Genomic DNA, 54,796 nt, shown 5'->3' with positions numbered 1-54,796 from the left:
CGGCCGCGACCGGATCGTGCGTCACCATCAGCACGGTCTGCCCCAGGTGGTCGACGATCTTCCTGAGCAGTGCCAGGACTTGGCGGCCGTTAAGGCTGTCCAGCGCGCCCGTCGGCTCGTCGGCGCACACCAGATCGGGCCGGCTGATGAGAGCTCTCGCGATCGCCACCCGCTGTTGCTGGCCGCCGGAGAGCTGACTCGGGCGCCGGTCGTGATGCTCGGCGAGCCCGACCGCAGCGAGGACGCTCGCCAGTTGCTCGGCATCGACCGGTTTCTCGGCCAACCGGAGGGGCAACGTGACATTGTCCGCCACGGTCAGCGCACCGAGCAGGTTGTACGCCTGAAAGACGAACCCGATCCGGTCGCGGCGTAGCTCGGTCAACTCGGTCTCCGACCGGCCGGACAGATCCGTGTCACCCAGCACGACCCGGCCCGATGTCGGACGGTCCAGACCGGCCGCGCAGTTCAGAAACGTGCTCTTGCCGGACCCGGACGGACCCATGACGGCGGTGAACGTACCTCGCGGGAATCCGGCTGTCACCCCGTCGAGAGCGCGTACCTCGTTCCTCCCCGACCCGTATAATTTTGACACCGAATCCAATTGCACCGCGCACGATGGTGTTCTGAATGTCGGCAGTGCACCCGGCCGTAGCGACTGGGCCGCGGTGGCCTCGACCAGCGCCCCGCGTCGTCTCGATGGGTTTCTGCTGTTGAACTTCATGCGTCCGACGCTAAATTCCGCGACCGTCGGATGCCGATACCCCGTACCACCGGATGTGAGGTACAGGTGGCTGTAGTGCCACGGGCGGCGGCCACCGGGCAAACTTGACGCGGTGTCGTGAACGCGGCCCCAAGGAGGGCACGCAGAAAGGGCATCCTGTGACGTCGGGTCGGCCGTGGGTGCAGGTGTGGCGTGGCGGAACCTACCTCCTGGGATCACTGGCCACCGGGATCGCCACGCTGCTCGCACTGCCGCTGCTATGCCATCCGAGGCTCGCCCGGCGATGGGCGAACTGGCACCGTGACCGCGCCGGCCGACTGCTCGAGACGCCGTTGGCACCGCGCCCTGTTCTGCACCTGACGGGGCGCCGAGCATGGGCCGATCCGGCAACGCCCCGCGACCTGCTCTGGCTGCCGGTGAACGCCATCACCGGAGTGGCGCTCGGCCTACTCACGCTGCTGTGCGTGGGTAACCTCCTGACCGCCGCACTCGCCACACCACTGTGGTGGGCGTTCGCGCCGGAGAATCGGCCACGGTTGTTCATCGATGTCCCGGTGACCAATTGGGCGACAGCCCTCACCCTCGGTGCACTGCAGATCCTCCTGCTCACCGCGCTGGCGTACCTGGCCTTCGCACCGATCGCTCGCGCACATGCCCGGATCTGCCTGGTAGTGCTGTCGCACTCGACGGCCGAACAGCTCGCCGACCGGGTCGCCGTGTTGACCCGCACCCGGGCAGACGTGCTCGACGCACACGGCGCAGAGCTACGCCGGATCGAGCGCGACCTGCACGACGGCACCCAGGCGCGGCTGGTGGCCATCGCGATGCGGCTGGCCGTGGCCCGGCGAGCACTGTCCGAAAACCCACGAAACGAGCAGTTCCTGGAAGAACTTCTTCGGGACGCACACGAAGGAACCGAGGAGGCGATGACCGAACTCCGCGACGTGATCCGGACCGTCTATCCGCCGATCCTCGCCGACCGCGGCCTCACCGGTGCACTGACCGCAGTGACGGCTCGCTGTGGCGTACCAACCCGGCTGGACATCGACAACCTCGACACAGTACCGGCTGCCGTGGAGGCCGTCGTCTACTTCGCCGTCGCCGAGGCACTCACCAACGTCGCCAAACACAGCCAAGCGACTACGGCCGGCGTACGGGTGAGCCGTCAGGCAGACCGACTATCGGTGGTGATCACCGACAACGGCGCTGGCGGCGCCGACGATCGGCTGGGCACCGGCCTGGCCGGGATCCGTCGCCGTGTGCTCGCGTTCGACGGCACCCTCGACGTCGATAGCCCGGCCGGCGGGCCTACAACGATCACCATGGAGCTGCCATGCGGGTCGTAATCGCCGAAGACAATGTGCTGCTGGCCACCGGACTGGAACTGCTACTCAACAGCGTGGGGTTCGACATCGCCGCCATCGCGGGCGACGCGGCGGGCTTCCTCGCCGCCGTGCGGGACCACCGGCCCGACGTCACCATCGTCGACGTCCGGCTACCGCCGTCATTTCGCGACGAGGGCATCCGAGCCGCCCTTCAGGCCCGCCGAGAGCACCCTGGCCTACCGGTCCTGGTGCTGTCGCAGTACGTCGAGCAGCAGTACGCCGCGGAACTACTCGCCACCACCGGCGGCGGCGTCGGCTACCTCCTCAAAGATCGCGTCAGCCGGGTGGACGAGTTCGTCGACGCGCTGCGCCGAGTGGCCGCCGGCGGCACCGCCATGGACACTGAAGTCATCGCCCAACTCCTCGCCAGCCGCAGCGACCCGATCGCCGTCCTCACTCCCCGCGAACGTGAGGTACTCGCACTGATGGCCCAGGGACACGACAACAACACCATCGCTGACCGGCTTGTCATCACCGACAACGCCGTGCACAAGCACATCGGCAACATCTTCAACAAGCTCGGGCTCGCCGTCACCGACAGCGGCCACCGCCGTGTCCTCGCCGTGCTCACCTACCTCAACGGCGCGGGCCAGATCGACGGCGACTGAGCAGGCCGGTGATTCGCCGCCCGCCAGACGCTCATCGTCAGAAGCCGACACCGCACCAGTGTCGCGGAGCGGCCGATAGCAACCCACCGTATTCAAGCCGAGGGCCGGCATAGCCAGGTTGACTGCGCGCGGCGACGTCTCGCCGCCCGAGCTGCGACACCACTCGGCTGTCACACCTGTACCTGTCCGCCGCCGCCGCCGAGTTCCCACTTCGGAGGCAGAAGCCATCAGCCGACGGTCAGAAGTAGTCGAGCAACTGCGCCGGCCCGCCAGCGCCCAGGAGGTCGAGCGCGGCCGGGTCGACACCGGTGCTGTGGTGCAGCAGCCCGGCCTGCGCGACCGCGCGGGCCCGCGCGGCGCCGGCGTAGAGCAGGGCGAAGCCGCGTACGTCCAACCGCAGGTCGGCCTCGCCGTCGACCCGGGTCAGCTCGGCCGCGCCGTCGGCGACGCTCAACCGCCAGGTGCCGGTGTTCCACTCGGCGAGGGTGTCGGTGAGGCCGAAATCGACGACGCCCCGGGCGTGGGCGGGCCACCCCCGCGCGCTCACCGCTCGGGCGACGTCGACGGGTCGGTGCATCCACAGGTCCCGCTCGTGGTCGCGGGCCGACTCCAACGGCAGGTGAGGGCTGACGGCGTCGCCGTCGAGCGGGCACAGCCGCAGCGTCGGCGCGACACTGGCCCAACTGCCGAGCACCCCGACGAGCTCCCGCGCGGCCTCGGCGGTGACGGCCAGAGCCTCGTCGACGGTGAGCACCGAGTCGGCGCCGTAGCCCGATCCCCGCTGCCAGGTGGCGTAGCCGACCAGGTCGCCGTCGCGCTCGACGAGGGTGAGACCGTCGCCGGGCAGCCCCCGGTCGGCGGCGAAGAAGTCGAACAGCTCGCCCCGGCGGGTCAGCATGCCGTTGCGGCACCGGGCGACCCGCTCGTACAGGTCGGCGACGGCGGGCAGGTCGGCCACCGCGCCGGCCCGCACGGTCAGGTCCGGGGAGGGCCGGTGCCGGGGCAGCGCGGCGGTGGCCAGATCGACGGTACGCAGCACACCGGCGGCCTCCCACCCACAGGCCCGGTAGGGGGCGGCGACGGTCGGGTAGAGCGCGCTGATCGCCGCCCCCCGCTCGTGGGCCCCGCGCAGCAGACCGGTGAGCATGGCGCGGCCCACGCCCCGCCCCCGGGCCTCGGGGGCGACCGCCACACCGGCGACGTCGGCGGCCGGCACCGCCCGGCCCGACCACCACTGGTCGTGGTGCAGGTCGACGGCCTTGCCGACGAGCCGACCGCTGTCGTCGAACGCGCCGTAGCGGCTCATGCCGGGCACCGCGACGGTGGTGCTGGCGGCTCGCTCCGAGGTGGCGCCGAACGCGATCCGTCCCAGCTCCCAGGCGGCGTCGAGGTCGTCGGTGGTGAGTTCACGAACGTGCACGGGGTCGGGCATCGGCACACCCTAGCGGGGGCGACTCCCGACGACCGCCGATTTTCCGCAGGGCGGCGTGCTCCCCCGGCCGCCGGTCAGTGCTGCGGGATGTTGGCCACACCGATGCGCTTGCGGAACACCCAGTAGGTCCAGCCCTGGTAGGCCAGCACGATCGGAGTGAAGATCACCGCCACCCAGGTCATGATCTTCAGGGTGTACGGGGTGGAGGCGGCGTTGGTGGCCGTCAGCGTGCCGGCCGCGTCCAGCGTGGACGGCAGCACGTTCGGGAACAACGCCGCGAACAGGGTCGCCACGGCCAGGCCGATCGCCACGGCGGTGCCGGCGAACGCCCAGCCCTCCCGGCGTACCCGGGCGGCGGCCAGACCACCGAGCAGGGCGAGGGCCGCGCCGACGGCGAGCACGACGGCCGCCGCGCTGGAGCGGATGCTCAGCGTCCAGGTCAGGAACCCGACGGCGAGCACGGCGGCGCCGACGCCCAGGCGCACCGCGAGCGCGCCCGCGCGCTCGCGGATGTCACCGGTGGTCTTCAGGGCCAGGAACACCGCGCCGTGGGTGAGGAACAACGCCAGGGTGGTCGCGCCACCGAGCAGGGCGTACGGGTTGAGCAGGTCCACCAGGCCACCGACGTACTCGTGGTCGGCGTCCAGCGGCACCCCGCGCAGGATGTTGGCGAAGGCGACGCCCCACAGGATCGCCGGCAGCAGCGAGCCGACCACGATCGCGGTGTCCCAGCGGCGCTTCCAGGACGCCTCCGGGCGCTTGTGCCGGTATTCGAAGGCGACCCCCCGGACGATCAGGGCCAGCAGGATCAGCAGCAGCGGCAGGTAGAAGCCGGAGAACAGGGTGGCGTACCACTCGGGGAACGCGGCGAACATGGCACCACCGGCGGTGATCAGCCACACCTCGTTGCCGTCCCAGACCGGGCCGATGGTGTTGATCAGGACGCGGCGCTCACGGTCGTCGCGGCCCAGGACGGGCAGCAGCATGCCGACGCCGAAGTCGAAGCCCTCCAGGATGAAGTACCCGGTGAACAGCACGGCGACGAGGAGAAACCAGATGGTGGTCAGTTCCACGATGGGCTCCGGGATCAGTAGGCGAAGGCGAGCGGGCGCTCGGCGTCGTCGTGGGTGTCGTCGATGGGGTGCTCTTCGCTGACGTCGGGCACGCCGGCCTTGGCGTAGCGCAGCAGCAGCTTCACCTCGATCACGGCGAGGGTGGCGTAGATGAGCGTGAAGGCGGTGAACGAGGTGAGCACCTCGGCCAACGAGACGCTGCGGGACACCCCGTTGCGGGTGAGCATCTCGCCGAACACGATCCACGGCTGGCGGCCCATCTCGGTGAAGATCCAGCCGAAGGAGTTGGCCAGCAACGGCAGTACCGGCATGGCCAGCCCGGCGCGCAGCAGCCACTTGCTGCTCGGGGTGCGGCCCTTGCGCTGGCTCCAGAGCACCAGCAGGGCGATGGCCCCGGCGGCCATCCCGAAGGCGATCATGAAGCGGAAGCTCCAGTAGGTGACCGGGATGATCGGGGTGTAGCTGCCCGCGCCGTACTGGGTGGCGTACTGGGCCTGCAGGTCGTTGATGCCCTGCACGGTGCCGTTCGGGTCGCCGGTGCCCAGGTACGACAGCAGGTACGGGATCTTGAGGGCGAACACCTCGCGGCTGCCGTCGAGGCTGCCGATGGTGAGTACGGAGAACGAGGCGGGGCTCTCGGTGGTGTAGAGGCCCTCGGCGGCGGCCATCTTCATCGGCTGCACGTCCGTCATGATCTTGCCCTGGATGTCGCCGGTGAACAGCACGGCCGCGGAGGCGACCAGGACCACCCAGGAGCCGAACTTCGTGGCGAAGCGGTAGGCGCCGGTGTCGGCGGAGTCGCGGTTGCGGATCACGTGCCAGAGGCCGACCGCGACGACCAGCGACCCGGCGACCAGGAACGAGCCGGCCAGGGTGTGCGGGAAGGTGATCAGGGCGACCTTGTTGGTCAGCACGGCCGGGAAGTCGGTCAGCTCGGCGCGCCCGCTGTCGGGGTTGATGCGGTAGCCGACCGGGTTCTGCATGAACGAGTTCGCCGCGAGGATGAAGTACGCGGACAGGTTGGTGCCGATCGCGGCGGCCCAGATGCTGGCCAGGTGCGCCCGCTTGGGCAGCCGGTCCCAGCCGAAGATCCACAGGCCGATGAAGGTGGATTCGAGGAAGAACGCGACCAGCGCCTCGATGGCCAGGGGTGCGCCGAAGATGTCGCCGACGAAGCGGGAGTAGTCGCTCCAGTTCATGCCGAACTGGAACTCCTGCACGATGCCGGTGACCACGCCCATCGCGAAGTTGATCAGGAACAGCTTGCCGTAGAACTTGGTGAGTTTCAGGTACCGCTCGTTGCCGGTGCGGTGCCACAACGTCTGCAGGATGGCCACCAGCACCGACAGACCGATGGTCAGTGGCACGAAGAGAAAGTGGTAGACGGTGGTGACACCGAATTGCCACCGGGCGACGTCCAACGCGTCCACCTGAAACCCCCAGCTGCTGTTCGTACTACGAGACGTAGTAAATACTACTGCTCGTCGTAGACGATTGGGCAGGGCCGGGCGGCCCGAACCGTCCCGGGACCAATGACCCTGATCACCCCGGACCACGGACCTGGGCAACCCGCCGACCCGCCCTCGCGACCACACCGCCGCGTGCGACGATGTCGCGCTGATGGACACCGCGCACTCCCCCTGGCAACCGCCGCTGATCTGGCGCGGCGCCCTCCTGCTGACCCGGGCCCTGGTCGGCCTGCTGGCCCGCCTTGAGGTCACCGGCGACGTCCCGGCGCACCTGCGTCGTGGCCCGCTGGTGCTGGCCGCCAACCACATCAGCCCGTTCGACCCGGTCGTGATGGCCGCCGCCTGCCACACCCGGGGCATCGCCCCCCGGATCATGGCGACCGCCGGCCTGTTCCGCGCCCCGGTGCTCGGCGCCGCCATGCGCCACGCCGGGCACATCCGCGTCGACCGGGGCACCAGCGCCGTGCACCGGGCCCTCGACGATGCCGCCACCGCCGTCGCGCGCGGGTCGGTGATCCTCATCTACCCCGAGGGGCGCATCGGCCTGGACCCCGGCATGTGGCCCGAAAGCGGCAAGACCGGCACGGCCCGACTCGCGCTGGCCTGCGGCGCCCCGGTCATACCGGTCGCCCAGTGGGGCGCCCACGAGGTGCTGCCCTACCGGGCGCCCCGGGGCATGCTGCGCGGCATCGCCCGCTCGCTGTGGCGCCGCCCGGTGATCCGGGTGCACTTCGGCGCGCCCGTCGACCTCGGCGAGTCGAGCGCCGCGAGCCCCGGGGCCGCCCGCCGGGCCACCGGTCGGATCATCGACGCGCTCACCGACACCCTCGCACCGCTGCGGCCCGACGAACCCGACCTGCCCCGGCACGTCGACCCCGGTCGGCCCAGCGACTCGAGTCGCGCCCACCGCCGCAACCAGGGATGATGTTGCTGGCCGCGCCCGCGGGCTGACAGATTAGATAATTTTTGCAAGATCATCTAATCTGTCTACCGTGAGCAACACTGAGATGGACGTCGAAGACCCGAAGCGCGCAACAGTCCTCGTGGCGGCGGTCGGGGTGTTCGGCCGCTACGGGTTCCAGAAGACGTCCATGGAGTCCGTAGCCAGGGCGGCCGGCATTTCCCGCCCTGGCCTTTACCTGATGTTCCCCAACAAGGAAGAGTTGTACCGCGCCACCATGCAGGGCGTCCTGGAGCGCGCCCAGCGGGCCATGGAAGTCAACCTCGCCGACCGCTCGCTGAGCTTCGACGCGGGCATCGTGGCCGCGCTCGACGCGCTGATGGGCCCCTACATCGACACCCCGCTGGCCCGCGACCTCAACGAACTGCTGGAGAACAGCGAACCCCGGTTGGGCTCGATGTTCCACGACTACCAGGAGCGGGCCCGGGCGACGCTGAGCGCCCACATCACCGCCCTCGCCCCACCCGGCCTGCTGCACGCCGACCTGACCGGACACGACGTGATGGATCTGCTCTTCTCCGCCGCCCTGACCTGGAAATCGACCGCGGCCACCAGGGGCGAGTTCCGCGACCGCATCCGGCGCAGCCTCCAGCTGATCCACCGACCCACCGGCTGAACCTCCGGGCGCCGACCGCATCGCCTCCCGCTGGTCAGCTCGGCGGGTCCGGACGGCGGCGCGAGCGGGCGACAGACGCCGGCCGGCCACCCACCGGCCACCCGCCGAGGGCATACTGCGTCGCGTGTTGACCCGACCCGGCTACCTCGACGCGCCCGCGCCGCTGGCGTTCGCCCACCGTGGCGGCGCCGCCGAGGGCGATGAGAACACCACCGAGGCGTTCGCCCGGGCCATCGGGCTCGGCTACCGGTACGTGGAAACCGACGTGCACGCCACCGCGGACGGCGTCGCGGTGATCTTCCACGACCCGACGCTGCGACGGGTCACCGGTGAGGCGGGGCGCATCGCCGAGATGAGCTGGGCCGACCTCGCCTCGGTACGCGTCGGCGGCGCTGCCGTCGTACCCCGGCTCGACGAGGTGCTCGGCGCCTGGCCGCAGGTCCGCTTCAACATCGACGTGAAGGCCGACAGCGGCGTCGCGCCGACGGTCGCCACCGTGACCCGGGCCGGCGCCGCCGACCGGGTGCTGCTGGCCTCGTTCAGCGACGCCCGCCTGACCCGGCTGCGCGCGCTCACCGAAGGGCGCGTCGCCACCAGCCTCGGCATGCGCGGGGTCGCCCGGCTGCGGCTCGCCTCCCTGCACGGACGCCCGCTGCGACTGCCCCCGTCGGTGGTCGCCGCGCAGGTGCCGCCGAGCTACGGGCGGGTGCCGGTGGTGGACCGCCGGTTCCTCGACTACTGCCACCGGATCGGCCTGCAGGTGCACGTCTGGACGATCGACGAACCAGCCCAGATGCACGACTTACTGGATCGTGGCGTGGATGGCATCATGACCGATCACGTCGGCGTGCTGCGCGACGTCTACCGCAGCCGCGGCCACTGGGCCGCCTGACCATCGAAGGACCCCCGATGGCCGAGACCGTGACCCCCACGGTGGACGACACCCCGCCTCCGGCGAGCACCCGCCGGGAACGCAGGGGCTGGTACATCTACGACTGGGCCAACTCCGCGTTCCAGACCACCGTGATCACCGTGTTCCTCGGCCCGTTCCTGACCACCGTCGCCGAGTTGGCGGCCGGCTGCGAACTCGGCGCGGACTCCTGCGACGGCTCCGTCTACCCACTGGGCATCAAGATCGCCGCCGGGTCCTACTACCCGTACCTGATCTCGCTGTCGGTGTTCCTCACCGTGTTCGTGCTGCCGGTCATCGGGGCGATCGCCGACCGCTCGGCGCACAAGAAGCGGCTGCTCGGCGGAGCCGCGTTCACCGGCGCCGGCGCCACCATCGCGATGGCCTTCGTCACCGGCGACCGCTACCTGCTCGGCGGGGCGCTCTTCCTGGTCGCCAACATCTCCTTCGGCGCCGCGATCGTGGTCTACAACTCGTTCCTGCCGCAGCTCGGCGGCCCCGACGAACGCGACGGCATCTCCAGTCGCGGCTGGGCGCTGGGCTACCTCGGCGGCGGCCTGCTGCTGGCCCTCAACCTCGTCGCGATCACCCTGCTCGACGAGGGCGACAACCCGCAACGCACCCTGGACCTGGCCCGCTGGTCGATCGTGTCCGCCGGCGTGTGGTGGGCGTTGTTCACCCTGGTGCCGCTGCGTTGGCTGCGCGAGCGCCCCAGCGTCGCGGCCCTGACCAGCGGCGGCAACGTGCTCACCGACGGGTTCCGGCAACTCGCCCGCACCATGCGCGAGGTCAAGGCATACCCGCTGACGCTGTACTTCCTGCTGGCGTTCCTGGTCTACAACGACGGCATCCAGACCGTCATCACCCTGGCCAGCCAGTACGGCACCGAAGAGCTGCGCCTGGAGCAGAGCACCCTGATCATCACGATCCTGCTGGTGCAGTTCCTCGCCTTCGGCGGCGCGTTGAGCCTGGGCGCGCTGGCCAAGCGCATCGGCGCCTGGAAGACAGTGCTGCTCAGCCTGGTGCTCTGGACCGGTGTGATCATCGCCGCGTTCCGGCTCCCCGCCGAGGCGCCGCTGCCGTTCATGGTCCTCGGCGCGGCCATCGGCCTGGTCCTCGGCGGCAGCCAGGCGCTGAGCCGGTCGCTGTTCAGCCAGCTCATCCCGGCCGGCAAGGAAGGCGAGTACTACGGCTTCTACGAGATCAGCGACAAGGGCACCAGCTGGCTCGGGCCGCTCGCCTTCGGCCTGGTGTTCCAGCTCACCTCCTCCTACCGGGTGGGCCTGGTCTCATTGCTGATCTTCTTCGTGGTCGGTTTCCTGCTCCTCGCGGCCGTGCCGATCCGCCGGGCCATCGTCGCCGCGGGCAACACGCCACCCCGGGTGCTCTGAGCACGCGTCCCGCACCCGACACATCAGAGGCGGTCGATCGGCTAGGCTGCCCGACCGTGACTGACGACGCCGCCGCTGCCCCGACCTGCCTGGCCCACCCGTTCCCCGGCCAGCCGCACGCTCCGGCCGGGTGCGCGGCTGCGCGCGGGCTCGACGGGCGTCCGGTGCACGCGGCGGCGTTGAAGTTCTTCTGGGGGCCGATGGACTGCGGCAAGTCCACGATGGCGTTGCAGATGAACTACAACCACGCCCGGCAGGGCCGTCGGGGGCTGGTCACCACCCGCATCGACCGGTCGCTGGGCCCGCAGGTCACCACCCGCATCGGGCTGGCCCACGAGGCCATCGAGGTCACCGACGACCTGGACCTGCGGGCCCTGGTCCGCGGCCGGTGGGCCGACGGCGTACGCGTGGACTACCTGATCTGCGACGAGGCGTGCTTCTACACGGTGGACCACGTCGAGCAGATGGCCGAGCTGGTCGACAGCTACGACGTCGACGTGTTCGCCTTCGGCCTCGCCACCGACTTCCGGTCCTGCCTGTTCCCCGCCACGCAGCGGCTGTTCGAGCTGGCCGACGAGGTGGCCCGCATCCAGGTCGAGGTGCTCTGCTGGTGCGGCCGGGAAGGGCTGCTCAACGCCCGGGTCGTCAACGGGCGGGTGGTTCGCGAGGGCGCCCAGGTCGTCATCGGCGACACCGTCGACACCGCCGACGTGCGCTACCAGGTGCTGTGCCGCCGGCACTACCGCTCGGGCGACCTGGGCCCCCGCGACTGAGGCGTCGACGCGGTGGCCGGCCGCCCCCGTGCTGGGGACGGCCGGCCGTCGTACGGGTGGATCAACCCACGCAGACCTGCTGCGCCCTGACGTTCCACGCCCCGGCGAACGCGACGATCTCCCGTCCGGTCGCCTCAGCGGTGTCCAGGGCCGGCTTGGGCAGCAACGTCGCCACCGAGCCGTCCCCGGTGAGCCCGGTCAACACCGCGCCGACCCCGGCGGTCTGCGACCCCGCAGGGCAGGCCAGCGTCGTCACGGACTTCGGCGAGTTCGCGTTGAACGCGCTCGTCGCCTCCGTCAACGCCATCGCCGGCAGCGGGGTGGCGCAGAACGCCTGGGTCTGCAACGTGAAGTTGCCCGGCGCGCCGAACACGTACGCGGTGCTCGACACCGAGCCGAGCGCCGAGGTGAACGCCAGCTCGTCGATCGCCACCGCGGCGTTGGCGTTGTCGATCCGGTACCCACCGCCGAAGGTCTTCTTGCCCGGCGGGCACACGGCGGTGATGCCCACCTTGTCGAGGGCGTTGTTCGCCGAGGTGGTGGTGACCAGTTGCAGGCCGGCCACCGCCCCGGCCGGGGCGCAGACCGCGAACGCGTCCACCGACCACGGCACGTTCGTGGCGTTGGCCTCCACGCCGAGCACGGTGACCGTGTGCAGGGTCGCGTCGGCGTAGACGCGGGTCATCAGGACGTCACCCTGACCGTCGTTGATCCGTCCGCCGGCACCGACCACCTGGTCGACGCCGTTGCACGAGATGGCCATCGTCTTGGCGTTCGTCGCGTCCAGGACGCTGGTCGCGGCGACCCGGTACAGGCCCACCGACGCCTGCGCCGGGGTCGTCGGTGCGAGCAGCGTCGTGGCCGCCGCCATGCCGGTCAGCACTGCCAGACCAGCCAGTTTCCGCTTCATCGGATGTTCCCTCCGCACTGCCTCGTCGACTGTCGACGACGGCGTTGGGCCCAGACTCCGCACGGTCGTCAGGAGCGCGTCAGCACGGCGACCGCGCTCGGCGTACTGACGCCACGATGACGTGCGGCTGCGACAGTGCCGGTGACGTCAGCGCGGCGTCACCGGACTCCTCACGGGTCCACGAACAGGAGGTTTCATCATGCGTACCCGAGTGGCGGCGGTGCTGGCCGCCCTCCTGCTCAGCGGCACACTGGTTGGCGTGGGCGGCGCCGCGGCGCAGGCCGACCCGGACGCGAACCCGTGCGCCACCACCGACGGCGACCCGATCATGGGCACCGAGGGCGACGACACCCTGTTCGGCGGTGGCGGGCCCGACGAGATCTACGGGCTCGGTGGCAACGACACCATCTACGGCGGCGGTGGCGTCGACACGATCCACGGCGGCGGTGGTGACGACACCATCTATGGTGAGGGCTGCGGGGACTTCATCGCCGGCGGCGCCGGCGCCGACCTGCTCGCCGGTCTGGAAGGCAACGACGTCCTCTCCGGCTCCCACGGCGCCGACCTGCTGATCGGGGTGGCGGGCGACACCGTCACGGGGCCCGGCGGTGACACCCTCGACGGTGGGCCCGGGGTGGACACCTGCGCGGAGGACGAGACGGCCGACCCCGGCGCGATCTTCTATTCGTACGTGCTAACCGACGCGGGCCAGGAGAACTTCTACGCCTGCTGACCAGCCCCTGCCCGCAGCACACCCGGGTCCGGGAGCGGTGCGTCGATCGTACGCATCGCCCCGGCCCACCTCTCGAACGAACGCCGGGCCTCCCCGTGCCGGCCGGCACCGACGAGTGTCCCGACCAGCGCCTGGTGCGCCCACTCGTCGTACGGGTCGGCGTCGAGCAGCCGGACCAGGGTGGTGGCGGCCCGGTCGGCGTCACCGTCGCTCCGGTACCGCCGGGCAAGGTCACGCAGTGCCCGCAACCACACCGCGCGGGCCTGTTCCCGCAGCCCGTCGGCCCAGTCCGCGTAGGGCTCGTCGGCGAAGGCGTCCCCCCGGTAGGCGGCGTCCACCTCGGCGAGCAGCTCGCGGGCCCGCGCCGGGTCACCGTCGCGGGCGAGGCGCTCGGCCCGCGGGACGGCGGTGAGCAGGTTCTCCGCGTCGACGACCACCCGGGTCAGGTCGACACGTACACCGGTCAGGTCGGCGCGGACGTACCGGTCGACGGGCCACCGGCGGGACGGGTCGAGCACGGCACGCACGGCGGACAGCAGCACCGACAGGCGGTGTGCGGTCCGCCGTGGCTCGTCGTCGGGCCAGAGCAGCTCGCACAGCTCCCCCCGCCCGACGGCACGACCGCGCCGGGCGACGAGGATCTTCAGCAGCGTGCGGGCCTGCCGGGACCGCCACGCCGGCAGCGGGACGTCCCGCCCACCGACGACGACCTCGAACCGGCCGAGCACCCGCACCTCGACGGTGTCCGCGTCGGCGGGCGTCTCGGCCAACGCCCGCCCGTCGACCGTCTCGATGCCGAGCGCCAGCAGCCGGTCGGCGGCCAACCGCGCCGCCGACCGCTGCGCGGCGTCGGCACCCGGGAGACGGCCCAGCCGGACGACTGTCTGTTCGGCGGCCGGTCCCGCACCCGCCGCCTGCCAGATCGCGCCGGCCTCCAGCAACGCGCTTCGACTCGCGTCCGGCTCGGCGGCGACCGCCGCGGTGAGTTCCAACGCCTCCGCCAACGCGTCGGCCTGCCGACCGGTGCGGGCCGCTCCGACCGCCTCGGCCGCCCGCCGCCGGGCCAGACCCAGATCACCCCCGGCGTACGCCACCCAACCCGTCGCGACCAGCGCGCAGGACAGCAGGAACGCCGGTGCCAACCGGTGCGCCTCGTCGGCCGCGGCACGAGCGGCAGCGAGGTCGGCGCCCGTGCCCTCGCAGCGCAGCCGGGCCAGACCGGCCAACGCCGGAATGCGCACCTGGAGGTCCCCCACGTCACGGGCCAGCTCAGCGGCCTCGGCGAACGCTGCCAATGCCTCCTCCCGCCGGCCGAGGCGGCGACTGACCTCGGCCAACCCGTAGACCCCGGCGGCAGCCCGGTTCAAACCCAACCGTTGGGATACCAGCTTGGACCGGGTGAAGTGCAGCGTCGCCTCGTCGTAGCGGCCCAGGCGTACCAGCGCCTCGCCCGCGTTGTGCAGGGCGGTCACCAGCACTCCCGGCGGGCCGGCGAGTTCCGCCGCGCGGACCGCCCGTACGGCGGTGGCCAGCGCCGACGGGTATCGGGCCTCGCGCAGCAGGCAGTGCGCCTGGTTGACCAGGACCCGTGCCTGCTGGACCAGGTCACCCGCGCGTTCCGCCGCCGCCAGCGCCTCGGCCAGGTGCTCGTCGCGGCGGGTGCCGGACGAGGTCAGCGCGGCCGCGATGTGCGCCGCCGCCAATGGGGTGTCCTCGTTGAGCTGGTGTGCGGCGGCGAGCGCCCGGGCACCGGCGGCGACCGCGTCGTCGACCCGGCCGAGCTGGGCGAGGGTGCTGGCGCGACAGGCCAGCAGCAGCACGTCGTCGGGACCCGGTGGGGTGAGCGTCGGTGGTGCGCCCGCGCGGTCGAGCACCGCCAGGGCGCCGGCGTAGTCGGTCCGCAGGTACGGCACCATCGCCGCCCGCCAGAGCAGCCGGGCCGGCCAGCGGCGGTCGTGGTCGGCCCGGGCCAGCAGCGCGGCGAAGACCCTCGACGCCCAGGTCACCGAGCCGGACATCCGCAACGCGTCGCCGAAGATCAGTTGGAGGTCGGGGTTCTGCTCGGCCTGCGGTAACGCGCTGATCAGGTCGGTGACGTCCGGCGCACCACCACCGGCGAGCATGCCCTCGCCGTGGCTGGCGAAGAGCTCCGCGCACCGCCCGGTGTCGTCCGCGTCGTGCAGGGCTCGGGCCGCCGCCATCGGGTACGCGTTGGCGAGGTACCAGTCGGCGGCCGCGTACAGCCTGCGACGTCCTGAGGTGTCCGGCCGACCCGCCTGCTGGGCCAGCACCGCGGCGAGGACCCGGACCAGCTGCACAGTCGACGAGGTGTGGCCGGCCCGACGGCGGGGATGGGCGATCAGCAACCCGGTGCCGGTCGCCCAGCGCAGCGCCTGCGCGGTGACGTCGGCTGGCGTGTCGGCGTCGACGGCCACGCACAGCGGCGCGCTGATCGGGTCGAGGTGGTGGACGCGACCGAGCAGAGCCGCCACCTGCGCGGGCAGGTCGGCGAGGATCTCGTCGCGGGCGAAGTGCCCACCGGCGGTGCCGGGCTCGGTCAGGGCCGCGAGCAGCTCCCGCCGGCCGACGCCCTGCCGGCCGAGGGCGTCGCCAGCGAGGTGCACCCACGCCGGCCAGCCGGCGGTCAGCTCGTACACCAGGTAGGCCAGGTCGCTGTCGGGCACTGCGTGTTCGTCGCGCAGGATCCGGGCGACCGCGTCCCGGCCGACGGCGAGGGTTTCCGGCCCGCGGTGCACGACGGGCCCGGCGCAGGCGCTCAGCGCCGCGTCGGCCAGGGGGTGTCGGGCGGCAAGCGTCACCGCTGGCTGACCCGGCAGCGCGCCCAACCACCGCACCAGGGCCAGTTGGTCGTCCCCGCTGAGCGCGGACACCTCGTCCACGGCGACCCGGATTGGCGGTTGGGTGCCCGTTGGCGGGCTGTTGGTGTGCGTCGCCGCGTCGATCAGGTCCGTCGCCCGGTGACAGGCCGTCGGCTCGTCCCCGCCGACGGTCTCCAGGACGGTGGTCTTGCCGTACCCGGCGGCGGCCACCAGCATCAGCCACCGCCGTGGTCGGGACCGCTGCTCGGTTGCCATCGCGTCGCCTCCGCTCGTCCGAGCACCGCGGAAGGTCACCCGGAGGGCCGGTGACCCACGCTAACCACCCGGGGGCCCACCTGCGGTGACGTTGTCCGAGAACCGACGCAGTGCGGCCGGTCAGGACGGCTGCGGGACGCCTCGCCGTACGCGGAACCGGTCGGCCACGATGACGGCGACGGTCACCACCAACGCCAGCGTGGCGCACACCGCGACGGTGGCTCCCAGTCCCACGCACAACGGCACCAGTGCGAGCAGGAGCACCACCGCCGCGATCCGGCTTGTCGGCAGGGTCCGCCACAGCACCGCCTTGTAGGCGGCGTGCCCGGCCAGGAACAACGCCGGGCCGCCCAGGGTGAACAGTGCGGCGGCCGGTGTGGCGGGAGCACCCGGTTCGCGCAGGAGCTGCTCGTCGCCCGCCGAGGTGACGATGATGCCGGCGACCATCACGGGGTGCAGGTAGTTGAACGCCAGCCGGCTCAACGCGCCGGTGCGCTCGCCGGCGCGGGCGATGACCTCCGCCGCCGCCGGGGCGGACCGGGCGAAGTACACCCACCACAGCGCCACCGAACCGGCGAACGCCAGCACGAACGCGCCGGACATCGTCAGGTCCAGGTGCTGCGCGAGTGTGCTCCCGGTGACCAGGATCGACTCACCCAGGGCGATGAGGATGAACGCCTGGCACCGCTCGGCCAGGTGCCCACCCTCCACCATCCACCGCTCAGCGGGACTGCGGCCCAGACCGGGCACGGGGAACCCGGTCGAGAGGCCGATCACCTCGATTACGATCGCCGCCGCCCACAGCGCCTCCTGGAAAGCCCCGCCGACCACCGCGCCGACCGCCACGAGCGATGAGGTCACGGCGAACCATGGCAGCGCCTTCTGAAACCCGTCGACCAGCCACGGGTGGCCCTGCACCGCCCACAACGCGAACACGGTGCGGCCCACCTGCAGGGTCGCGTAGACGAGCGCGAAGACCAGCCCGGCGCCGGCGAACGCCTCGGGGATCGCCGCCGAGAGCAACAGGCTGCCCAGCATCAGCGCGATCAGCAGCGCCCGCACCGGCGCCTGGTCGGGTCGCAGCCAGTTCGTCCCCCAAGCGGTGTAGATCCACACCAACCAGACCAGCGCCAGCAGCAACGCGGTACGCGCGGCGCCACGCCAGTCCGGGTGCTCGATCAGGTAGTGCGACAACTGAGTGATCGTGAAGATGAAGACCAGGTCGAAGAAGAGCTCCGTCGACGTGGTCGGCTCCACCCCCCGACGCTCGCGCAGCAACCACTGCCGCTTCGGCCGAACGGCCAGCGGCTCAGAAGGGGTCACCGCACACCCGCCAGTCGCCGCCCTCGCGGACCACCGGCAGTCGGCGTTCCTCGCTGAGCCCGCCGTCGCGGGTCAGCTTCACCGTCACCGTGCCCTGCGGTCGTCCGCTGCGGGTCGTGACCGACACGTCGGTGATCTCGTAGTCGGTGACCATCGGCGGCGTACGCACCCAACTGGTGAAGCCGATCGCGCTCCACCGGGTGCGCGCGTCCTCGCAGAGCCGGTCGTACGCCCTGTCGCTGTCGCCGAGACTCACCTCGTTGAGGAACCCGTCGGCGGTCTCCCGGATCGGGCCGGCGGCCTGACGGACGGTCTGCAGGTTCCAGGCGGCCAGTCCGGCCACCCCGACGCAGCACAGCGCCACCCCGAACCCGGCGAACGCCAACCCGGTGCGCATCGGGCGGCTGCGCCGGGCCGGTCGGCTCCACGACTGGCCGGCACCCACGACTACCGACCGTAGAGAACGTGGTCGCACCGAGGTACGACAAGTCGGAAACTGGGTGCCCCCGGTGAGTGGGTGTGCCCTGTTCGCGTCGGCCACGGATCGTCTACCGTCGGCGCACACCCCCGAGCAGTGCCAGGAGCCGATCGATGAGCCGCTTCGTGCAGCCGGTACCACCCCCCGTCGACCCGTACGCCGGTGATGGCCTGCTGCGGTCCTGGCTGGAGCGTCACCTCGGCCCGGCCGGGCACGCCGCCGCCAAGGGCCGTCTCGCCGACCTGGCCGCGGACGTTGCCGGGCCGTTGCGCGCGGCGCACGCCGACGCGGAGGCGCACCCGCCGACGCTGGTCCGCTACGACCCGTGGGGCGCGCGGGTCGACCGGATCGACACGTCCACCGGCTGGCAGGAGCAGCGGGCCGCCGCCGCCCGGCACGCCGTGGTCGCGCTGCCCTACCTGCCGGACGCGCGCGGCACCTGGGGTGCCGCCGCCCGGGTGGTGCAACACGCCCTGCTCCACCTGTACGGGCCGGAGTCCGCGACGTTCTCCTGCCCGGTGGCGATGGCCGACGGGGCTGCGGCGCTGCTCAGCCTGCCCGAGGTGGACAACGGCGTCCGCGACGCGTGGCTGCCCCGGCTGATCTCCACGGACCCGACCGTGGCGATCACCAGCGGGCAGTGGATGACCGAGTCGCAGGGCGGTTCCGACCTGGGCCGTTCCAGCACGATCGGCCGACCAGCGGTGGATGGTTCGTGGCGGCTGACCGGCGAGAAGTGGTTCTGCTCGGCCGCCGACGCGGCGATGGCGGTGGCGCTGGCCCGACCGGAGGGCTCCGGGCGCGGCAGTCGGGTGCTCGCGCCGTTCCTGGTTCCCCGCTACGCGGTCGACTCCCCGCTGGCCCACGGGCTGGCGCCGGGCGCACCCGCACCGGGCGTCACCGTGCACCGCCTCAAGGACAAGCTCGGCACCCGGGCGCTGCCCACCGCCGAGATCGGTCTGCACGACGCGTACGCCGTGCCGTTGGGCGACCCGGCGGTGCCCGGCCTGGTCCGGGCGATGACCCTGGTCGTGGTGACCCGGGTGCACAACGCCGCAGCGGCGGCGGGCGGGATGAGACGCGGTCTCGCCTACGCCCGGGCGTACGCCGACGTGCGGCACGTCGCGGGCGGCGCGCTGTCGTCCTCGCCGCTGCACCGGGCCACCCTGGGCACCCTGGCAGTCGACGCGGCCGGGGCGTTCGCCCTGGCCGGGCACGCCTTCGCCCTGCTCGGGCGGGTCGAGGTCGGCGCCGACCCGGAGGCCGCGGCGGAGCTGCGGATCGTGGCGCCGCTGGCGAAGCTGGCCACCGGCCGGCTGGCGGTCAGCTCCGCCAGCGAGTACGTGGAGAGCTTCGGTGGGGCCGGCTACGTGGAGGACACGGGGGTGCCCCGGCTGCTGCGCGACGCGCAGGTGCTGCCGATCTGGGAGGGCACCACCAACGTGTTGTCGCTGGACGTGCTGCGCGCGCTGACCCGGGAGGACGCTGGCGCGCCGCTGCTGGCCCGGCTCGCCGCCGCCGTCGACCTGGCCCGCCCGTTGTCGCCGGTGCTGGCCGACACCCTGGCCGGCGCCGCCGCACAGCTGGGCGACACCATCACCTCGGTGACCGCCGACCCGGGCTCACCGGCGGTGCTCGCCGGGGCGCGTGGCCTGGCACTGCGCCTGGCGTACGCGCTGACCACCGCGTTGCTCGTCGAGCACGCCGCGTGGGGCGACGAGCAGGCGGCACTGGCCGCCCGGCTGTGGGCGCGCCGCTGGCTGCGGCACGAGGAGATCGCCGAGGACGCCCACCACCACCTGGATCTGCTCTGCTGAACGCCCGACGACCCGTGCTCGCCGCATCCTGACCCCGTGTCAGCGCAGGGGCCCGCGGGCGACGGCGGCGCGCATGGCCGCCGGATCGCCGACCGGGACGAACTCCAGCCACCAGGTGGCGCCGGCCGCGGCGAGGTCTTCGAGGTACGCCCGTTCGGCACGTTCGTCGGGTCGGCGGCGCCGGCCGCCGATCGCCACGTCGAACGGCTGGCCGTCGGCGCGGGTCGGTGGCAGGGCGTTCACCAGCTCGCGTACCTCGTCGGGGGTGAAGTCGGACCATGTGTCGGTGTCGGTGAGCTTGTACGGAACGATGCCGTCGGCGCGGGCCGCGCGGCGACGCACCGCTGCGGCCTGGGTGCTGCCGCCAACCCAGACGGGAACCCGGGGTGCCTGCACCGGCGCTGGTCGCAGCGCCACCCCGTCGGCGCGGTAGTGGGTGCCCTGGTGGTTGACCCGCTCACCGCTGAGCAGCCCGGTCAGCAGGTCGAGGCCCTCGTCGAGCATCGCGGCGCGCACCGACAGCTCGGTCTGCTCGCCGAACGCGGCCAGCCCCCGGTCGCCGGGGTCTCCGACGCCGACCGCCACCGTGGCGCGGCCGGCACTGAGGTGGTCGAGGGTGAGGACCTCACGCGCCAGCTTCGCCGGGCGGCGCCGGGGCAGCGCGGTGACCGTGGTGCCCAGCCGCACCCGCCCGGTGCGTCCGGCGATCGCGGCGAGCACCAGCCACGGGTCGTAGGTGGACGGCTCGTCCCCGCTGTAGTGGATGAGGTAGTCCTCCAGGAACACGCCGTCCCAGCCGGCGTGTTCGGCCAGCTCACCCAACTCCACCAGAGCGGACACCGGGATGGCGGCGCCACCACAGGAGATCTCCAGGCCATGTCTCATCCGCCGACCCTAGGACGGGGGTCTGACGCGTGTGTCGGTCACGCGGGCTTGTCGGGCCCCGGCGGCATACTGCTGGCGTGACAGCCTCTGCGGACCTCGCCATGGTCAACCTCGACAGTTCCGACCCCGCCGGCCACGCCGCCTTCTACCACCAGGCGCTCGGCTGGGAGATCACCCACAGCCAACCCGACTACGCGATGATCAGCTCCGGTGGTGTCTCCATCGGCTTCGGGCTGGTCGAGGGTTACCGTCCGCCGTCCTGGCCGGACCCGTCGGGCGACAAGCGCTACCACCTGGACCTGTACGTCGACGACCTCGCCACGGCGGAGGAGACGTTCGTCGCGGCGGGCGCCTCGAAGCCGGACTTCCAGCCCGGCGGCGAGCGGTGGGTGGTGCTTCTCGACCCGATCGGGCAGCCGTTCTGCATCTGCCCCCGACCGCAGAGCTGAGCGGCACGCCGGGGGCGGATGCTGCGGCTCAGTTGCTCCGACGGGTCCGCGCCGCCCACACCACGTAGGCCGGGTCACGGTCGAGATTGTGCCGGTCCCGGTCGTAGCGGCGGGTGGTGCGCGGGTCGGCGTGCCCCATCGCGTCCTGCACGTCCTCCAGCGGCACGCCCTCCGAGCGGGCGGTGGTGGCGAAGGCGTGCCGCAGGGAGTGTGGGGACAGCTTCGCCCAGGCCGGGATGCCGGCGGCCCGGGCGAGCCGGCGGACCATCCGGAACACCGAGTGCCGGTCCAGCCGGGCACCGCTGGCGGTGACCAGCAGCGGCCCGGTCAGTTGTGTCACCGGCACACCGGTGGCGGCGGCCCGCTGGGCCAGGTAGGCGTCCACGGCGTACCCGCTGCCGGGGGTGAGGGCCCGACGGCGTTGCTTGCCGCCCTTACCGACGAAACGCACGCTGCGATGTCCGCGTTCGGTGCCGAGGTCGGTCAGGTCCAGCGAGATCAGCTCCCCGACGCGCAGGCCCAGATCGGCGAGGAGAGCGATCGCGGCCCGGTTGCGCAGGGCGGTCGCGCCCGTATCCGCGTCGGCGGCGCCGAGCAGAGCGTCCACCTCCTCGGGGGTGAGCCCGAGAGTGGCGGAGTGGTCCCGGTCGACGCGGGGCCGGTCCGCGCCGGCGACCGGGTTGGCCGCCACCGCGCCCAGCTTCACCAGGAAGTCGTACCAACTGGACAGCGCGGAGAGCCGTCGCGCCACGGTCGCCGGGGTCAGCGGCCGGCCGCTGCGGGCGGCGACTGTGGACTCCAACGCCCGGGCATACTCGTTGACGTGCAGGAACGTCGCCCGCAGCGGGTCCAGGTCCCGGCCGGCGCACCAGGTGAGCCAGCCGGTGACGTCGCGCCGGTACGCGTCGCGGGTGTGCTCGGACAACCGCCGGTTACGCAGCCACGCCTCGGTGACCTCGACCGGCCCACTCGGCAACGCGGGAGGCGCGGACGGGCGGGCCAGCACCGGAGCGTCGGAGAACACCATGTGAAAAAGGTTCTCAGCTTCGGGTGGGATCGGCGTGCAGGCGCGCCGATCCCACCCGACACCATGATCAGGCGTTGATCTGTCGACGCCCGTCGCCGTTGGCGGTGATGGTGACCCGGCGCGGCTTGGCACGCTCGGCGACGGGGATGCGCAGCGTCAGCACCCCGTGCTCGTAGCCGGCTTCCAGCTTGTCGGTGTCCAGAGTGTCGCCGAGGAACAGCTGCCGGGTGAACGTGCCCATCGGACGTTCGGCTGCCACCAGCTCGACGCCGTCTCCGGAGGGTCGGCGACGTTCGGCCCGGACGGTGAGCACGTTGCGCTCGACGGTGCAGTCGATGGTGTCGGGGTCGACGCCGGGCAGGTCGAACGCCGCGTAGAAGTGGTCGCCGTCGCGGTAGGCGTCAAGGTGCATCATCGCGGGACGGGCCGCCGTACCGAAGAACTGCTCGGCGAGCCGGTCGATCTCGCGGAACGGGTCGGTACGCATCAACATGGTCATGCCTCCTCGGTTCTCCTGGCCGAAGGTGATGAGTTGAGCCGGGGTGACTCAACTTCCTCTTCTTATTTAGCGCATCCGCCGGCGAGCGTCAACCGCTCAACCCAGCCGCTTCTCGAACCAGTGCTCGGCGTAGGGGCCGTGCGAGTACGCCGGGATCTCGACGTAGCCGTGCCGGGCGTACAGGGCGCGGGCCTCGACCAGGTCGGCGCGGGTGTCCAGCCGTATCGCCTGCGCTCCGGCCGCCCGTGCGTGCTGCTCGACGGCGGTCAGCAACGCGGCACCCCCACCGGTGCCACGATGCGCGGGTCGGACGAACACCCGGGTCAGCTCGGCCCAGCCCGAGTGCCAGCGCAGCCCGGCGCACCCGGCCAGGTCGGTGCCGTGGTGGGCGAGCAGCAGCAACCCGCTCGCGTTGGTCAGGTCGTCGCTGGGCATCTCCGCGAGCGCCTCGTCGACCTCGCCGGGCAGGGCCGGGCGGCGGTGGTAGCGCACCACCATCTCGGTCATGTACTCGCGCAGCAGCAGCACCGCGTCGGGCTGGTCGGGTCGGCTGACGCTGGTCGTCCAGGTTGCTCGGGCGGTGACGGTCACCAGTCGATCATCACCGCCCGGTCAACGGCATTATCCCGGTCGGTCCTGGCGGTCAGGATGGCTGGACCTGGTCGAAGAGGGCGAGGGCTTCGGCCGGATCCGGGCTCACGAGGCGTTCCAGACCGGCCGTCGTGATCGTCGCCCACCTGCTGGCCCGTGCCCACATCCGTTCCTCGAAGGCGCGGACGGCCTCGTCCAGATCTTCAGGGTCGGCGGCGATGGACTCCGCGAGCTCGGCACCGTCGAGCATCGCGAGGTTCGCGCCCGCCCCCAACGGTGGCATCAGGTGGGCGGCGTCGCCCAGCAGCGTCACCCCGCGGACGTGGGCCCAGGTGTGGGATACGGGCAGGACGTAGAAGGGGCGGTGGACGAAGGCGGTGCCGTGGCCGAGCAGGTCGAGGACGGGAGGGGCCCAGCCGTCGAACAGCGCCAGAATGCCCGATCGCGCGGCCTCGACGTCGGCCAGGTCCAGCTCCGCGTGCCAGTCCAGCGGCGCGCGAAACTTGGTGTACACCTTGACGTGACCGCCGCTGTTGCGCTGGGCGACGAGAGATCGGTTCACGCCGTACACGGCCACCGAACCGTCGCCGATCAACTGGGCGAGGTCAGGGTGGCGGGTGTCGACGTCGTCGAGGGAGGTCTCGACCGAGGTGACACCGGTGTACTGCGGCGTCACCGGCGAGACCGCCGGGCGGACCCGGGACCAGGCGCCGTCCGCGCCCACCACGAGGTCGAACGTCTCCTGCCCCCCGTCCGCGTAATGAACCAGTACGCCATCCTCGGTCCCCGGCACCACCTGCACGACCTCTCGACCCCACCGCACGTCGAGGGAGCCGAGCAGCAGATCGCGGAGTTGCCCGCGATCGATCTCCGGATTGGCCTGCTCATCCGGAGAGGGTCGCCAGTCCCGCAGAACGGTCCCAGCAGCGTCCAGGATGCGCATGGCCTGCCCCTCCGGGCGAGACAGCGCCTGGAACTCTGCCAGCAGCCCCGCCTTGTCCAGTGCCAGCTGGCCCAGTCCTTCGTGCAGGTCCAGCGTGCCGCCAGGGGGGCGGGCGTCTGGGGTGGGATCGCGTTCGAGGACGGCGACGGGGTGGCCGTGGCGGTGCAGGACACGGGCGAAGGTGAGGCCCGCGGGGCCACCCCCGACCACGGCGATACGGTGTCTCATGGCGATACACTGTATTCCCCTCGTACGATGCACAGCAACAGAACGGTGGTGACCATTGACTGTGTGGGACCGGCCCGAGCCGTCGAATGCTCCCGTGCCGCTCGACCGCGAGCGGATCGTCGCCGCCGCCATCGCGCTGGCCGACGAGGGCGGGCTGGAGGCGGTGTCGTTGCGCAAGGTCGCCGCCCGGCTGAACGCCGGCCCGATGCGGCTGTACGGGTACATCTCCACCAAGCAGGAGTTGTTCGATCTCATGGTGGACGAGGTCCACGCCGAGATTCTCCCCGCAGAGCAGCCCGGTGACTGGCGAGAGGCGCTGCGCGTCCTCGCCCACCGCACCAGGCAGGCCGCTCTGCGCCACGTTTGGCTGGCCGACCTGCTCGGCGGCCGTCCGACCCTGGGCCCGAACGGCATGGCCGTGACCGAGGCCAAGCTGGCCGCCCTCGACGGCTTCGCCGACATCGACACCGTTCTGCGCGCCGTGGAAACCGTCAGCTCCTACCTCACCGGCGCGATCAGGCGCGAGATCGCGAACCTGCGGGCCGAGCGCGTCACGGGCCTGTCCAAACACGAATGGCAGCGCGCCTCCGGCCCGCACCTGACGAAAATGTTGGCCACGGGCCGCTTCCCGGCGCTGACCAGGGCCGTGCACGACGGCGCAGACGTGGACGCCGAAACATCCTTCGCGACGGGCCTGGACTGGGTCCTCGACGCCGTGGCCGCCAAACTCACCCGACCGCCGGCCCTTTAGCGGCGAGGGCGGGGCAGCAGGGCGATCAGCGCGACCGCCACGGCCACGTGTGTCGCACCGAGGGTCAGCTTGGCACCGCCGGTGGCCTCGACACCAACCAGGGGGACGAGGGACAGCAGGGTCACCGCGACGGCCAGCGAGATCCAGACCGGACGGGCGGCCCGTGGGGCGAACCGCTCCAGCAGGGCCAACGCCGCCCAGCCGAGCAGGGCAGCGCCCAAGGCGACCACGAAGATCGCGCCCGCACCGATGACCGTGGCGGGCTGACCCGGACTCTCGACGGTGTAGTCGACCCCGGCCAGCGCGCCGATCGACCAGATGGCCAGGCAGGCCACGACGGCGACGCCGACAGCGAGGGCGCGGCGGCGCAGGGTCGAGGTGGTGGGGGTCGTGACGGCGGCAGCACTCATGACGGCTCCTCGTTCAGGGGAAACGAACGAGTACGACCGTAACAGATAGTCTTGTTCGGAACTATCTTTTGCAGAACTAACAGCCCGAGCGGCTACCTGGCGCGTACGGGGAGCTGGTGGCCAACGGACCGTTCACCAGGGCCAGCAGGGCACGCAGGAACACCTCGCGATCCTGCTCGGGAAGGGTCGCGAGCAGGTCCTCCTGGATGCGCTCGACCACCTGCCGCGCCCGCAGAAGGACCTGCTCCCCCGCCGGGGTCACCGCGACCAGCCGGGCGCGCCGATCCGTCGGCACGGGGCGACGCTCGGCCAGCCCGGCACGTTCCAACTGGTCGAGGGTGACGACCATCGTGGTCTTGTCCACGCCGCACCGCTCGCCGATCTGCCGCTGGGTCAGGTCTCCGGTGCGCGCCTGCGCCAACACGTAGTGCGCCCGCGGCGAGATGCCGAGCTCGGCCAACCCTGCGGCGTGTTCGGTCTGCAGCGCGTGACTCGCCCAGGAGAGCAGGAACAACAGATCCGGGGGGCCATCAGCGGGCGTGCAGGAGGTCATGCGCCGAGGCTAGCAAGATCCTCCGCGACGAGACGTTCGCCAAGCGGACGATCAGGGCCGCTGGTAGATGCCGTGCTCGCGGGTCAGCAACCGCTCGTCGACCAGGTACCGACGCAGCGTCGCGTGATCCGACCCGCCCGCCGCGCACCACGCCTTGAGCGCGTCGTCGACGGCGCGCTCCGGATAGCGGGTGCCCGGATCGAACGACCGCTCGGCGATATGTGCCAGCAGGACCCTCCGTCGGCTGCGCTGCGCCGGCAGACCCACCAGGACGCCCGCGCGCAGGAAGGTCCGCAGCACCGGGTCGGCGTCGGGCTCCGCGTCGTCGGCCGGGCGACTGTCGCGGGCGGCCGCCCGCAGCGACGCCTCGTCGACCGCCAGCGAGCCGTCCGCGCCGGCGACGAGACCCGCGTCGGCGAGCCGGCGGACCCCGGTGAGCACCACCCGCGCCGGCAGGCCAATCCGTTCGGCGACCTCCGTCGCGCTGGTTGCACCCAGCACGATCGCTGCGAAGATCCGTCGCCGTCCGTCGTCGGCCAGGGTTCCGGCCAGAGCATGCGCAGTCACGCCGGTCACCCTCGCATCAGCTGTACGCGAGGCGCCACGCGATTTTTCCGCTGGTTCTCGCCTCCTGCGCGGGCACGGCCCTCGTCCCCGGCGTACGCCGACTCACCTGGCCAGCGACCCCGCAACCGCAACCGGTCGCACCCGTCGCTTCCCGCTGAGACCAGCGCCGGGATCCGTCCCGCGAGGTGGTCAGTCAGTCGGCGTCGCGTGCCATCGTCACGAAGCCACGCCACGACTGCGGGCTGAAGGCCAGTGTCGCGCCGTCGCGGTCCTTCGTGTCGCGGACGAGGACCACGCCGGGAAGGTTGTCGGCAACCTCGACGCAGTCACCGCCGTTGCCGCCGCTCTTCGTGCTCTTCCGCCACCGCGCGCCGGTCAGGTCCATGATGCTGCCGCTTCTCTCAGAAGGTCCACGGAACGTCCTCGGGGCAGTGCCTCTCCGCGAATACGCTCCCACCGCCGCTCCAGGCTAACAAGGTCCGACATCTGGTCGAGGATCTGCGCCTGGGCGGGGCTGTCGACGTGCGCGACCCGCGATCCGTCCGGCATGTCGGCGATGGTGAATGGTCCGTCGAGCCCGGGATAGCTGGGCGCGTCCGACGGGACGATGTGGAGCTGAACGCTGCCCATCTCGGCAAAGCCAAGCAGGCGCGCGAGCTGCGACGCCATCAACGCGCGGTCGTCGCCTCAGCACCCCCTCGTCCAGCACCGCGATCAGCAGCGGTCCGCCGTCACGACTCAGGATCGCCTGGCGGCTCATTCGGGCCTCGGCGAATTCGGCGACCGCGTCCGGTGCCAGCACCCCGCCCGCCAGGGTCGCCCGCGCGTACGCCTCCGTCTGGAGCAGTCCGGGCACCCACGCGAGTTGAAACGACCGGAGCGTCACCGCCTCGCGTTCGAGGTCGACCCACGGCCGGAACCACACCGGTTCGCGGCGACGGACGACATCCGGCCAAAGTGCGTCGGCATCTTTTGCCAGGAGCTTTGCGACGGTCGAGCGATGGCGACTCTGGGGAATGTGACCCGGGTTTGCCCACCTGGCGACGGTCTTCGGGTGCACACCGATCTGACCTGCGAGGCTCTCGGCGGTGTGACCCGCCCCAGCCAGCGCTGCGACAAAGGCGTGATTCATGCCGTCCCTCCCCTGGAACAAACCAACTGCCTTGAAGAGATTAGATAACGCTGTGTATTTGTCCAGCAACCCCCGGCAAGGTGCTCTGTAGACGGCGCGGCCGGCAGGGGACCCGAACCCGGCGGACGCGTTCGTAGCGCGGCCGCCTCCGTTGAGCGAGCACTCACGGGGGCGGCCCCTTCCCACACGTCGATCAGGGGGAAAGCCGTGTCCGACGAGGACGGAGAAGAAGCCCGCCCAGTACTCAGGGCTGGGGACGTGATCCGCTTGACCACCGCCGCGAGCGTCCAATTTATGAAGCCGATCGTCGTCCGGGTCATCCGCGAGCTGCCCGATCGCCACACCTACGACGGTTGGCTCTGGCTCGACGCGTACGAGTTGGGCAAGAAGGGCGAGGCGGTCGCCCGGCGCGAGCTGTTCGTAATGCGTGCGGGCGTGCAGGTGCAGGTTCAGGCCCCCCGCTCCTCCGGGGACGCCCGCTCGCTCGCACCGATCCGGCCTGTCAAAACGGTGGAGGTCGTCTGATGCCCGAGCGACCGAAGCACTCCCCCTTGCGGCCAGCGTGGCGCTGCCCGGTCTGCGGCATCCTGTGGCCGTGCTCGGCCGCGAAGCTGCGCCTCCTCGGCGAGTACCGCGAGGATCGGCCGGGCCTGTTGAGTCACCTGGCAAAGCTTCAGGAGGCAGCCGAATCCGATCTCATTGCGCTGAACCCGGGCGTCGCGCTGCCCGATCTGACCCCGCGTTTCGTCGGCTGGGCCGAAGCCCGCTGAGCCACACGCCCCGCGTCGGAGGCCGACGGCAGCGAAAACCTTGGTGCATCGGCCGCCGCTCGCGCACGGCATTATTCACGCGCTCGCCGACGCTTGACTCGTTATGTTCACCCAGAGGCCGGTCGGTGAACGGCACTGCTCGCAGCTCACCTACCCCGCGCATCGGTGGCACACCGCGCTGAGCGTGATCGGTATGGCGACGGTGGAGGGGATGCGACATGCCAGGCGCAGCGGCAGGCACCTCGTCGCTGCGTCCCACCCAACTGCTTCGCCGCAACAGGCCCTTCCGAACTCTCTTCTCGGGACGGCTGGTCTCGTACGCCGGTGATTCACTCGGCCTTGTCGCGCTGATGTTCCACGTCGCCGAGACGACGGGCCAGGCACTGGCGATCTCCCTGCTGTTGCTTGTCGGAGATTTCGCGCCGTCCCTCTTGGGTCCCTTCACCGGCGCCCTCACCGATCGACTCGATCTCCGCCGGCTGATGATCGTCTGCGAACTCGTCCAAGCCGGGGTCCTGCTGGTCATCGTGCTGACCCTGCCTCCGCTGCCGGGGCTGTTGGCCCTCGTCGCGATTCGCGCGACCGCCTCGCAGATCTTCCAACCGGCGTCCCGGGCAGCGGTGCCCGCACTGGTTGCCGACCGTGACCTGGAGACCGCCAACTCCACAGTCGGGTTCGGCGCCAACACAGCGGAAGCGGTCGGCCCGCTCATCGCCGCAGCGCTGTTCCCGGTGGTCGGAGTGCGTGGTCTGCTGCTCGTCGACGCCGTGTCGTTCCTGCTCTCGGCCGCGCTGCTCGCGACGCTCCCGTCACTACCGGCGGCCACCGGCGATGGGCACCAACCGTCCCTGCTGCGACAGGCCAGAGCGGGAATCGGCTACCTGCTGAGTGTTCCGACGGTGCGGGTGATCTTCCTTGGCTTCGCCGCGGTGGTCGCCCTTCAACGGGGTCGACGACGTGGCGCTGGTGCTGCTGGCCCGGGACACCTTCCAGGTTGGCAGTTCCGCGGCCGGGCTCCTGTTGGGCGCGGTCGGCCTCGGCCTTGTGGCCGGTTACGCCCTGTTGTCCCGGTGGGGCACGCGGGCGTCGATGCCGCTGCTGCTGATCGTGGGCTTCGCGGTGAGCAGTGTCGGTAACCTGCTGACCGGGCTCGCCTGGGCCGTCGCCGCCGCGATCGCCTTGCAAGCCGTCCGAGGGTTGGGGGTGGCGGCCATGGACATCGCCTCGATCACGCTGCTGCAACGTACGGTCCCGGCGGGCATGCTCGGCAGGGTCTTCGGCAACCTGTACGGCGCGATCGGGGTCGCCGCTGCGACGTCCTACATTGCCGGCGGCCTCCTGCTGGACGCCACCTCCGCCCCGGTGACCCTGGTGATCGCGGGCGTCGGCGGCCTGGTGGCCACCGGCATCGTCGCGCTGCGACTGCCGAGGGTGATGCGGCGCGCCGACGAGAACGACGCGACGGAATCCGCGCCGACCACCTACCCGGGCGGCGCCACGTCCGGGTAGGTAGCGGCCGGGTCAGCTCGGGCTGAGCAGGCAGAACTCGTTGCCTTCGGGGTCCGCGAGGACGGTCCACGCGACATCGTCGGGGCCCAGATCGACGGCGGTGGCACCGAGAGCCCGCAGTCGGGCCGCCTCGGCCTCCGGGTCGTCACCCGGATAGGGGCGGACGTCGAGATGGACGCGGTTCCACACCGTCTTCACGTCGGGTGTCCGGACGAACTCCAGGTATGGGCCGACGCCCTTGGCGGAGCGCAGCACCGCCTGGCGGTCGGTCACGTCGTGCAGGACCCAGTCCGTGGCCTGGCTCCAGAAGTCGGCCATGGCTCGCGGATCCGCGCAGTCGACCACGACCGCCGCGATCGGCCCGGTGTCCCGGTAGAGCGGCCGGGGCTCCAGCACGCAGAACTCGTTGCCCTCCGGGTCGGCCAGGACCGTCCAGGGAACGTCGCCCTGGCCCACGTCGGCAGGTGTCGCGCCGAGATCCTTCAGGCGCGCCACCACCTCCGCCTGGTGAGCCGCCGAGGTGGTGGCGAGGTCGACGTGCACGCGGTTCTTCACCGTCTTTGGTTCCGGGGAGACGACGAGGTCGATGCAGACAGCGACGGGATCCGGGTAGACGAAGCCCACAGGTTCGAGGTTGGTCACGCCGGGGCCCTCGCTGGAGATCTCCCAGCCGAGCACCGCCGCCCAGAAACCGCCCAGCGCGGAATCGTCGCGGGCCTTCATGTTGATCTGTACGAGCCGCGTTGCCATGCCGGAGATGGTAGGGCCCGTCGAGTCGGCGGTGGTGCCCGCCCAGGCCCACATCCGCTGGCGCCCACTGATCAGATCAAGCCGTCGGTGCGCAGCCGTGCGTGCGGGGCTTGTCGAGCGGTACTACGATTCCGTATAGTCCGATATCGTGACTAACTCTTCTACGTCATCACCGGAGAAGTCTGCGTTGCTTGCTTTGCAGCGCGCGACCCATGCCACCTTGCAGATCCTCGCCGCGAGACTTGTCGACCTCGATCTGACCGCCTCCGAGATCAATGTACTGGCCAACCTCGCGGACGGCCGTGGCCGCACGATCTCCGAACTGGGGGCCGCCGCCGGCACCCGGCCGACCACGCTGACCAGCGTGCTGGACCGGCTGGAGCGGCGCGGGCACATCACGCGCGGCGCGCGCCCGGGAGACCGCCGGGTCGTGGTCATCGAGCTGACCGCCTCAGGCCGCCTGGCCGCCGGCACCATCCGGCAGACGCTGGCCGAGCTGGAGGAGCGTGCCCTCGCCGACCTGCCCGCGGAGTCGATCGCCGGCTTCCACATCGTTTTGCGCGCATTGGCAGAGGTGCCCGCATGACCCCGACCAGCTCAAGAGCATTGCTTTTCGACAAGCTGATGGCCGAGGTGACCGCAGCCAACGAACGTTTCGACCACCGCGCTCACCTGCACCTGACCTGGCTGGCAGTCCGCACCGCCGGCATGCCGGCCGCCATCGGTCTGGTCAGCGATGGCATCCAGCGGACCGCCCGCTATGCCGGGATGCCGCAGAAGTACCACGCCACTGTCAGCCGCGCCTGGGTGGAACTGGTAGCCCACCACGTTGCCGACCGCGCCATCGATGACTTCACCGTTTTCATCGATCGGCATCCCGCACTGCTGGACAAGCGCCTGCTCACCCGCTTCTACAGGTCAGCGACTTTGGCCAGCACGCAAGCCCGCACCGGCTGGGTCGAGCCCGACGTGGCCCAATTTCCCGCCACATGACCCCCGGTCGCACCGCCCGCTTGGAGCTGATGAGCGCGCCGCGCCTACCTGGGCGATACTGAGTCCGTCGCCAGCCGTGCGTGCAGGTGCATGTCGTGCCAGCCGTCGCTGTGGCGGACCGACCCGCGAGCCACGCCCTCGGCGGGGAAACCTGCTCGCATGGCCACCCGGCACGACGCCGGGTTGGCGGTCGAGTGCTCCAGGGCGAGCCGGTGCAGACCGGCGTCCGTGAAGCTCCAGCGGGTCAGAGCTCCCAGCGCCTCGGTGGCGATCCCCCGACCGCGTGCACCCGGCAGCAGCCAGTACGACAGGTGCGCCGACCCCTCGGCCAGCAGCACGCCCCGCAACCCCACCTGACCGAGCGGCCGGTCGTCCGCGTCGACGATCGCCCAGCTCGCGGACGTCTCCTCGTGCCAGTGGCCGGCCCACTGCGCCGTCCACGCCCGAGCCTCGTCGTCGCTGTCGAGACGGCGGACGTGCCAGCGTTGGATCGCTGGACAGTCGAACGCGACCCGGACGACCCCGGCGTCGTCGTCGCGCCACGGCCGCAGCGCCAGCCCGGGGCGTACCGGTAGGTGGGGTTGGTCCTGGACGCCGAGGCTCCCGGCGGGCAGGGCGGGTGTGACGAGCGACGGCATTCGCCCATTATCGAGCCGGGGGCTCACTCGCCGACGGGGCCGCCGGCGAGTTCGGCGACCACGTCGAGGTGGCCGAGATGGCGGGCGTACTCCTGGACCAGGTGGAACAGCACCCGCTCCAGCGACGCCGGGTCCGCGCCGTTCCAGCGCGGTCCCGGCGCACCGATCTCCGCCAGGTCGTGTGCCGTCACCACCGCGCTGGTGTGCTCGCCCTGGGCCCGCAGCGCCGCCACCAGGTCCTCCCGGGTCTCCTCAGGGGCGACGTACCAGCGGTCGTCGCGGCGGTCGCCCCACGGGTCGGCGACGTCCCGGCCCTGGAAACCCCACTCGATCCAGCGCAGTTCGACGTGGCGCAGGTGCGTGAGCAGCTCCAGTGGGGTCCACCCGGATGGCAGCCGGCTGCGGCGCAGCTCCGGCTCGGCCAACGCCGACACCTTGGCCACAGTGGACTCGCGGAAGTAGTCCAGGTAGCGCAGGAAGACCTCGGTGCGGCTGCCGGCCGGCGCGGTGGGCTCGGGGAAGGGAATCATGATGAGGTCGGCAGGTCGCGGCCGCGCTGCCGCACACCCGCTGCGCCGTACGGGTAGTCCCCCACCAGCGGGGCGCTCGCCTCGTCCAGCAACCGCATCTGCTCGGCGTCGAGGACCAGGTCGGCGGCCGTCAGGTTGTCGTCGAGCTGTTCGATGGTGCGCGCGCCGAGGATGACCGAGGTGACCGCCGGTCGAGCCGCCAGCCAGGCCAGCGACACCGCCGACATGGACACGCCGCGTTCCCCGGCGACCTGACGGACCGCGTCGAGCACCCGCCAGGTGCGCTCCTCGGCGTTGCGACCGGCGTACGCCTCGACGCCGCGCTGGGGGTTCTCGCCGAGGCGGGTCGCTCCGGTGGGCGTGCTGTCGCGCTGGTACTTGCCGGTCAGCCAGCCGCCGCCCAGCGGTGACCACGGCAGGATGCCGATGCCCTCGTTCTCGCAGACCGGCACCAGCTCGAACTCGATCTCCCGAGCCAGCAGGTTGTACTGCGGTTGCAGGGTCACGATCGGGGTGAGGTTGAGGTGCTGGGTGAGCAGGGCGGCCTTCTGCAACTGCCAGCCGGTGAAGTTGCTGACCCCCGCATAGCGGATCTTTCCGGCGCTCACCGCGTCGTCGAAGAACCGCAGGGTCTCCGGCAGTGGGGTCATCGGGTCCCAGGCGTGCGCCTGGTAGAGGTCGACGGCCTCGACCCCGAGTCGCCGCAGGCTGGCGTCCAGCGCGCGGGTGAGGTGCACCCGGGACAGGCCGGCGTCGTTCGCCCCCGGGCCCATCGGGAAACGCCCCTTGGTGGCGATCACCAGCCGGTCGCGCAGGTCGGGTCGGGCCCGCAGCCAACGCCCGACGATGTCCTCCGAGACGCCGGCGGAGTAGACGTCGGCGGTGTCGATGAAGGTGCCACCGGCCTCGACGAACCGGTCCAGTTGGGCGAAACTGCCGGCCTCGTCGGTTTCCGCGCCGAAGGTCATGGTGCCCAGGCACAGGGTCGAGACCACAGTGCCGGTGGAGCCCAGAGTGCGGTAGCGCATATCGTCCTTTCGGTCCGAGTGACGAAGCTGATCTTCGCACCCGTCCCGACCACCCGCATGCGGGACAGTGCCGAACGCGGTACGGGCACCCGCGCGACCACCTCGCGGGTCATCATGAGCAGGTGAGCGACCCCGCGATCGACATTGACCGGCCTCAGCGGCCGGCTCCGGCGGCACCGCCGGGCGCGCCACCGGAGGTTGGCGCACGAGGGCGCGGCCCGTGGCTGGTTTCCGCCGCGACCACTGTGACGCTGCTGCTGCTCGCCGGCCGCTACGGCTACCACCGCGACGAGTTGTACTTCCTGCTCGCCGGCCGACACCTCGACTGGGGCTACGTCGACCAGGGTCCGCTGGTCCCGGCGCTCGCTCGACTGCTCGACACGATCGCACCGGGCAACCTGGTGGTGCTGCGGACGCCGTCGGCGCTGCTGGCTGGTGGCGCAGTGCTGCTGGTCGCCGCCATCGCCCGGGAGCTGGGCGGCGGCCGTGGCGCGCAGACCTTCGCGGCGGTGCTGGCCGCGCTGTCCGGCATCGTTCTCGCCAGCGGTCACCTGCTCAGCACCACCACCGTCGACCTGCTGGTCTGGCTGGCCGCCGTGTGGTGTGCGGTGCGGTTGCTGCGCACCGGCGACAGCCGCTGGGCGCTCGGCATCGGTCTGGCGCTCGGGGTGGGCATGCTCAGCAAGCTCCTGCCGGCGTTGCTGGCAGTGGGTCTGATCGCCGGGGTGCTCATCGCCGGGCCACGTCGGCTGCTGCGTGACCGGTGGGTGCTCGCCGCTGCCGGCGTCGCCGTGCTGCTGGCCGCTCCGAACCTCATCTGGCAGGCGGCACACGGCTTCCCGCAACTCGGCGTGGCGGCCTCCATCTCCGATGGGGACAGCTCCTACAGCGGCCGGGTCGACGCGTTGACCCTCCAGTTCGTCATCATCAGCCCGTACGCCGTACCGATCTGGATCGCGGGCCTCGTCGCGCTGCTGCGCCGACCGGCGTGGCGGGCGTACCGGGCGGTGGGCTGGGCCTGGCTGGTGGTGGTCGGCATCGTGCTGATCGCCGGCGGCAAGGGTTACTACGACGCGCCGCTGTTGCTGGTCCTCACCGCAGCCGGCGTGCTGGTCACCGTCGCGTGGGCGTCGCGCGGGTCGATCCGGTTGCGTCGAGGGCTGCTCGTGCTGGGTGTGGTGCCGTTCCTCCTGCCCAACATCGTGCTGCTGCTGCCGGTGCTGCCCGCCGAGCGGCTGCCCGGGTTCGTGGTCGACGTCAACTACGACGCCGGCGAGACGATCGGCTGGCCGGCGTTCGCGGACTCGCTCGCCGCCGTCCACGGTGGCCTGACACCCGAGGAGCGCTCGCGGGCGGTCATCCTGACCGGCAACTACGGCGAGGCCGGTGCGGTGGCCCGGTACGGTCCGGCTCGTGGTCTTCCGCGCGCGTACTCCGGGCACAACAGCATGGTCGACTTCGGTCGGCCACCCGCCGAAGCGGACGTGGTCATCGCCGTCGGCTGGGAACGGCCCGACCCGTTGAACGCCTGGTTCGAGACGTGCACACTCGCCGGGCGGGTGGACCAGCGGGTCGAGGTGGAGAACGACGAGAACGGCGGCCCGATCCACGTGTGCCGGGGGCTGCGGCGTCCGTGGGCGCAGATCTGGGACACCGAGGTACGCCACACCGGCTGACAGTGGTCAGCCGGCGCGATCGCTGGTGAGCCAGGTGTGGATGCCGGCCAGTGCCTCGGGGCCGGAGGCGGTGTCGACGTCGCGGGCGAGATCGGCGATCGTGACCGCGGCGAGCGCCTGGCGCCACGCGTCCTCCGCTGCCCACATGGCACGGGCGACCGGGCACGGCGTGGTGCAGGAGTCGGCCGGCGTCGCGAACGGGCCGCGCTGGCGGATCTCCGTGCAGACGAAACTGGGCCCCGGGCCGTCGACGGCCTGCACCACGTCGAGCAGGGTGATGCTCCCCGGCGCCCGGGTGAGGACGTAACCGCCCGACTTGCCCTGAACGGAGTGGATCAGGTCGGCGCGGGCGAGCGACTGGAGCTGCTTGGCGAGGTAGCTGCTGGAGACATCGTGCAGTTCCGCCAGTTTGGCCGCCGGGACGGGCGTGCTGCTGGTCGTGAGGACCACGCAGCAGTGCAGCGCCCACTCGACCCCGCCGGACATCTTCATGACCTCACCCTAGCCAACCCCAGATACTCCGACTCGCAATGTCCGAGTATTGTTCTCGGACAGGAGAGGTCCGAGTTTGGCTTGAGCCAGGAAAGCCGGACACACGACCACATTTCACAGGAAGGTGCATGAGCATGAAGATCGCCGTACTGGGTGGGACCGGCCTCATCGGGTCGCAGGTCGTCAAGATCCTGCAGACCGCCGGGCATGAGGCGGTGCCGCACTCGCTGTCCACCGGGGTGGACCTCCTCAGCGGGCAGGGGCTGTCCGAGGCGCTCACCGGCGCCGACGTCGTCGTCAACCTGACCAACTCGCCGACCTTCGACGACGCCTCCCCCGCCTTCTTCCAGACGACCATGGACAACCTCCTGGCCGCCGCCGAGCGTGCGGGCGTCGGTCACGCGGTGGTGCTCTCCATCGTCGGCGTCGACCAGGTGCCCGACCTGGCCTACTACCGCGCCAAGACCCTCCAGGAGGACATTCTCAAGGCCGGTCCGGTTCCGTACTCGATCGTCCGCGCCACCCAGTTCTTCGAGTTCATCGAGTCGATCCTCTCCTGGACCGCCGACGAGAAGACCGTTCGCCTGCCCAGCACCCCGGTGCAGCCGATGGCCGCCGCCGACGTGGCGCAGGCCGTCGCCGACGTCAGCATGGGCGCGCCGCTGCGGGGCATCCGCAACGTCGCCGGCCCCGAGGTCTTCGCCCTCGACGAGTTGGGGCGCATCACCCTCGCCGCCCGTGGTGACCAGCGCACCGTCACGACCGACAACAGCGCTGGCATGTTCGCCGCCGCACCCGACGACGTCCTCGTCGCCCCCGACGGCGCCTTCATCGCGCCCACCGCCTACCGGGAGTGGCTGGGCCGCCAGGGCTGAGCGTCGGCCCGACCCGTACGTCGCCGTGGCAGTCGATCATCACGGCGACGTGCGGGTACGGCTTTGCCACTCGCGGTTCAGGATCGCGAACACGAGCCGGTCAGCCCACTCCCCCGCGAACAGATAGCTCGCGACGTGGTGTGCCTCGCGGCGCATGCCGAGCCGGGCCATCAGACGGGCGGAGGCGGCGTTGCGCCCGTGACACCGGCCATAGATCCGGTGCAGGCCGAACTCGGTGAAGCCCCAGTCCACCAACGCCGAAGCGGCTTCCGTCGCCAACCCGCGGCCCCCATGGTCGGGGTTGAACACGAAACCGAGCTCGGCCGTACGGTCGAGCTGGCTGCGCCACACCAACTCCACGGTCCCGATCACCCCCGCTTCACCGACCGCGGCCAAAGCCAGGCAGTCCCCCTCCGCGCGCAGCGCGTCCTCGCCGGCCATGGCGAGCACCGACGACCGCGACTGTTCACGGGTACGCGGCTCGGCACCGAGCATCCAGCGAACGACATCGGGTCGACGCTGGTACGCGTACACGTCATCGAGGTCGTCGATGGTGAACGGACGCAGGGTGAGCCGAGCGGTGCGGATCGGATAGGTCGGCTGGAACATCAGGCGAACTCCCGCATCGTCTGCGGGCGGCCGTCATCGTGGGCCTCGGCGTCCCCCGCCGCTCCGGGATCGGGGCGGCGCGGTAGCAGCAACGGGCTGGCGAGGATCAGCAGTCCCGCGACCAGGATGGCCGTGCGAGGGCTGGTGGCGGCGGCGAACAGTCCGCCGAGCGCGCTGAGGACCGCGATGGTGGCACTGCTGCCGATCGACCAGGCCGTCAGAGTCCGGACCACGCGGTCCTTCGGCGTCTGCTCCAGGCGGTAGGTGGCGAGAACCGGGTTGTACAGGCTCATGCTGATGATGATCGCAAGTTCGACGGCGATCACCGTGGCGAGCCCGATGACACCGGGCTGGACGAAGGCGAGGCCGACCAGCCAGATCGCGCGTAACGTGCCCACGGTGCGGATGATCCGGTGTCGGCCGTACCTCGCGACGACCCGGCGGGCCAGCCGTGAGCCGATGAGCCCGCCGACGCAGGGCACGGCGAAGGCAAGCCCGTACTGCCAGGGTGGGAACCCGAGTTCGCCCAGCAGGAGCACGGCCAGCAGTGGCTCGGTGGCCATGATCAGCCCACTGACGAGCAGTTGGTTGAGGTAGAGCGCCCGCAGGCCACGGTGGGTCAGGAGGTGCCGCCAGCCATCGAGCACCTCGCTGGCACGCACCCGGCGACCGCCACCGCGCCGGGGGTGTTCCTCCCGCCCGCCGATCGCCGTGATCCCCAGCGCGGAGAGCAGGTAGCTCACGGCATCGGCCACGATGGTGGCGACCGGGCCGAACAGGCCGACCGCCGCGCCGCCCAGCGGCGGCCCGAGCGCGATGGCGCTCCAGGTCGTCGACTCGAACCTCGCGTTGGCCACGAGCAGGTCGTCCGGCCGGACGAGGGCCTTGAGGTAGGCGCCGCTGGCCGCGCCGAGAGCGATCCTGGCGGTGGCGACGACGGCCGAGACGACCATCAACTGCGCGAAACCGAGCCGGCCGAGCGCGTACGCGATGGGGATCGTCAGCAGCACCGCGAACCGGGTCAGATCCATCACGACCATCACCGGCCGTTTGCGGCGGAACTCCACCCACGGCCCGAGTGGCAACGCGACCAGCGCGCCCACCGCCGGCCCCACAGCCGACAGCGCGGACACTTGGGCGGGGCTGGCGTCCAACACCAGCACGGCGATCAGCGGTAGGGCACCGAAGCCGAACCCGGAACCGTAGGCGCTGACCGCGTACGCCGCCCACAACCACCGGAACCGCCGACCCAGGGATCGTCTCGCCGCCACACCCCACACCCCCGCTTTCAACAACCTGCCGTTGGCCGGTGCGATCAAAGCAAGGGCGCAGGGCCAGATCAAACAACCGCACCCGCGGTGAGTCACAACCAGATGTTGTGGAAGTAGGGTTCCTGGCGTGGACCTCGACGCCGTACGCACCTTCGTCGCCGCCGCCGACGCCGGCCAGTTCCAGGACGCCGCCACCGCGCTGTCGATCACCCAGCAGGCCGTGTCCAAGCGCATCGCCGCCCTGGAAAAGGATCTTCAGGTACGACTGTTCAACCGCACCGCTCGCGGCGCCCAGCTCACGATCGACGGCCAGACCTTCCTGCCCCACGCCCGGGAACTGCTGCGCGTCGAGGCGCGCGCCGACGCCTCCGTACGCCCCGGTCGGCGCGCCCTGCGCGTGGATGTGCACAGTCGACGCATCGCACCAGCGGTGCTGTTGCAGGACTTCCACCGGGCGCACCCCCGCATCGAGCTGGATGTCGTCACCCTCGACGCCGACGTCCATGCCGCGATGGCCGCCGTCGAGGCGGGGGCGGTCGACGCCACCTTCCACGCCGTCCCCATCCCGGAGCGCCACCTGCCCGACGGGATCAGGACCGCCCGCGTGATCGACGAACACCACGAACTCCTCGTCGGGCCACGCCACGCCCTCGCCAACGCCCGCACCGTCACGCCCGCGCAGCTCGCCGCGCACCGCATCTGGATGCCCGGCATGGCCTCCGGCACCGAATGGGCGGACTACTACGACGAACTCGCCGCCGCGTTCGGCCTCACCATCGACCTGGTCGGGCCGGCCTTCGGCAACGAGGCACTGTTGGCCGAGATCGCCGACTCCGCGGAACTGGCGACGTTCGCCGGCGAACGCACCCGGTACCTGTGGCCGGACAGTTACGACCTGCGGCGCATACCGGTACGCGGGCCGGCGCCGATCTACCCCATGTCGTTGATCTGGCGCGACGACAACCCGCATCCCGCGCTCGCCACACTCCGCGATCATCTCGATTCGCGACGGACGAGCCCAGTCGATGCGGAGATCTGGCTGCCAACGTGGGCATGACCAGCGGCGGACCGTCCCGCCGCGCCCTTCAGGGGCGCGACGGGACGGCGTGACCTACTTGACCACCCACCGCAGGCGGCGGGTACGCCACAGGGCCGCCATGCCGATCAGGATCAGCAGGACCCCGACCGCCGCGATGGTGAGGATCGGTGAACCGGTGATCGGCAGTCCGCCGCCGCCACCGCCTGCCGGGCCGCTCGGCGCCGGGTTCGCCTTGTTCAGACCGACGAAGTCGGGGATCTCGTCGGCGCCGCCCAGGTAGGCCTGCTTCTCGTCCGAGGACCTCGTGACCTCGGTGAGCGACCTGTCGACGGTGGTCGGCAGGCCCGCGTGCTGCTCCTTGAACGTGGTGTCACTCAGCTTGGTCGTCTTGACCGGCTGCGTAGCACCACCCAGCGCTTCGGCGTACCGATGGGCTTCGGTGGGCCCCACAAGTCGACGCCACCCGTGGTCACCTGCACACCGTTCGGCAGACTGGTCGGCGTAGTTGCCGGTGGCGATGTCCCACGAGAGGCCGTCCCAGTAGTTGTCCGAGGTCATCGCCGGTGCGTCCCACTCCCCGATGACCCGCTGCATCTCGTTCTTGGCGTCTTCCCACCCGTCCGGGTCGCCGCCGACGATTGCGGGCGCCAGACCGGCGACCAGGCGCAGCGAACGGGCGTACAGGTCGAGCGACGAGTTCACGAACGTCCGTGTTCGACTGTCATCGACGACCAGCACGGCACCGGTGTCCAGGTCGAGGCAGAATTCGCCGCCCCACGCGTCCGTGCCGTAGCCGAATCGCAACAGGCCATCCCGAAAGATCAGGTCCGGGCCGAGCAGAAACAGGTCGTACTCATCGAGTCGCAACGATTCCGGCAGGTCGGCCGCGACCATCCGCTCCTGCAACTCCGGCGACAGCGACTCCCACCCGTCCAGCTTGCCCAGTGACGACATGGCCGCCAATCTATCGAGCGCCGCCCAGCAACGCGGGGACCAACTCGGCCAGGACCGGCGGGTCGCTCGCTCACGCCGGTCCACCCGGTCGGTCCTCGTCACCCACGCGCGGCCCCCTGATCTAGCCTGGTGAGATGCTGTCGCAGGTGAAGGGCTTGTCCCGACATTTCACTGAGGAGACCCTGCGCGCGTACCTCATCGGTCGTTCGGTCCGTCGAGACGACGGCTGCCTGATCGTGCGCGGTTACGGCAGCCAGCGGGGCGTGTACCAGAAGGTCGCCGGGCGGGCCTGGGCCCACATCACGGCCTACGTCGTCTTCGTCGGTGGATACGACCCCGGGTTGGATGTGCGCCACCTGTGTGGCGCGCCGGACTGCATCGAACCCACCCATCTCCAGCAGGTGGCCCACGCCGAGAACTGTCGCAGCCGCACCCAGCAGCCGCGTTGCCGAAACGGGCACGAGCGGGAGCTCGATCCAACGAGTGGTCGCTACCGCACTGTGTGTCGAGTGTGCAACAGCGAGGCGCAGAAGAGGTGGCGCGTACGGCAGTCCGAAGAGGTTGCCGCAGCACGGGCCGCGTACGGCCGGCAGGTGGGCTGAGCGCGCAGGACACTGCGGCCGGGCAACCCCCGTGAGCCGTCTGGCGTGAGTCGAGCGGCGAGGTCAACGAGACATTGCGTAGAGGGTCAGCGCAGCCAGCGACGGCGCATCGACGATTTCGCCAGCCAAGACCATGGCACGGATCTGGGCGTCGGTGAACGACCGGTGCACCATGTCCTGCTCGGTCGCCTCGCGGTCCGGCTCTCCCTCGGTCAACCCGGTGGCCAGGTAGACGTCGAAGCCCTGGGTGGAAAAGCCGTACGCCTCGTACAGGTGCCCCAGATGGGTGACCGTCTCCGCTGTCCCGGCGGTCCATCGCACTATGCTCACAGACCAACTGCATCGGAGGAAACCTATTGCTTCAAGAGGCCAACGTCGCGAAGGCGTTAGTCCTCAAGCGCCTGACCGCGTACCTCGTTATGCGGAGCTGGCGCACGTCGCGCGGGGGTGACCGGTCCGTATGATCCGGCGATGATCAGTGAGTCGTTGCGCCCCGGCCCGGCGGCCACCGGGCGGCGACCGCCCAGCATCAGCGCCAGCGTGCTGCTGTTCGCGTTCTGGTGGGTGTACGTGCTTGCCGTTGACATCGCGCTCCTGGCCGAGGTCGGCGGCGCCGGGAACTCGCTCGCCCTGGGTGGCTGCACGGTGGCCGTCGGTGTCCTGCTCCGTGGCCTCCGGCGCGGGGGTCCGACCGCGTGGCGGGTGGCCCAGCGATTCGCCGTGGGCGTCGGGCTCGCCTTTCTCGGTGGTGCCGGGACGATGCTGCTGTTCGGGCCGCGCCTCGGGTCGCTGATCACGCCGCCGGTCGAACCCCTTGTCGTCGTGGGGATCCTGGGCGGACTGCTGGCGGTGCTGGCCCTGCTCGTCAGCGGGCTGCTGCTCCGCACCGCTTCGGCCCGGGCCTGGTGCGGTCGCTGATCGCTCATCGACCAGGACGTCGCCCTGCATCAGTGCCGCAGGAGTCCGGTCGTCTGGATCGTCTCCACGTGCCCGGTCGGCGGCGCACTGCGGTGCAGCTCAAGCCCGACGTCGACGACGACGGAGCGCTCCAGGGTCGAGACCTGTGCCATGGGTGTCCACTGCGCCAGGTCGGTCGTGCCGCACGTCTCGGATCGAAGCTCACCGGCAACGATCCGGGCCCGGTAGAAGATGGCCAGCATGTGCAGCTCGACAACATCCCTGTCGTTGCGCTCCACATTCCTCGTACGGGAGTTCACACCGAGCAACTGCTCGACCTGCGCCTCGTACCCCGTCTCCTCAGTCACCTCCCGCACGACGGCGTCGAACGGATCCTCGGCGTGTTCGACCCCGCCGCCGGGCAACGTCCAGTGCCGCCGGGCACCGTCGGGCGAAACCCAACGGGCGAGCAGCAGGTCCTCATCCCGTAGACACACCGCGTACGCGGCGACCCGGAGCCGTTGCGTGATCACAGTGACCAGGATGTCGCAGTCTCGGGGGAAGCGCTGCCCTCGAACGGGTTGAACGGTTCTGTCAGAACGATTCTCCTGAGATTTCGGCGGTAAGGCTGTCGGCGCGCAATGCCGATCACCGACCTGAGCCGCTTGGCGGCTTCCCACCTGATCGGGTCTGTCAGAGCGCTGACCTAGCCCTGCGCGCGTACCTCATCGGTCGTTCGGTCCGTCGAGACGACGGCTGCCTGATCGTGCGCGGTTACGGCAGCCGGAGGGGCGTGTACCAGGAGGTCGCCGGGCGGGCCTGGGCGCACATCACGGCCGGCAGGTGGGCTGAAGCCCTTCCCGTAAGTGGCTGAGTGAGCACGTGAGCTGGGAATCGGGTCGCTTCAGGAGCGTGACGACAACATCCTGAATCATTACGCACAAGAACTGTCATTATGATGCCTGCCCGCTTCGCCCGCTTTGTAGCAGCTAATTATCGGATTACTGTTACCGGCAAACCGTTAACGTGCCCAGACGGCGAAGCGGAGCTTGTGGCAGCGCGCGAGTTGGTGAGTTGACCCGAGCTCTCAAGGACCTGAAGGTCCTGAGGTCAGCTCAGGTAAGCGACGACGTCTGATCCACGCGCCCGCTCAGGGCCGGAGCCAGCGATCGAACCAGGCGCGAGTCCGGCGCAGGACGTCGAGTTGATGGTTGCGTTCCCGGACCGAGTGGCCCTCTCTCGGGTAGATCACGAACTCGTGCTCGACGTCGAAGTGGCGCAGCGCCCGGTGGAGGTACACGGCCTGCCCGAGGGGAACGTTGGTGTCCTCGGCACCGTGTAGGATGAGCACCGGAGTGCGGATGCGGCTGGCGAAGGAGATCGGGCTGACCGCGTCATGGGGGTGTGGGCCGATGCCGGACCAGCCGGTGCTGCCACCGAGCGCGGCTTCGAACTGGCCGTTCTCCCCGGTCGCGGCGAGCATGCCCCAGTCGACGACGCCGGCACCGACCAGCGCGGCCTGGAAGCGGTCGGTCTGGCCGACGGCCCAGGCGGACATGAAGCCGCCGTGACTCCAACCAGCGATGCCCAGCCGGTCGGGGTCGGCGATGCCCTGAGCGATGAGCAGGTCGATGCCGGTCAGGATGTCGGTCCACTCCTGCCCTCCGACCCGACCGGCGACGCTGGCGGCGAACTGGTGACCATGGCCCTGGCCGCCGCGCGGGTTGGGCAGGAACACCGCGTAGCCGGCGGCGGCCAGCCACTGCGCGCTGGGGAACCAGAACAACTGGCACCGATCGGCGTAGCGATCGTAGGGGCCTCCGTGCACGATCGTGACCAGCGGGAACGGGCCTTCCGATGCGGACCTTCCGACCGGCAGCACGAGCAAACCGTCCAGGTCGAGGCCGTCGGCGGCGCGGTAGGCCAGCGGTTGTTGCGTGCCGAGTGCGATGCCGTCCAGGTCCGGGCGGGTGTTGGTGATTCTTCGCAGCGGCCCGGTCGACGGCCCGATATGAACGTTCGGGGGTTGATAGCGGGTGCCGGTAATGGCGGCGATCTGTGTGCCGGTAGGAGTGGTGGTGACGTTGTCGAGGCGTCCGGGGTGATGCGACAGGGTGCTGAGGCCGGCGGGGTCGAGCCGGGCCAGTGTCGTGTTCAGACCGTCGGCGAACACCACCAGCGGGGCGCCACCGGTCTGGCAGAGCTGGGTGGGGCACATCGAGACACCAGCTGTCCGGTTGCGCAGGACGCGGCTGTCCACGGCCAGGTCGAACACGGCGGTGCCGGCCTGCAGCACCGGCGGGGTGAGCGCGACGTAACCGAGGTGCCAACCGTCCTCGCCCGGCCACCAGGCCAGAGATCGTGCGTCGGCCGCGACCGGGCCAAGGTTCTCCGCACTCCCTGTCGTGGGGTCGAACAGGTGCAGTTGGCCGGTCCGCGGGCCGTGGTCGTTGTCGGCGCTGGCCCAGGTGAGCACGGCAAGTGGGCCGCCGCCGGGACGTTGGCACAGTTCCACGACGTGCCGGTCGCCGAACACACCCGGGGTGGTGATCCGGCCGGTGCGCAGGTCGAGCATCCGCAACCGGGCACGCGATTCGCGCTCGCCGACGACTATGGCGTCGTCTCGGTCCCGGGCGCGGCGCGCGTCCTGCTCGGTGGGTTCGTCCTCCGCGAGCAGAGCGACCAGGTGGGGGTCGCTGAGCGGCAGGTGGTCGATGACGCCGGCTCGCCAGTTGGTCACCGTGGTCACCGCGCCGTTGGCGGGGGTGAATCTGTGTAGCTGCGGGGTGCCGCGGTCGGCGCGGTCGGACAGGAAGAACAGCGTCTCCGAGTCGGCCGACCAGAGCGGCCGGGACTCGGTTGCGGTGTCGGCTGTCGCCCTGCGCGGCGCGACGGCGTCATCGGTGCCGGCGAACCAGAGTTCGGTGTCGAGGTGGTCACCGGCCCGGCTGATGGGAGCGAGGACGTAGCAGAACAGGCGCCCGTTCGGGGCCAGCGCCGGGGTCTGCGGGGCACAACCGTCGACCACGACCTCGGCGGTCAGACCCGTCATGCGATCAGTCTGCCAGCATCGACATATGTTCTTAGTGGAGGAACGCGACCTGATCCGGCGGCGGCTGCTGCACCTGGCGGAACAGGACCCCGCTGTCGTCGCCGCCGCGATCACCGGCTCACACGCCACCCCGCCAGCTACGCCAAAGGCGCCCACCTACTGCCCGCCGACATCACCGGCCCGCTCGAAACGACCCTGGTCCGCTCCACTGATGAGACCGAGTTACGCCGTGCGCTCTCGGCTGCCGCAACGTCCCTGACCGCGGAACTCACTCGCACGGACCCGACCCTGGCCGAGCGACTACACCCGATTCTCACCGAGATCGCCGCGATCAGTCGACGGCCACCGGGCAGCAGGCCACACGCCCAGTTGCCGCAGCAACGCTGAGGTCCAAACGCTGCACGTCTCGCACGGTCGGCGGCACCGCCGATCGACCGGTCAGGATCCTGGTTGGGCTCCAGGCCCGGGCAACAGGTCGATGTCTGTAGCCCGCATGGGCTCTTCGCACTCCGAGCACCGCAGCTCCACGTGGCTGATCTTGCCGCAGGCGTGGTGGCGGTAGAGCACGGGCGGGCCGGCCTCGCCCGCCGTCCACCGATCACCCCACCGCACCATCACCAGCAGCAGATCGCAGAGCTCCCTGCCCTTGTCGGTGAGCAGGTACTCGTGGCGGACCGGCCGGTCCGAATACTCACGCCGGGTCAGGACGCCCTGTTCGACCAGCCAGCTCAGCCGTTCGGCGAGCACCTTGCGGGACATGCCGAGGCCCCGCTGGAGTTGCTCGAAGCGGTGCGTGCCGGCGTAGACGTCGCGCAGGATCAGCGGAGACCACGGCTCACCGATGACGTCGAGGGTGCGGGCGATCGAGCACGCCATGGCGCCGAACTGCGTTCGTTGCATGACGCCACGATACGCAAAGGTGGTTCCTTCAAGGAACTGACTCTGTTAGCGTCACATCAGTCCATCCCCTTAAGGAACGGACTGGCCCTGTCCCCCCTCTCCACACGCGTGTGGAAGCCGAAGGAAGGCCCGCATGAACCATCCGCCGATCGTGCCGACCAAGGACTGGCAGGACGCGGTAGACGCCCTGCGCGTACGCGAAAAGGCACTCACCCGCCAGCTCGACTCAGTGGCCGCGGCGCGTCGCCGGCTGCCGATGACGCCGGTCGAGCAGGACTACGTGTTCGAGGGCCCGTCCGGGCCGGCCAGTTTGAGCGACCTGTTCCAGGGCCGCCGCCAGCTCATCGTGTACACGTTCATGTGGCACGGCATCGACGCCGTCTGCTCCGGCTGCTCGATGTTCACCGACAACGTCGGACACCCGGCCCACCTCAACGTCCGCGACGTCACCCTCGCGTTGACGTCTCACGGCCCACTGGACGACCTGCTGGCGGTGCGGCGGCGAATGGGTTGGGACCTGCCCTGGTACTCGTCGCTGAACAACAGCTTCAACGCCGACATGGGCACCGGTGACGGATTCGCGCTGAACGTCTTCCTCCGCGCCGACGACCGGATCTTCCGCACCTACACCACCACCGCCCGCGGCGTGGAACGGCTCGGCAGCAACTGGACCTTCCTCGACCTGACGCCCTACGGCCGACAGGAGACCTGGGAGGACTCGCCGGAAGGCTGGCCGCAAACCCAGCCCTACCGGTGGTGGCGACTGCACGACGAGTACGACACGACCAGGGATCCGTCATGACGGTCGACACGCCAGTCGCTGAACTCCTCTTCCAGCAGGAGGATGCGACACCCTTCAACACCGACGCGGCGACACTCAAGCCGTGGAGCCAGGCGTTGGCCTGCCTGCGGTCGGCGCACAAGTGTTGGCTGTCCACTGTGGGACCGGATGGTCGGCCACACGCCGCGCCGGTGATGGTCGTGCTGGTCGACGGGGCGCCGTGCATTGCGAGCCGCCCGCACTCCCGTAAGAGCCGAAACCTGGCTGGCAACCCCCGCGCTGTCATCACGGTGAGCAGCGAAGATCTCGACCTGGTGGTGAGCGCTGAAGTTCACCAGGTGTCCGGCGGGACCGCACTGCGCCGGGTGGCCGCCGCCTTCGTCACAAAGTACGGCTGGACGTTCGACATCAGGGACGGCCGGGTCCACGACGAGAGTCTGCCCGGATCACCCGAGTACGCCTTCTACCAGGTCTCCCCGGTCCGGGCTTTCGGCTACGGCACGGACGGGCTCACCGCGACCCGTTGGCGGTTCAACCGCACCTGAGGTCACGCCGAGCCCGTCCGCCGCTGGTATGTCGGGGCCGCACTCCTCGACGTCGGGGCCGCCGGCCTGCGATCAGTGGGCGGGCTCGCCGAACCAGCGGGAGAGGTGTTGGTCCAGGCTCTGCTGATCGTCACCGACCCAGGCGACGTGCCCGTCGGGGCGCAGCAGGACACAGGGGACGTCCAGCTCCGCGGTGGGATCCGTCAGGTGATCGACCCGGTCTGACCAGCCGCCGACGCTCAGGCGTTCGGTGCGGTCCAGCAGCAGGCCCCGGCCGCGATGCAACAGACCGTAGAGGTTGCCCTGTTTCACGGCGACGTCGGGCAGGCGGCGGCCGAGCAGGTCGGAGCCCGCGCCGAAGTCGTACCGGATGTCGATCGCTGTGATCTTCTCGATCAGGTGGCGGTTCACCTCGTCGAAGTCCATCAGCTCGGTGAGCAGCCTGCGTACCGCCTGCGGGCCTGGTTCGGGGGACAGCAACTCCATCTGGGCTCGGGTGTTGTCCAGCACGTCCGCGGCGACCGGATGACGTTCGGCCTGGTACGTGTCCAGCAGAGCCTCCGGCGCCCAGCCCCGGATGTGCGCGGCCAGTTTCCAGCCGAGGTTGAAGGCGTCCTGAACGCCCAGGTTGAGGCCCTGTCCCCCGATGGGCGGATGGATGTGGGCGGCATCGCCGGCCAGGAGGACGCGGCCGACCCGGTATCGGTCGGCCAGCCGGGTGGCGTCCCCGAAGCGGGACAACCAGCGCGGGGAGTGCACACCGAAATCGGTTCCGGCGATGGTGCGCAACTGTTGTTGGAAATCCTCGAGGGTGGGCGCCACCGCACGGTCGCTGACTCCCGCGGCGGGGACCACGACGCTGTAGACCCCGTTGCCTGCGGGCCGGAGCCAGAACGGGTGATGGTTTTCGCGGATCGCGTTCACCGTGGCGGCGATCTCCTCCTGCGGCGTGCCCACCTCCATCTCGCCCATCAGCGTCTCGGTCCGTGCGGGCTCCCCGGGAAAGCCGACGCCGAGCAGTTTGCGCACCGTGCTGCGCCCGCCGTCACAGCCGACGAGATAGCGCGAGCGCAGTTGCTCCCCGTCGGTCAGCTCGACGGTCACACAGTGGTCGTCCTGCTCGATGCCGACGACCGCGCGACCACGCCGAACCTGCGCGCCCAGTTCGATCGCATGCTCTTCGAGCAGGCCGACGATGACTGGCTGCGGGATACCCAGCAGATAGGCGTACGCGGAATCCAGGTCTTTCGGTGCGGGTTTGGCGATGGCCGCGAAGAAGCCAGCGGCCGGCCGCTGCCTGCCGTGCGGAAGGACGCGATCCAGCAGGCCGCGCATGGCCAGCAGTTCGAGGCTGCGGACATGCAGACCGACGATACGGACGAACGAGGCGGGCTCGGTTTCCTTCTCCACCACGAGGACCCGTACGCCGTGCAGCAGCAGTTCGGCGGCCAGCATCGCACCGGTCGGCCCGCACCCGACAATGATCACGTCGAAGATGAGGGGCGTGCGATCCGCACTGGTGGACGGCGACTCGACCCTGGTCTGAGACGCGGGCTCGGCGGTGAATTGTTGAGGGCGCATGGGTGTTGCCTTTCGGGAGGGCCTTGTTGGCGGGGCGCTCCCGGCGACACCTACGTCAATCGCCCGGTCGTGACGGAAGGGGGAGCACCCACATCGCTGCATCGTTCATGGGTCTCACCTCCTCGGGCGGGTCACGTCACCTGCAAGCTACAAGCCCGACCATCGTCCCGCCAGCTATTTTCAGTCATGGTCACGGGCCCACGCCTTCTCGTCCGCGCGGCGTTCGCGGCGCTCGCCCTGTCGCCGTCAGCGGTCCTGCAGGCGGGTCAGCGATCGGTGGAGCCACTCGGCCATCAGCGCGCGTTCGGCGTCGGTGAGCCCTGGGAGGTCGGGCAGCACCGTCGCGAACGTCACCGCGACCGCGTTCGTGGCCGTGTCGGGTGTCGCCGGAGTTGTCGCCAGGATGCTGGTGAGCACAGCGTCGAGCATGGCCTCGCTCAGACCGGGGTCGCGCTGCTCCGGGGGCACTCCCAGCAGGGTGAGGATGGTTCCGTTGCCCGCAGAGTGGATCATCAAGAGTGCGCGCTGCTCGTCGACCCGCAGGAGGCCGGCTGCGGCGAGTCGCCGAACGCGGCGACGCAGCACGTCGAGGCCCGCGACCGTCGCCGGTGAGGGTGCGCCGCTCCCCCGCGTCGCGATCAGCGCGTACAGCTCGGGGTTCGCCAGGCCGAAATCCACGTGCGTACGCCATCCGGCTCGCAGCTCCGCGACCGGGTCACCCGCCGCGACGTCCGCCGCGACCGACTTGCCGCTGACATAGGTGGCCATGACATGTTCGGCGACGGCGTCGATGAGGCCGTCCTTGTCGCCGAACAGGCGGTAGATGGTCGGGGCCTGCACTCCTGCGGCCTGGGCGACGGCGCGCGTCGTCACCGCGTTCGCGCCCTTCGCACGCAGCAGTTGGGTGGCTGCCGCGACGATGCCGGAACGGACGTCGTCGCGAGATGCCGTGTCCTGCGTCGTCACCATGAACCGATGCTAACAGCGCCTTGTTATCTGCGGAATATCGGTGTTAACGTCGGAGGCGAATCACCGATAACAAGGAGCGTTCATCATGTTGGTCGTCACCGGTGCCACTGGTCAGCTCGGGTCCCAGATCGTTGACCTGCTCCTCGACCGGCTGCCACCCGAGGCCGTGGGCGTGAGCGTGCGCGACGTCGACAAGGCCGCGGGCCTCGCTGAGCGCGGTGTCCGGGTCCGTGCCGGAGACTTCACCGACCCAGCCACGCTGGCGCACGCCTTCGAGGGTGCCGAGAAGGTCCTCATCGTGTCCGCCGCCATTCGCGGCGCCGGTGCGCTCGTCGCGAACCGCGCCGCCGTCGACGCCGCCCGGGCCGCAGGAGTCAAGCGAATCCTGTACACCAGCCACCAGGCGGCCTCCAGGGACTCGCTGTTCGCCCCCCAGCCCACGCACGCCGCAGCTGAGGAACACCTGGCCGGCCTGGGGGTTCCCTTCACCGCCCTGCGCAACGGGTTCTACGCGAGCACGCTCAGCTACTCCATCGGTGCGGCGCTGGAGACCGGGCAACTCGTGGCGCCGGCGGACGGGCCGGTGTCCTGGACCGCGCATTCCGACCTGGCCGAGGCCGCAGCCATCGCAATGGTCGAGGAGGGCCTGCTCGATGGCGTCACGCCCGCGCTGACCGCGGCGGAGGCGCTCGACCTCGAAGCGGTGGCCGGCGTCCTCACCAGGATCACGGGCCGCGCCATCACCCGAGTGGTCCTCGGCGACGACGAGTGGAAGGCCGATGCCGTCGCGCATGGCATGCCCGCGGCAGCCGCCGAATTCACCCTGGGCATGTACCGCGCAGCGCGACGGGGAGAGTTCGCCGTCACCGACCCGACGCTGGAAACCCTCATCGGTCGTCGACCGACGTCCGTCCGTTCGGTGCTCGAGGCCATCGTCTCCCAACGGTGATGCGTCCTGACGAGCACCGGGCCTGCGAGCCGCTGAGTTGACCCTCGACCGGGTCGAGGCCCGACCATCGGCGACATGGACAACCAGCCGACATCCGACCCGACCATGACCCGCATCGGTGCGGCGGTGCAGCTCGGCCGATCAGGGCAGAAGGCTCTCGCCCGGGACGCCCTCGCCGCACTGTGGGACGAGATCGGCCCCACCGGCGACGCCTTCCACCGCTGCACCCTCGCCCACTACCTCGCCGACCTCCAGGACACCACCGAAGCGGAGCTGGTGTGGGACGAGCGCGCCCTGGCCGCCGTGTCCGACCTGACCGACGAGCGCGCCCGGCGTTACCTGTCCTCGCTCCAGATCCAGGCGTTCCTGCCGTCGCTGTACCTGAATCTGGCCGACTGCCACCGGCGCCTGGGCAACCCCGCCCAGGCCCGGGAGCACCTGGCCCGGGCCGGCGAACACCTGGTGCACCTGTCCGACGACCCGTACGGCGAGGCCATCCGCGCCGCCATCCGCGAGTTCGCCGCGGACGACCCGAGCGACGCCCGGCGGTGACGGTCGGCGGGGCCTGACGGCGATCTGTAGGTTGTCTTCTTGACGGGCGGCTGAGGTGTAGCTAAGTTTCAGCCACCCGGACTGAGAGGCGTCTATGCAGACCCGACTCGTTACCGCGACCGCCTGGGCGGCCACACTGGTGGCCACCCTCGCTTCCCTCCCTGCCCAGGCCGCCACGCCGGCGCGCCCGCCGAATGCCGAGCACGGCTGGGTGACGTCCACGCTGCGACACATGAGCCTGGAGCAGAAGGTCGGCCAACTCTTCGCCACCTACGTCTACGGCGGTGACGCCGTGGACCCCAGCGCCACAGACCGCGCCGCGAACCTCGCCGCCTTCGGTAAGGAGACCCCGGCCGAGGTGATCGAGCGGTACCACCTGGGCGGCGTCTGCTACTTCTCCTGGTCGCACAACCTGGACAGCCCCCGGCAGATCGCGACCCTCTCCAACGGACTCCAGCGGGCCGCCCTCGGCGGCGGGGCAAAGGGCAGGGTGCCGCTGCTCATCTCCACCGACCAGGAGCAGGGCGCGGTGGTGCGAATGCCGTCCCCCGCCGCCCAGTTCCCCGGGTCGATGGCGCTGGGTGCGGGGCGGTCGGCCCAGGCCGCCCGGACGGCGGCGGAGGTCACCGGACGCGAGCTGCGCGCCGTCGGCATCCGACAGCCGTACGCGCCGATCGCCGACGTCAACGTCAACCCGGGCAACCCGGTGATCGGGGTGCGGTCCTTCGGCGCCGACCCCACCCTCGTGGCCGACCTCACCGCCGCCCAGGTCACCGGTTTCCAGGACCGGGCCGGGGTGACCGCCGCGGCGAAGCACTTCCCCGGTCACGGCGACACGGCCACCGACAGCCACACCGGCCTCCCGGTGATCAACCACACCCGCGCCGAGTGGGATCGGATCGACGCGCCGCCGTTCAGGCGGGCCATCCGCGCCGGTGTCGACACGATCATGACCGCGCACATCGTGATCCCGGCGCTCGACCCGTCCGGCGACCCCGCGACCTTGTCGCCCACGATCCTCACCGGCGTGCTGCGTGGCGAGCTCGGTTTCCGGGGCGTCATCGTCACCGACGCGCTCAACATGGCTGGCGTACGGGCGAAGTACGGTGACGAGCGGGTGCCCGTCCTGGCGCTCAAGGCCGGCGCCGACCAGCTCCTGATGCCGCCGGATCTCGCGCTGGCGCGGGACGCGGTGCTGCGGGCCGTCGCCACCGGCGAGCTCACCGAGGGTCGGATCGACGAGTCGGTCCGACGCATCCTCGGCGTGAAGTATCGCCAGGGACTGGCCCGCTCCCCGCTGGTCGACGTGGACAAGGCCGTGCGGACCGTCGGCGCTCCGGAGCACCTCGCCGCCGTCACCCGGGTCACCGACCCCACGCTCACCGCCGTCCGCAACGACGCCGGAGTGCTGCCCCTGCCCCACGCCGACCGGTCGGTCCTGATCACCGGCTGGGACAGCGCTGCCTCCGCCCCGGTCACGACGGTCGCCGCCGGATTCACCGCACGTGGTGCCCGTGCCACCGCCCGACCGGCGACCCTGCCCTCCGACGCGACGATCGCCGCCACGGCGAGCCAGGCCGCCGAGCACGACCTGACCGTCGTGCTCGTGAACAAGGCGTGGGACACCGCCGTCACCGACCCGCGAGCCACCCAGCAGCGCCTGGTCGCTGCGCTGCTGAGCACCGGGAAACCCGTTGTCGTCGTGGCCGTCCGCGACCCGTACGACATCGCTTACCTGCCGGGTGTCACCACCTACCTGGCGACGTACTCGTACACCCGCGCGGCGATGGACGCCCTCGTCCGCGCGCTGCACGGCGAGTTGTCCCCGAGCGGACGGCTGCCCGTCACGATCCCCACGGCCGAGGGGGCGGGCTCCGTGCTCTACCCCTACGGCCACGGCCTGAGCTGGTAGGAGGCAAGCATGCAGCGGAGGAATCTCCTCATCGGCGCGGTCGGCGCGGGCGCGCTGGGGGCGGGGACGCTCGGCGCAGGACCGGTGTCGGCCGGCTCCCGTGCCCGTCGGGTCCGCACCGGCCTCGACGAGCTGGTGTCGTCCGGGTTCGCCGAACTCGCCGGTCAGCGTGTGGGCGTCGTGTCCAACCCGACCGGGGTCGACGCGTCCTACCGGCACCTCGTCGACCTGATGCACGGCTCCGGTCGGGTGCGGCTGGTCGCGGCGTTCGGCCCCGAGCACGGCTTCCGCGGCTCCGCCCAGGCCGGTGGCAGCGAGGGAACCGGCGTCGACGCACGCACCGGCATCCCGGTGTACGACGCGTACGGCGCCTCGCAGGCCCGGTGGGAAGCCATGTTCACCGAGGCCGGGGTGGACACGGTGGTCTTCGACATCCAGGACGTCGGAGTCCGCTTCTACACCTACATCTGGACGATGTACACCTCGATGGTCGCCGCGGCCCGAGTCGGCAAACGCTACGTCGTGCTGGACCGGCCCAACCCGATCGGCGGGCGGGCCTACGGGCCGTTGATGACCAGCCCGTACACCTCGGGTGTGGGGTTGAAGGAGATCATCCAGCAGCACGGGATGACCGTCGGGGAGCTGGCCCGGTTCTTCAACGCCACGTTCCTGCCTGCCGAGGCGGGGCGACCGGTCGACCTGCACGTGGTTCGCTGCCCGCACTGGAAGCGCGACGCCCTCGCCGCCGACACCGGCGTGCCGTGGGTGATGCCCAGCCCGAACATGCCCACCCCGGACACCGCTCTGGTCTACCCGGGCACCGGGCTGTTCGAGGGCGTCGCGTCGATCACCGAGGGGCGCGGCACGACTCGCCCGTTCGAGCTGATCGGCGGGCTGGCGACGGACTTCGACCACCACTGGGGTGACCGGCTCAACGCCCGGAACCTGCCCGGCGTCGAGTTCCGCGAGGCGTACTTCTCGCCGACCTCGGCCGGGCAGAAGCCGGACCTGCTCAACAAGCTCTGCGCCGGCGTCGAGGTCAAGGTCGTCGACCCGTCGGTGTACGACCCGATCCGCACGGGCGTGGCCATGCTCGTGGAGGCGCACAAGTACCCGGCGTTCGCCTGGCGACGCGACTCGTGGGACACCGTGCGCCCGTACTGGATCGACAAACTCACCGGATCGCCGCGAC

Annotated in this window: 58 protein-coding genes and 2 pseudogenes (1 of these 60 cut by a window edge); 28 read left to right on the top strand and 32 right to left on the bottom strand. The window is 70.9% G+C overall.

From position 1 onward, the window contains the following. Positions 1–721, bottom strand: the 5' portion of a protein-coding gene (locus tag KBX34_RS21520; protein WP_210926551.1) for an ABC transporter ATP-binding protein. It extends 122 nt beyond the left edge of the window; only the first 721 of its 843 coding nucleotides appear in the window; its start codon is at positions 719–721; the stop codon falls past the left edge of the window. A gap of 158 nt (positions 722–879) precedes the next feature. On the opposite strand from KBX34_RS21520, the gene KBX34_RS21515 reads away from it, so the two are divergent. Next, positions 880–2,067: a sensor histidine kinase gene (locus KBX34_RS21515; RefSeq protein ID WP_210926550.1), complete on the top strand. Its 1,188-nt coding sequence runs from the start codon at positions 880–882 to the stop codon at positions 2,065–2,067. Beyond that, positions 2,055–2,714: a response regulator transcription factor gene (locus KBX34_RS21510; RefSeq protein ID WP_210926549.1), complete on the top strand. Its 660-nt coding sequence runs from the start codon at positions 2,055–2,057 to the stop codon at positions 2,712–2,714. The genes KBX34_RS21515 and KBX34_RS21510 overlap by 13 nt, the downstream gene beginning before the upstream one ends. A gap of 238 nt (positions 2,715–2,952) precedes the next feature. On the opposite strand, the gene eis is transcribed toward KBX34_RS21510, so the two are convergent. The 3 genes from eis to KBX34_RS21495 form a co-directional block, all read right to left on the bottom strand. Continuing rightward, positions 2,953–4,146, bottom strand: coding sequence for an enhanced intracellular survival protein Eis (gene eis, locus KBX34_RS21505; protein WP_210926547.1), 1,194 nt, complete (start codon positions 4,144–4,146; stop codon positions 2,953–2,955). A gap of 74 nt (positions 4,147–4,220) precedes the next feature. Then, a complete protein-coding gene (gene cydB, locus KBX34_RS21500) occupies positions 4,221–5,219 on the bottom strand; it encodes a cytochrome d ubiquinol oxidase subunit II (protein WP_088948219.1) in 999 nt (332 codons plus the stop codon). A 14-nt stretch (positions 5,220–5,233) separates the two neighbouring features. Further along, complete coding sequence (locus KBX34_RS21495; RefSeq protein ID WP_088948218.1) at positions 5,234–6,649, bottom strand: cytochrome ubiquinol oxidase subunit I; 1,416 nt, start codon at positions 6,647–6,649, stop codon at positions 5,234–5,236. A 190-nt stretch (positions 6,650–6,839) separates the two neighbouring features. On the opposite strand from KBX34_RS21495, the gene KBX34_RS21490 reads away from it, so the two are divergent. From KBX34_RS21490 to KBX34_RS21470, 5 genes are all read left to right on the top strand, one after another. After that, the gene (locus KBX34_RS21490; RefSeq protein ID WP_210794039.1) at positions 6,840–7,613 is read left to right on the top strand and encodes a 1-acyl-sn-glycerol-3-phosphate acyltransferase; all 774 of its coding nucleotides are present in this window, start codon (positions 6,840–6,842) and stop codon (positions 7,611–7,613) included. Between the two features lie 67 nt (positions 7,614–7,680). Further along, positions 7,681–8,265, top strand: coding sequence for a TetR/AcrR family transcriptional regulator (locus tag KBX34_RS21485; protein WP_210794038.1), 585 nt, complete (start codon positions 7,681–7,683; stop codon positions 8,263–8,265). 124 nt (positions 8,266–8,389) lie between these two features. After that, positions 8,390–9,157: a glycerophosphodiester phosphodiesterase gene (locus KBX34_RS21480; protein ID WP_210794037.1), complete on the top strand. Its 768-nt coding sequence runs from the start codon at positions 8,390–8,392 to the stop codon at positions 9,155–9,157. Positions 9,158–9,174: 17 nt separating this feature from the next. Then, the gene (locus tag KBX34_RS21475) at positions 9,175–10,566 is read left to right on the top strand and encodes an MFS transporter (RefSeq protein WP_210926545.1); all 1,392 of its coding nucleotides are present in this window, start codon (positions 9,175–9,177) and stop codon (positions 10,564–10,566) included. Positions 10,567–10,622: 56 nt separating this feature from the next. Continuing rightward, positions 10,623–11,339 carry a thymidine kinase gene (locus KBX34_RS21470; RefSeq protein ID WP_210794035.1) on the top strand — a complete coding sequence of 239 codons (717 nt, stop codon included), beginning with the start codon at positions 10,623–10,625 and terminating at the stop codon, positions 11,337–11,339. 61 nt (positions 11,340–11,400) lie between these two features. Here KBX34_RS21470 and KBX34_RS21465 read toward each other — a convergent pair whose 3' ends face one another. Next, entirely contained in the window at positions 11,401–12,249 is an 849-nt protein-coding gene (locus KBX34_RS21465) for a hypothetical protein (protein ID WP_210926543.1), read from the bottom strand. A gap of 199 nt (positions 12,250–12,448) precedes the next feature. Here KBX34_RS21465 and KBX34_RS21460 point away from each other — a divergent pair, with 199 nt between their 5' ends. Next, a complete protein-coding gene (locus KBX34_RS21460; protein WP_210926541.1) occupies positions 12,449–12,982 on the top strand; it encodes a calcium-binding protein in 534 nt (177 codons plus the stop codon). Here KBX34_RS21460 and KBX34_RS21455 read toward each other — a convergent pair. The 3 genes from KBX34_RS21455 to KBX34_RS21445 all read right to left on the bottom strand — a co-directional run bounded on the left by KBX34_RS21455 (position 12,970) and on the right by KBX34_RS21445 (position 17,845). Next, positions 12,970–16,077, bottom strand: coding sequence for a BTAD domain-containing putative transcriptional regulator (locus tag KBX34_RS21455; protein ID WP_210926539.1), 3,108 nt, complete (start codon positions 16,075–16,077; stop codon positions 12,970–12,972). The genes KBX34_RS21460 and KBX34_RS21455 overlap by 13 nt on opposite strands. A 120-nt stretch (positions 16,078–16,197) precedes the next feature. After that, complete coding sequence (locus KBX34_RS21450; RefSeq protein WP_210926537.1) at positions 16,198–17,400, bottom strand: low temperature requirement protein A; 1,203 nt, start codon at positions 17,398–17,400, stop codon at positions 16,198–16,200. Beyond that, a complete protein-coding gene (locus tag KBX34_RS21445) occupies positions 17,387–17,845 on the bottom strand; it encodes a hypothetical protein (protein WP_374223712.1) in 459 nt (152 codons plus the stop codon). Before KBX34_RS21445 ends, KBX34_RS21450 begins: the two co-directional genes overlap by 14 nt. 146 nt (positions 17,846–17,991) lie before the next feature. Between KBX34_RS21445 and KBX34_RS21440 the strand changes: the two genes are divergently transcribed. Beyond that, positions 17,992–19,695: an acyl-CoA dehydrogenase family protein gene (locus tag KBX34_RS21440; protein ID WP_210926536.1), complete on the top strand. Its 1,704-nt coding sequence runs from the start codon at positions 17,992–17,994 to the stop codon at positions 19,693–19,695. 39 nt (positions 19,696–19,734) lie between these two features. Here KBX34_RS21440 and KBX34_RS21435 read toward each other — a convergent pair whose 3' ends face one another. Beyond that, positions 19,735–20,580 (bottom strand): LLM class flavin-dependent oxidoreductase, encoded by an 846-nt coding sequence (locus KBX34_RS21435; RefSeq protein ID WP_210926535.1) that lies wholly within the window; start codon positions 20,578–20,580, stop codon positions 19,735–19,737. Positions 20,581–20,657: 77 nt separating this feature from the next. Between KBX34_RS21435 and KBX34_RS21430 the strand changes: the two genes are divergently transcribed. Further along, complete coding sequence (locus KBX34_RS21430; RefSeq protein WP_141909420.1) at positions 20,658–21,029, top strand: VOC family protein; 372 nt, start codon at positions 20,658–20,660, stop codon at positions 21,027–21,029. Between the two features lie 28 nt (positions 21,030–21,057). Here KBX34_RS21430 and KBX34_RS21425 read toward each other — a convergent pair whose 3' ends face one another. From KBX34_RS21425 to KBX34_RS21410, 4 genes are all read right to left on the bottom strand, one after another. After that, positions 21,058–22,056 (bottom strand): tyrosine-type recombinase/integrase, encoded by a 999-nt coding sequence (locus KBX34_RS21425; protein ID WP_210926534.1) that lies wholly within the window; start codon positions 22,054–22,056, stop codon positions 21,058–21,060. A gap of 67 nt (positions 22,057–22,123) precedes the next feature. Further along, positions 22,124–22,549, bottom strand: coding sequence for an Hsp20/alpha crystallin family protein (locus KBX34_RS21420; protein WP_088951751.1), 426 nt, complete (start codon positions 22,547–22,549; stop codon positions 22,124–22,126). A gap of 102 nt (positions 22,550–22,651) precedes the next feature. After that, a complete protein-coding gene (locus tag KBX34_RS21415) occupies positions 22,652–23,146 on the bottom strand; it encodes a GNAT family N-acetyltransferase (protein WP_307871461.1) in 495 nt (164 codons plus the stop codon). Positions 23,147–23,198: 52 nt separating this feature from the next. After that, the gene (locus KBX34_RS21410) at positions 23,199–24,317 is read right to left on the bottom strand and encodes an NAD(P)/FAD-dependent oxidoreductase (RefSeq protein ID WP_210794027.1); all 1,119 of its coding nucleotides are present in this window, start codon (positions 24,315–24,317) and stop codon (positions 23,199–23,201) included. 94 nt (positions 24,318–24,411) lie between these two features. On the opposite strand from KBX34_RS21410, the gene KBX34_RS21405 reads away from it, so the two are divergent. After that, the gene (locus KBX34_RS21405; RefSeq protein ID WP_307871460.1) at positions 24,412–25,068 is read left to right on the top strand and encodes a TetR/AcrR family transcriptional regulator; all 657 of its coding nucleotides are present in this window, start codon (positions 24,412–24,414) and stop codon (positions 25,066–25,068) included. Here KBX34_RS21405 and KBX34_RS21400 read toward each other — a convergent pair. The 5 genes and pseudogenes from KBX34_RS21400 to KBX34_RS21380 all read right to left on the bottom strand — a co-directional run bounded on the left by KBX34_RS21400 (position 25,065) and on the right by KBX34_RS21380 (position 27,730). After that, complete coding sequence (locus tag KBX34_RS21400; protein ID WP_210926533.1) at positions 25,065–25,478, bottom strand: DUF6069 family protein; 414 nt, start codon at positions 25,476–25,478, stop codon at positions 25,065–25,067. The genes KBX34_RS21405 and KBX34_RS21400 overlap by 4 nt on opposite strands. Before the next feature lie 76 nt (positions 25,479–25,554). Continuing rightward, positions 25,555–26,031: a MarR family winged helix-turn-helix transcriptional regulator gene (locus KBX34_RS21395; RefSeq protein WP_099853537.1), complete on the bottom strand. Its 477-nt coding sequence runs from the start codon at positions 26,029–26,031 to the stop codon at positions 25,555–25,557. A 51-nt stretch (positions 26,032–26,082) separates the two neighbouring features. Then, positions 26,083–26,598 carry a DUF2087 domain-containing protein gene (locus KBX34_RS21390; protein ID WP_210926532.1) on the bottom strand — a complete coding sequence of 172 codons (516 nt, stop codon included), beginning with the start codon at positions 26,596–26,598 and terminating at the stop codon, positions 26,083–26,085. Positions 26,599–26,791: 193 nt separating this feature from the next. Next, positions 26,792–26,983, bottom strand: coding sequence for a DUF397 domain-containing protein (locus tag KBX34_RS21385; protein WP_088948198.1), 192 nt, complete (start codon positions 26,981–26,983; stop codon positions 26,792–26,794). After that, positions 26,974–27,730, bottom strand: a pseudogene (locus KBX34_RS21380) (DUF5753 domain-containing protein). The gene KBX34_RS21385 and the pseudogene KBX34_RS21380 overlap by 10 nt, the downstream one beginning before the upstream one ends. A gap of 207 nt (positions 27,731–27,937) precedes the next feature. Here KBX34_RS21380 and KBX34_RS21375 point away from each other — a divergent pair. The 4 genes and pseudogenes from KBX34_RS21375 (at position 27,938) to KBX34_RS21360 (ending at position 30,009) form a co-directional block, all read left to right on the top strand. Beyond that, on the top strand, positions 27,938–28,255 hold the full coding sequence (locus tag KBX34_RS21375) for a hypothetical protein (RefSeq protein ID WP_210926531.1): 318 nt from the start codon (positions 27,938–27,940) through the stop codon (positions 28,253–28,255). Continuing rightward, positions 28,255–28,500, top strand: a complete 246-nt coding sequence (locus KBX34_RS21370) for a flavin reductase (protein ID WP_210926529.1) — start codon at positions 28,255–28,257, stop codon at positions 28,498–28,500. Before KBX34_RS21375 ends, KBX34_RS21370 begins: the two co-directional genes overlap by 1 nt. 218 nt (positions 28,501–28,718) lie before the next feature. Next, positions 28,719–29,378, top strand: a pseudogene (locus KBX34_RS34455) (MFS transporter); the annotation flags it as partial. 37 nt (positions 29,379–29,415) lie between these two features. Further along, a complete protein-coding gene (locus tag KBX34_RS21360; RefSeq protein ID WP_247672057.1) occupies positions 29,416–30,009 on the top strand; it encodes an MFS transporter in 594 nt (197 codons plus the stop codon). 12 nt (positions 30,010–30,021) lie between these two features. Here KBX34_RS21360 and KBX34_RS21355 read toward each other — a convergent pair whose 3' ends face one another. Beyond that, positions 30,022–30,759, bottom strand: a complete 738-nt coding sequence (locus KBX34_RS21355; RefSeq protein WP_210794020.1) for a VOC family protein — start codon at positions 30,757–30,759, stop codon at positions 30,022–30,024. Positions 30,760–30,946: 187 nt separating this feature from the next. On the opposite strand from KBX34_RS21355, the gene KBX34_RS21350 reads away from it, so the two are divergent. Together KBX34_RS21350 and KBX34_RS21345 are read left to right on the top strand one after the other, a co-directional pair. Further along, positions 30,947–31,345 carry a MarR family winged helix-turn-helix transcriptional regulator gene (locus tag KBX34_RS21350; RefSeq protein WP_210926524.1) on the top strand — a complete coding sequence of 133 codons (399 nt, stop codon included), beginning with the start codon at positions 30,947–30,949 and terminating at the stop codon, positions 31,343–31,345. Further along, positions 31,342–31,752, top strand: coding sequence for a hypothetical protein (locus tag KBX34_RS21345; RefSeq protein ID WP_247672056.1), 411 nt, complete (start codon positions 31,342–31,344; stop codon positions 31,750–31,752). Before KBX34_RS21350 ends, KBX34_RS21345 begins: the two co-directional genes overlap by 4 nt. A 44-nt stretch (positions 31,753–31,796) precedes the next feature. On the opposite strand, the gene KBX34_RS21340 is transcribed toward KBX34_RS21345, so the two are convergent. The 3 genes from KBX34_RS21340 to KBX34_RS21330 are packed head-to-tail and all read right to left on the bottom strand — an operon-like array spanning position 31,797 to position 33,948. Further along, positions 31,797–32,390 carry a GNAT family N-acetyltransferase gene (locus KBX34_RS21340; RefSeq protein WP_210926522.1) on the bottom strand — a complete coding sequence of 198 codons (594 nt, stop codon included), beginning with the start codon at positions 32,388–32,390 and terminating at the stop codon, positions 31,797–31,799. A 23-nt stretch (positions 32,391–32,413) separates the two neighbouring features. Then, entirely contained in the window at positions 32,414–32,920 is a 507-nt protein-coding gene (locus tag KBX34_RS21335) for a DUF664 domain-containing protein (protein ID WP_247668004.1), read from the bottom strand. Beyond that, a complete protein-coding gene (locus KBX34_RS21330) occupies positions 32,917–33,948 on the bottom strand; it encodes an aldo/keto reductase (RefSeq protein ID WP_247672055.1) in 1,032 nt (343 codons plus the stop codon). The genes KBX34_RS21335 and KBX34_RS21330 overlap by 4 nt, the downstream gene beginning before the upstream one ends. A 122-nt stretch (positions 33,949–34,070) precedes the next feature. Here KBX34_RS21330 and KBX34_RS21325 point away from each other — a divergent pair, with 122 nt between their 5' ends. Then, positions 34,071–35,624, top strand: a complete 1,554-nt coding sequence (locus KBX34_RS21325; protein WP_210926520.1) for a glycosyltransferase family 39 protein — start codon at positions 34,071–34,073, stop codon at positions 35,622–35,624. 6 nt (positions 35,625–35,630) lie between these two features. Here KBX34_RS21325 and KBX34_RS21320 read toward each other — a convergent pair whose 3' ends face one another. Continuing rightward, positions 35,631–36,116, bottom strand: a complete 486-nt coding sequence (locus KBX34_RS21320) for an Rrf2 family transcriptional regulator (protein WP_210926518.1) — start codon at positions 36,114–36,116, stop codon at positions 35,631–35,633. A 134-nt stretch (positions 36,117–36,250) separates the two neighbouring features. Between KBX34_RS21320 and KBX34_RS21315 the strand changes: the two genes are divergently transcribed. Further along, entirely contained in the window at positions 36,251–36,991 is a 741-nt protein-coding gene (locus tag KBX34_RS21315; protein WP_210926516.1) for an SDR family oxidoreductase, read from the top strand. A gap of 39 nt (positions 36,992–37,030) precedes the next feature. On the opposite strand, the gene KBX34_RS21310 is transcribed toward KBX34_RS21315, so the two are convergent. After that, positions 37,031–37,600: a GNAT family N-acetyltransferase gene (locus KBX34_RS21310; protein ID WP_210926514.1), complete on the bottom strand. Its 570-nt coding sequence runs from the start codon at positions 37,598–37,600 to the stop codon at positions 37,031–37,033. Further along, entirely contained in the window at positions 37,600–38,871 is a 1,272-nt protein-coding gene (locus KBX34_RS21305; protein ID WP_307871459.1) for an MFS transporter, read from the bottom strand. Before KBX34_RS21305 ends, KBX34_RS21310 begins: the two co-directional genes overlap by 1 nt. A gap of 127 nt (positions 38,872–38,998) precedes the next feature. Here KBX34_RS21305 and KBX34_RS21300 point away from each other — a divergent pair, with 127 nt between their 5' ends. Next, a complete protein-coding gene (locus KBX34_RS21300; protein WP_210926510.1) occupies positions 38,999–39,928 on the top strand; it encodes a LysR family transcriptional regulator in 930 nt (309 codons plus the stop codon). 54 nt (positions 39,929–39,982) lie between these two features. Here KBX34_RS21300 and KBX34_RS21295 read toward each other — a convergent pair whose 3' ends face one another. Continuing rightward, positions 39,983–40,948 (bottom strand): SUKH-4 family immunity protein, encoded by a 966-nt coding sequence (locus KBX34_RS21295; protein WP_307871458.1) that lies wholly within the window; start codon positions 40,946–40,948, stop codon positions 39,983–39,985. A 50-nt stretch (positions 40,949–40,998) separates the two neighbouring features. Between KBX34_RS21295 and KBX34_RS21290 the strand changes: the two genes are divergently transcribed. Then, on the top strand, positions 40,999–41,466 hold the full coding sequence (locus KBX34_RS21290; RefSeq protein ID WP_210926508.1) for an HNH endonuclease: 468 nt from the start codon (positions 40,999–41,001) through the stop codon (positions 41,464–41,466). Positions 41,467–41,529: 63 nt separating this feature from the next. Here the strand turns inward: KBX34_RS21290 and KBX34_RS21285 are convergent, their stop codons facing one another. Continuing rightward, positions 41,530–41,796: a hypothetical protein gene (locus KBX34_RS21285; protein WP_210926506.1), complete on the bottom strand. Its 267-nt coding sequence runs from the start codon at positions 41,794–41,796 to the stop codon at positions 41,530–41,532. Positions 41,797–41,937: 141 nt separating this feature from the next. Between KBX34_RS21285 and KBX34_RS21280 the strand changes: the two genes are divergently transcribed. Then, positions 41,938–42,384: a hypothetical protein gene (locus KBX34_RS21280; RefSeq protein ID WP_210926504.1), complete on the top strand. Its 447-nt coding sequence runs from the start codon at positions 41,938–41,940 to the stop codon at positions 42,382–42,384. A gap of 29 nt (positions 42,385–42,413) precedes the next feature. On the opposite strand, the gene KBX34_RS21275 is transcribed toward KBX34_RS21280, so the two are convergent. The 3 genes from KBX34_RS21275 to KBX34_RS21265 all read right to left on the bottom strand — a co-directional run bounded on the left by KBX34_RS21275 (position 42,414) and on the right by KBX34_RS21265 (position 46,315). Then, positions 42,414–42,896, bottom strand: coding sequence for an NUDIX hydrolase (locus KBX34_RS21275; protein ID WP_210926503.1), 483 nt, complete (start codon positions 42,894–42,896; stop codon positions 42,414–42,416). A 617-nt stretch (positions 42,897–43,513) separates the two neighbouring features. Beyond that, the gene (locus tag KBX34_RS21270; RefSeq protein ID WP_210926501.1) at positions 43,514–45,415 is read right to left on the bottom strand and encodes a prolyl oligopeptidase family serine peptidase; all 1,902 of its coding nucleotides are present in this window, start codon (positions 45,413–45,415) and stop codon (positions 43,514–43,516) included. A 438-nt stretch (positions 45,416–45,853) separates the two neighbouring features. After that, on the bottom strand, positions 45,854–46,315 hold the full coding sequence (locus KBX34_RS21265) for a helix-turn-helix domain-containing protein (RefSeq protein ID WP_099853503.1): 462 nt from the start codon (positions 46,313–46,315) through the stop codon (positions 45,854–45,856). A 133-nt stretch (positions 46,316–46,448) separates the two neighbouring features. On the opposite strand from KBX34_RS21265, the gene KBX34_RS21260 reads away from it, so the two are divergent. Continuing rightward, entirely contained in the window at positions 46,449–47,117 is a 669-nt protein-coding gene (locus KBX34_RS21260; protein ID WP_210926499.1) for a DUF899 domain-containing protein, read from the top strand. Further along, positions 47,114–47,641 carry a pyridoxamine 5'-phosphate oxidase family protein gene (locus tag KBX34_RS21255; RefSeq protein WP_210926497.1) on the top strand — a complete coding sequence of 176 codons (528 nt, stop codon included), beginning with the start codon at positions 47,114–47,116 and terminating at the stop codon, positions 47,639–47,641. The genes KBX34_RS21260 and KBX34_RS21255 overlap by 4 nt, the downstream gene beginning before the upstream one ends. A 72-nt stretch (positions 47,642–47,713) precedes the next feature. On the opposite strand, the gene rox is transcribed toward KBX34_RS21255, so the two are convergent. After that, positions 47,714–49,138, bottom strand: coding sequence for a rifampin monooxygenase (gene rox, locus KBX34_RS21250; protein ID WP_210926558.1), 1,425 nt, complete (start codon positions 49,136–49,138; stop codon positions 47,714–47,716). A 330-nt stretch (positions 49,139–49,468) separates the two neighbouring features. Continuing rightward, positions 49,469–50,191 carry a TetR/AcrR family transcriptional regulator gene (locus KBX34_RS21245; RefSeq protein WP_210794004.1) on the bottom strand — a complete coding sequence of 241 codons (723 nt, stop codon included), beginning with the start codon at positions 50,189–50,191 and terminating at the stop codon, positions 49,469–49,471. 85 nt (positions 50,192–50,276) lie between these two features. On the opposite strand from KBX34_RS21245, the gene KBX34_RS21240 reads away from it, so the two are divergent. The 4 genes from KBX34_RS21240 to KBX34_RS21225 all read left to right on the top strand — a co-directional run. Continuing rightward, positions 50,277–51,140: an NAD(P)H-binding protein gene (locus tag KBX34_RS21240; protein ID WP_210926495.1), complete on the top strand. Its 864-nt coding sequence runs from the start codon at positions 50,277–50,279 to the stop codon at positions 51,138–51,140. A 75-nt stretch (positions 51,141–51,215) separates the two neighbouring features. Then, positions 51,216–51,692: a hypothetical protein gene (locus tag KBX34_RS21235; RefSeq protein ID WP_210926494.1), complete on the top strand. Its 477-nt coding sequence runs from the start codon at positions 51,216–51,218 to the stop codon at positions 51,690–51,692. A 94-nt stretch (positions 51,693–51,786) separates the two neighbouring features. Next, positions 51,787–53,604, top strand: coding sequence for a glycoside hydrolase family 3 protein (locus tag KBX34_RS21230; RefSeq protein WP_210926492.1), 1,818 nt, complete (start codon positions 51,787–51,789; stop codon positions 53,602–53,604). Positions 53,605–53,613: 9 nt separating this feature from the next. Continuing rightward, on the top strand, positions 53,614–54,796 hold a 1,183-nt coding region (locus KBX34_RS21225), incomplete at its 3' end, for an exo-beta-N-acetylmuramidase NamZ domain-containing protein (protein WP_210926490.1).

The organism is Micromonospora sp. M61, from assembly GCF_018070245.1.
Lineage (GTDB): Bacteria > Actinomycetota > Actinomycetes > Mycobacteriales > Micromonosporaceae > Micromonospora > Micromonospora zamorensis.
This window is presented reverse-complemented; position numbering and strand designations above follow the sequence as displayed.

Bases quoted from the DNA above. Each gene is read 5' to 3' on its own strand.
- KBX34_RS21270 (WP_210926501.1), bottom strand. From the start codon at position 45,415: ATGACGGGTCTGACCGCCGAGGTCGTGGTCGACGGTTGTGCCCCGCAG.
- KBX34_RS21440 (WP_210926536.1), top strand. From the start codon at position 17,992: ATGAGCCGCTTCGTGCAGCCGGTACCACCCCCCGTCGACCCGTACGCC.
- KBX34_RS21230 (WP_210926492.1), top strand. From the start codon at position 51,787: ATGCAGACCCGACTCGTTACCGCGACCGCCTGGGCGGCCACACTGGTG.
- KBX34_RS21395 (WP_099853537.1), bottom strand. From the start codon at position 26,031: ATGACCTCCTGCACGCCCGCTGATGGCCCCCCGGATCTGTTGTTCCTG.
- KBX34_RS21400 (WP_210926533.1), bottom strand. From the start codon at position 25,478: ATGAGTGCTGCCGCCGTCACGACCCCCACCACCTCGACCCTGCGCCGC.
- KBX34_RS21240 (WP_210926495.1), top strand. From the start codon at position 50,277: ATGTTGGTCGTCACCGGTGCCACTGGTCAGCTCGGGTCCCAGATCGTT.
- KBX34_RS21355 (WP_210794020.1), bottom strand. From the start codon at position 30,759: ATGGCAACGCGGCTCGTACAGATCAACATGAAGGCCCGCGACGATTCC.
- KBX34_RS21245 (WP_210794004.1), bottom strand. From the start codon at position 50,191: ATGGTGACGACGCAGGACACGGCATCTCGCGACGACGTCCGTTCCGGC.
- KBX34_RS21340 (WP_210926522.1), bottom strand. From the start codon at position 32,390: ATGCCGTCGCTCGTCACACCCGCCCTGCCCGCCGGGAGCCTCGGCGTC.
- KBX34_RS21420 (WP_088951751.1), bottom strand. From the start codon at position 22,549: ATGTTGATGCGTACCGACCCGTTCCGCGAGATCGACCGGCTCGCCGAG.
- KBX34_RS21435 (WP_210926535.1), bottom strand. From the start codon at position 20,580: ATGAGACATGGCCTGGAGATCTCCTGTGGTGGCGCCGCCATCCCGGTG.
- KBX34_RS21315 (WP_210926516.1), top strand. From the start codon at position 36,251: ATGAAGATCGCCGTACTGGGTGGGACCGGCCTCATCGGGTCGCAGGTC.
- KBX34_RS21335 (WP_247668004.1), bottom strand. From the start codon at position 32,920: ATGATTCCCTTCCCCGAGCCCACCGCGCCGGCCGGCAGCCGCACCGAG.
- KBX34_RS21310 (WP_210926514.1), bottom strand. From the start codon at position 37,600: ATGTTCCAGCCGACCTATCCGATCCGCACCGCTCGGCTCACCCTGCGT.
- KBX34_RS21235 (WP_210926494.1), top strand. From the start codon at position 51,216: ATGGACAACCAGCCGACATCCGACCCGACCATGACCCGCATCGGTGCG.
- KBX34_RS21460 (WP_210926541.1), top strand. From the start codon at position 12,449: ATGCGTACCCGAGTGGCGGCGGTGCTGGCCGCCCTCCTGCTCAGCGGC.
- KBX34_RS21455 (WP_210926539.1), bottom strand. From the start codon at position 16,077: ATGGCAACCGAGCAGCGGTCCCGACCACGGCGGTGGCTGATGCTGGTG.
- KBX34_RS21370 (WP_210926529.1), top strand. From the start codon at position 28,255: ATGCCCGAGCGACCGAAGCACTCCCCCTTGCGGCCAGCGTGGCGCTGC.
- KBX34_RS21510 (WP_210926549.1), top strand. From the start codon at position 2,055: ATGCGGGTCGTAATCGCCGAAGACAATGTGCTGCTGGCCACCGGACTG.
- eis (WP_210926547.1), bottom strand. From the start codon at position 4,146: ATGCCCGACCCCGTGCACGTTCGTGAACTCACCACCGACGACCTCGAC.
- KBX34_RS21410 (WP_210794027.1), bottom strand. From the start codon at position 24,317: ATGAGACACCGTATCGCCGTGGTCGGGGGTGGCCCCGCGGGCCTCACC.
- KBX34_RS21465 (WP_210926543.1), bottom strand. From the start codon at position 12,249: ATGAAGCGGAAACTGGCTGGTCTGGCAGTGCTGACCGGCATGGCGGCG.
- KBX34_RS21475 (WP_210926545.1), top strand. From the start codon at position 9,175: ATGGCCGAGACCGTGACCCCCACGGTGGACGACACCCCGCCTCCGGCG.
- KBX34_RS21385 (WP_088948198.1), bottom strand. From the start codon at position 26,983: ATGGACCTGACCGGCGCGCGGTGGCGGAAGAGCACGAAGAGCGGCGGC.
- KBX34_RS21255 (WP_210926497.1), top strand. From the start codon at position 47,114: ATGACGGTCGACACGCCAGTCGCTGAACTCCTCTTCCAGCAGGAGGAT.
- KBX34_RS21345 (WP_247672056.1), top strand. From the start codon at position 31,342: ATGACCCCGACCAGCTCAAGAGCATTGCTTTTCGACAAGCTGATGGCC.
- KBX34_RS21280 (WP_210926504.1), top strand. From the start codon at position 41,938: ATGATCAGTGAGTCGTTGCGCCCCGGCCCGGCGGCCACCGGGCGGCGA.
- KBX34_RS21265 (WP_099853503.1), bottom strand. From the start codon at position 46,315: ATGCAACGAACGCAGTTCGGCGCCATGGCGTGCTCGATCGCCCGCACC.
- KBX34_RS21320 (WP_210926518.1), bottom strand. From the start codon at position 36,116: ATGAAGATGTCCGGCGGGGTCGAGTGGGCGCTGCACTGCTGCGTGGTC.
- KBX34_RS21260 (WP_210926499.1), top strand. From the start codon at position 46,449: ATGAACCATCCGCCGATCGTGCCGACCAAGGACTGGCAGGACGCGGTA.
- KBX34_RS21290 (WP_210926508.1), top strand. From the start codon at position 40,999: ATGCTGTCGCAGGTGAAGGGCTTGTCCCGACATTTCACTGAGGAGACC.
- KBX34_RS21330 (WP_247672055.1), bottom strand. From the start codon at position 33,948: ATGCGCTACCGCACTCTGGGCTCCACCGGCACTGTGGTCTCGACCCTG.
- KBX34_RS21490 (WP_210794039.1), top strand. From the start codon at position 6,840: ATGGACACCGCGCACTCCCCCTGGCAACCGCCGCTGATCTGGCGCGGC.
- KBX34_RS21425 (WP_210926534.1), bottom strand. From the start codon at position 22,056: ATGGTGTTCTCCGACGCTCCGGTGCTGGCCCGCCCGTCCGCGCCTCCC.